Origin of the sequence: Bariatricus sp. HCP28S3_D3 (assembly GCF_052065755.1) — a bacterium.
GTDB lineage: Bacteria > Bacillota > Clostridia > Lachnospirales > Lachnospiraceae > Allocoprococcus.
Map to the genome: position 1 here is coordinate 1 of NZ_JBQHTK010000022.1, position 55429 is coordinate 55429.

Below are 55429 nucleotides of genomic sequence, written 5' to 3' on the forward strand. Positions count from 1 at the left end.
ACGGAAATAAAGAAAAAAGATACTCACATATAGCTGGGAACTTGATTGTGAAAATAAAGAAAAAAATACTCACATATAGCTGGGAACTTGTTTATGAAAATAAAGAAAAAAGATACCCAGATATAGCTGGGAACTTGGTTGTGGAAATAAAGAAAAAAAGATACTCAAATATAGATGGGAATTTTATTTTGTGAATAAAGATAAAGGTACCCATATATAGTTGGGAAGCTTATAATCGGCTAAGAATGATTATTATGATACTCATCAAAAAACGAAAGAAATAAAAAGGTCGAGTATTGAGAAAAAAGAGGTCTAGAAAATGCTTATTTTTTCTATTTAAAAATAAAAACATTCCATAAAAGGAATGCCTTATTTTTTGTCTACTCTTCCAAGTAAATAATCTGCAGAGACTTCGTATAAATCACAAAGTGCAACAATATATTCCAATGGAATAGGTCGCTTGTCAGATTCATATTGAGAGTATGTATTCTGTGCGACACCTAAATATTTGGCAACATATTCTTGTGTGTAGTCATTATCCTGCCGTAGGTCACGCATTCGTTCATGGTATTTCATTGTTAATCACCTCACAATACAAAAATAAAGTATGTAAGGTTTGTATATTGAAAAATATCTCAATACGAGATAAAAATTTATCAGGAGGTGTGCGCCAGTTCGGTGCCAAATATATAACTGGTGGGAATCCAGTCTGGTAAGACCTAGCAAGTCGCCAGTACCGAGCCCTTGGAACGCCAAAGGCTAACAATGGTGTTTAAGCGTAGTGCAGGGAACAGGAACGCCGTAATGCGTAAGCGTGAAGTGATTGAGCTTCGTTAGAAATATCGATTGTGTGGGGTGATCTGCTACCTCCTAGGGTCACCAACAAGGATTAGTCGTTAAAGCGAGACTATGAAAACACATCGGAGTCCTAGAGCATGGCATACCTGATATCGTTATATTTGACATACCTGGGAGACCTGGATGGTTCTGACTGTACATGAGACAGTAGGGAGTATCGACCAATGCAATGGTGAGTATGAACGAAATACAAACAAACACATCATGGCAGACAAGGTCAATTACATTTTAGATGCAGACATCAAGGGATTCTTTGATAACTTAGACCATGAGGTGGATGATAAAATTTCTTGAGCATGACATAGCAGATAAGAACTTCATCAGATATATCAAGAGATTTCTGATAGGGGGAGTTATGGAGGATGGTAAGCGACTGGATACAGAAACTGGAACAGTACAGGGCGGGCTGATTTCGCCAGTGCTGGCAAATGTGTATCTGCACTATACCTTAGATACATGGTTTGATTATGTGAAAAAGCATGAGTTTAAGGGAGAAATGCACATGGTACGCTATGCAGATGATTGTGCGCCACGAAGGCAAGAACTTGTGGCATGATGCCAAACAAGTATAGCCATGCTATGTGAATGATGATGGCAGGCCCATCGGAACCGCCATATAGGTGGAGGTTCCAAACCACTCTGAGGTGCTGTAGTCAAAAGCTATGGTACTGAGCGTCAGAGAAAAGGCTGTACAAAACAGTCAGGTGTGGACAGTTGCAATCCGAAATTTTAAGTTTCTGGGCTTTGCATTGGGAAGGAACGGAAGTGGCATCTATGTCCGAGTTCATCCAAAGTCATGGAAGAAGTTTAAGTTGAGGCTGAAAGAGCTATCTTCCCGTAGGTCTGTACAGTCAATCAAGCCAAGCCTTGAGAAAATCAAGGTCTACGCAAGAGGATGGCTTAACTACTATGGAATAGCGAGCATGAAGAATAACATAGACGACATCAATGGATGGCTCTATCACAGAATACGCATGTGTATATGGAAACAGTGGAAACTACCCAAAACAAAGAAGAGAAACCTTATTAAAATGGGTATACCTGAATACTATGCATGTATGGCGGCTAACAGCCGAAAAGGACATTGGTTCTGCGCCAACCTTACAACGGTAAAGCGAGCCATGTCAAAAGAAAGACTGATAAACGGTGGCTTTTGCGATTTAGCCACAGCCTATCAGTCTGTGCACGTCAACTATTGAAACCGCCGTGTACCGAACGGTACGCACGGTGGTGTGAGAGGACGGGAGTTAATCACTCCCTCCTACTCGATCGAACGAAAGATACAATATGAATATAATCTAAACATGAATTCTACAAGCAGATAAATTCAAAATAACATATAGTTTTCAGTACAGTTTCTTTTATAATTATCTAAAGTAGGGAATTTTTCTTTCTGATTTTTGGGAAAAACACTTGACGAAATACATTTGTAAGAAAATAATAAAATTAGAGACATATTATTGAGATGCTTATTGTAGGAGAACATGATGGAACCATTGGTGTCAAAATATATAAAAACCGATTTTGGTATGAAAGAAATAAGTGTTTTTCATGAAGATATTTGTAATCTACAGAAAAACATTGATGTGTTGGTGCTTTCGGCTTTTAAAGAGGCATATGCACCTGTGGAAGGGTCAGTAATAGGAGCAATTTGGAAGCAGTATAATATTAACGTTGAAGTGTTGGCAATGCATCCTACCATAGATTTGAGAAACATTTGTGGTGTTTGGATATCAAAACAGTTTAAATCAAGTGCATACTTTAACCGTATTGCGTGTGTGGAAATCAAACGCAACAGAGACGAATTGATTAATACTCAGGTAAAAACAAACATTTTCTCTGCTATTAGATCATTATTTTATGCTTTGATGATTGCCTCTGTTAATAATATTCCAATAGAAACAATTGCAATTCCTGCAGTTGGGGCAAATGCACAGAATTTGGAAATGGATATTATTATGCCCCCGCTATTATGTGAGTGTATTAGCTTTCTAAAACAATGTAGAAGTGTTAAAAATATAATTCTATATGAAACATCACCATCTAAAGCGTTTGAGATGGCTAAGATGGTGGAAGGTAGTTACAAACTTCTAGATTACGAAGAACAAAATGAGGAATCAAGTGTATTGAGTGATGTTGATGAGAACGAAATCTTCTCTACGATGAGTAAAGTGGCCACTAAACCGGATGGGCCTATTATATTCATTAGTTATTCATCAAAGGACTACGATATCATGATTAAGGTTAACCAAATGCTTGAAATGAGGGGAATTAGGACATGGTTTGCGCCTAGAGATATAATTCTTTCTTCTTATGCTACAAGTATTGTAAAAGGAATCAAGAATGCTGATTATTTCTTGGTGATACTGAGTGAAAGCAGCATGCAATCGCGCCATGTTATGAATGAATTAGATTTAGCTTTTTCTGAATTAGAAAGTGAAAATAGATTAATTCCAGTGAAGATTGATCAAGCAGAAATGAATGATGCTTTTAGATATTATCTATCTAGACTGGAATGGTACCAGCTGAGATTACATCCTAATGGAACAAATCTTACTGCGTTAGAAGATATTATTGCACGTTTTAGCGAGGATACACAACAATGAAGAATAATAAGGTGTCAGAATTACATATGATTTCTGAACGATTTGAAGAGATTGTTCGAGACTATTCTAACTTAATCGGGGATTGGCCTTCTACAAGTCAACAAGCATTTTTACAACATCTTCAAGTAACTGAAAAGATGATAAAAGAACAAATTCAACTTTTGGAAGAGTATGAGAGAATTAGTATGGACGACATAATAGATTTTACGGTAGATATTCCCAAAAAGTGATCCCCCTTATTCAGGACTAGAAGAGTGTATTAAAATTATTATGTCAAATTTTATGACTAATTGTGAGATATAGTTTTTCATAAGTGGAGTGTGTTCTAAAGGGAGGAATGAGAATGAGTGTTTTTAATCAAGACATGGCAATTGAACAGATCCGTGCTGGGCTTGGTGTGTTAGCAATACCAGAAGGGATTACAGAATTATCTAGAGATTTTGCGCTTGTTTTTGATTGGATGCCCGAGAAGATGTGTCAATGTTCATCTAGAGAGATTAGAATTCCAAGTACTGTTCAAACAATAAACGGAATCACATTGACAGAGTATGGTCCCGATCAAGCACCGGTAAAACGATTTAAAAAAATAACGGTTGCGAAAGAAAATCCATATTATACGGATATGGATGGAGTGCTGTTTACAAAGGAGTTGAAACGCCTTATTTGTTATCCGTGTGGATCTTCTAAAAAAAATGCCAAATGATAGTATGAGTGATGAGGAGTTAGGGCTCCTAGCACCATGGAACGAAAATGTAAAAGCTGAGATTGAATGCAGAGCAGAAAACTCAAACCAATGATCAATTATATGTGAATTGTCAAGGTACTCCGGTTACTGAAAAGTAGCCGGATATTTTTCTGTCAACGGCTAAAATTTAAGCGCTTACGAATAACCGGATCAATAGATTTTCTCCCAATATTGGAATAATACGGGGCAGCCTTTTCGTATATGAAATCAAAGTTTACACAATTATTAATCTGTCTTAGGAGATGGTTCTCTGGAATCATAGAATCTATATCAAGGATTACCATCTGGATTTGTCCGCTTTGTCTTCCCATCATGAAAAAAGTGACCTCCTATAATTGATATAATAAGTATACCATATAGAAGGCCATTTTTCTTAGTTTGTCAACAGATTCTTTTCTTCAGTCTTGATGATGTAATGAGGGGGGTATTATTTTGGTCTTCTATCAATAGCTTTTTTTGAATGATGAATGTAAACGAGGAGTTTCAAAAACATTTGTTTTTTCGGAAGAAAGGTTTCATTCCTGGTGAGGATTGAGGATATTTGAAAGTTCATTTGCCCTGTAGAATTAAGCCATAAAACAAAGGAGAGAAACGCATATGGATGAAAAGGCAATCGTCAGACAACGTTCAACAACAATGGAGATTCTGGTAAAAGAGATATTCCTTAAGGACTTTACATGGGATGACCATGCGGAATTCTTTGTATGGGACAAGGGTGAGCTTCAAGAGGAGTTCAGACAGTATATGTTGGATCGCTTTGAGGGCGGTGAAGTACGTTTGAAAAAGGTCGAAGACAGAATCACTGAGAATGAGAAGACTCGGCTCGGGATGCTGGAGATTGACCTTGGACTGGCAAATTAAGAAGTCTGAAACTTATAACCTCATAGGAAAGCTGGAACGAGTTTCATCCTTCTGAAAATACGGTTTCAGAAATTATATTATATGTTGCTTTTTGAAATTCGCGTGCCAATATAAAATAAACATGTAAACAAACAACAACAGTCAACAGCTAAAGCCGGATTTGATCCGGCTGCGGCAAGCGCGAGTGGTGGAAGGGAATACACATCCGGCTTAGAACCGGAGCCGTAAAGGCAAGAGGGTTCAAATCGCTCCTCGCGTACGGATATCCGATGAATATGGATATCTGTGGCAGCTATTCGGATTTACTTCTTTTTTGGCGGGCTATGTGAGTTCGAATCTCACCAGGACTGGAAAATGTTCTGCAGCTCAATGGTAGAGCGCCTGCCCCTGTGGATAAAAATAATCCGGAGATATCGCCACGAACAGGATTTCCAGCTAACGGGTCTTACTTCTTAACTTTTTGATTATGGTAAAAGGTCCGTGATTACGGAAATTCTTTTTCAGGAATAAAGGAGGATACAACTATGAAGACAATTATAGGAGAATATGCACAGGCGTTAATTTATACAGATTTGGTGGAGGATTCTGCACTCGAGCAGATCAAGACTATTTGTGATCAGCCGTTCACGGAGAACTGCAGAATCCGTATTATGCCGGATGTGCATTCTGGTTCCGGATGTGTAATTGGTTTTACTGCAGATCTTGGGCAACTGCTGATCCCTAATATCGTCGGAGTGGATATAGGCTGTGGTATGCTCACGGTAGAACTTGGAAATACAAAAATTGATTATGAAGAACTTGACCGAATCATCCGTGAGAAGATTCCGACTGGAATGAATGTTTATGATGAGTCGGTTGTGGAATTTCCGAAATTGCAGGAATTGTACTGTTACAATGAATTGAAAAATCTGGGCTGGATTAAGGCAAGCATTGGAAGCCTTGGTGGCGGTAATCATTTTATCGAGGTTGATGTGGATGATACAGGTCATCATTATCTGGTGATCCATACCGGTAGCAGAAATCTTGGAAAGCAGGTTGCGGAATATTATCAACAGCTTGCATATGATACGCTTTGTGGAAAATATCATCAGCAGGAACGTAGAGAACAGCTGATTGCAGAATATAAGGCTGCAGGAAGAGAACATGAACTTTCCGAGGCGCTTCGCAACTTTAACAGCCAGGTTGAGGGCAACAAGATTCCGAAAGAGCTCTGTTACCTGACCGGACAGAACAGAGATGCATATCTGCATGATATGAAGATTTGTCAGGAGTTTGCCATAGAGAATCGCAGGACGATTGCTGATCGGATTCTGTTTTCTCTTACTGGGAAAATGCTCGATGATTATGCCTGGTTTCAGACGGTGCATAATTACATTGATCATGTGCAAATTCCGGCTCATCTGAGCGTGGATTCCGCTACAAGCTGAACATTGACTCCGGTTCAATCTGATCTGCTTTCCGCCATTAACTGATCAGTAGCACCCCCATCATCAGTATCAATGACAAGGGCTAAAGCCGGCATAAATGCCCCATTGACACTGTTTCTGGTCGTGCTTTATGGATAATCAAGCAGAACAAAGAGTTGTTCTGCCGACACATACTTATCCAGACCATTTGATCAGTTTATTCCGGAACATTGATCCGTTGATTTGGAACGAGTGCACAGTTTAAGCGGAATATGCAATCATGAATCCAACATTATCAGAAAAGGCGCTGTTTCTGCGAAGAAGGGTGAAAAACTTTTGATTCCAATCAATATGCGTGATGGAAGCCTGATCTGTGTTGGTAAGGGCAATGAAGAATGGAACTATTCTGCACCACATGGCGCCGGAAGATTGTTCAGCAGATCAGCCGCCAGAAAAACATTTTCGCTGGAGGATTATTCTGCAGCAATGGATGGGATTTTTACAACCTCTGTTTCGGTAGATACCATCGACGAATGTCCGATGGCCTACAAGCCGATTGATGCCATTCTGGAAAATATTACATCAACCGTAGAAGTGGTAGGAATCATCCGGCCGATTTTCAATTTCAAAGCAGGAGAATAGTTTCAAAAACTGTTTCTTCCTGCTGAGAATACGAAAAATGCTGAAACTGTAACGACGCTGTATTCTTATATCAACAGTTAACCAAGACACAAAACACATGTGGCAGCTATTCGGGTTTACTTCTTTTTACATCAGGAGCAGGTGGTGTGGGTTCGAATCCCACTGGGACAGGCAGCTGCCCTGTAGCTTAAATGGCAGAGCACCTTTTAAGAATTCAAGAATTTCGCCACAACACTGATTCACAGCTAACGGGCCTTACTTCAAACTTTTGGGATAGTAGAAGATCCGCAATATCGTGAATCATCTGTAGAGTATAATTGCAGGAGGAAAAGAAATGAAGGCAATCTTTAAAGACTATTTATTCAATCATGGGATTCTTGTAAACGAAGCATCCGAGAAGAGCGATGCTGCTTTTGAATCAAGATTTGCGCTTGCAAAATTATTTAATATCCGTATCACTGAAGGTCAAGATTTGGTCACCACAGAGATGATCTGCTATGCCGGTGAGCAGTTGGGGCAGAATGTATCGGAGCCGTTTTACAGAGGTTTCCCGGAAAGTGTCAGAAAGCTTACTTCTGAGCAGAAACTTTTTGATCAGATGTTGCATTATGCACATACCTATGGCATGGGCGCTTTCTCTGAACAGGGACATTCCATGCTTGAGGATTTCATCAAGAGAGATGTATTTAACGAAAAATGTGAAATTCGTGATTTCTCTGTGATCACTGAAGAAGCTGCGGTTGTAAAACTTGCAGAGTATGTGGGGAATCTTCTTGCCGGAACAAGACCGGTAAACGATAATCAGTACGAATTTATCTGTGAGTATATCTGTGAATATGATTATCAGGTGAAGAACTGTGCATCCAAAAACATGGCGATCAAGCTCCTGCTTGAATTCAGGAATGTGCATTATGCGGATTTTATTGCTATGTCCGATGTGATTAAACTAGTAGATGAGATGAATTATCGCCTTTATGACAATGAGAACATCAGAGCCTTGAATCTTAAGAATCAGGATCGCAAGTTTATCACGGGTGTTATTAATCATCTTTTCCATGCAGGAACCTGTGACCTTAGATACTGCTTTGAAAAGAAGGCAGTATGGAACGGTTTATTACATCATATTCATTATCATCCAATCAATGAAATCGCGGCACAGTTCGTACAGTGTATGAGAGGGAAGGAAAACTTCTCGGTATATGCAGAGTTTGAAAGGGCAATGACTGCAAATGATATCCGCGAGGCGGTAATGGCCTTAAAGAAGGGTAAAGGAAGTGGTGCTGTGCTCCGAAACATGAATTACATCTTAAGCAGATGCGAATCAGTGGAAGATGTTCAGTTCGTAATGGAACACATAGAATCCTCCAATGGTATCGTCCTTATCCAGCTTCTTATGGAGTATGCAACCTACAGGGCCGATGCTACCCGCAGAACCTTTAAGTTCACTAGACATAATAAGCTAGTCGTTCATGAGGAAACTGATGCGGAAATGCTTGCAAGACAATCGAAAATCTCTGAGAAGACAGTTGCACTTCTCTGCGAAGCAATCAAGAACAATCTTCGCAAAGTTTATGTCGGTAAGCTGGGTAAAATTTATATTGATCCAGCAATGAAAAATATAGCACTGCCGATGCAAGAAGCATCTTCTTCCAGTGGTTATGGAATCCTTCCGAGAGGATCCAGACTTCATATCGAGGAAGGAAAGAAAGTCAGAGCATTCACCTACTGGGAAAAAGTCCACGATATCGATCTTTCTGTAATCGGCATCCGGGCTGATGGTTCCCAGATCGAGTTTTCATGGAGATCTATGTGGAACAGGCAGTCCGATGCTATCATCTATTCCGGTGATGAAACTTCTGGTTACAATGGTGGTTCTGAGTATTTTGATCTTGATATCAGTAGATTCAGAGTGAAATATCCGGATGTGGAATACCTTGTATTTTGTGACAACGTCTATTCTGGTACGACATTTGATAAATGTATCTGCAGGGCGGGTTACATGCTTCGTGATGTTAAAGATTCCGGACAGGTATATGAGCCGAAGACGGTAAAGACTTCATTTACGATTGACTGCAACAGCAGATTCGCTTACTTATTTGCCATTGACCTTGCTGCAAATGATTTCATCTGGCTCAATGTAGATAGAGAAAGTTCGGCGGCAGTAGCAGGAACAACACGCTTTGGGTTCCTTATGGCATACTTTGATGTGACATCTGTGATGAATATGTATGAATTCTTCTCCATGCTGGGAGATGAAATTGTCAACGATGTTGCAGATGCAGAAATCATTGTTACTGATCGGACGGTCGAGAGCGCAGAAGGTGTTGAGGTGATTAGAAGCTGCGATACCGAACGAATTCTGGCTCTTATGAATTGATAAAGACCTTAGTTGGCAAAGCTGAGAAAAATCAGAGTTGTCGACTGGGAAAAGGAAAGAGGGTGATAATCAAAAAATAGAATTATCAGGAGGTGCAGTCACGCAATGTCATTTACTTAAAGGATTCATGCCGAAAATCGGCATGGATCCTTTTTTAACCTGTAACTCAAAAAAATGAAAAAAGGCTTGACAAAACCTCCAAAATGTGCGGCCTTTTCTGAATACCTCAGAAAAGGCCAATTAATCAAGAAACTATATCTTTTGATATTTACTTGATTAAGGGAGGTAAACCATTATGAATTATTCTAAAGCTGTTAAAGCTACACTTCTTGCTTCAATTAATGATCTTGCTGCTAATCCTGAAAAATACGCAGTTCAGCCCGGCAAGGATTTCACTCGCAACCGAAAAATAGGATTCAGAGATTTTCTGCTCCTCTTTCTCACAATGGAAGCGGATTCCATTAAAGAAGAGCTGTACCGTTATTTCGGACGGGTAAAGGAGGCTCCATCAAAAGCCGCTTTCTATAAACAGCGCAAAAAACTCAAATCCGATGCCCTGCGTCACCTGCTCATTTTATTTGAGCAAAAATGTAAAAAGAAGCTTTTTAATGATAAATATCGTTTGGTTGCCTGCGACGGTTCAGCAGTTGATATTTTCAGAAATCCTGATGATAAAGATACTTTTTTTGAACCGAACGGGAAATCTACCAGGGGATTTAATCAGATCCACATCAATGCTTTCTTTTCCATCCTTGATAAGAAATTTACAGACCTCCTCGTTCAGCCGGCAAGAAAACGCAACGAATACAAAGCTTTCTGTCAGCTGGTTGACCGGGCACAGGATGATGGGATTCCCAACATTTATATATGCGACAGGGGATACGCTTCCTATAATGATTTTGCACATGTCATGGAAAAAGGTCATTTTTTCCTGATCCGGTGCACAGACCGGAAAACAGAAAAAATACTGGGGTTTCCACTTGATGATGTCAGGGAACTTGATCTTCACGTTGACCGCATACTGACGAGATCGAACGCAAAGAAAAAGCGGCTTCATCCTGAGTATCCTGACAGATACCGATATATCTGTCAGGAAGTTCCAATGGACTTTATCACCGATGAACAGCCGGAATATAATATCTCACTGCGTGTGGTCAGGATTGAAATTACAGATGGCTGTTTTGAAAATATCATTACTAATCTTCCGGATATGGAGTTTGACATTGAAGATTTCAAGGAGTTATATCATCTCAGATGGGCTATAATACCGATATCGGTATTATAGCCCATCTGCTATAGTATAGAAGTTTAATCCGTTCGGGTGGGAATTCCTCTGACGGCAGATTGGTTACAATACATTCATAAGAACTGTCAGACAGGGGAAATCTTACGATCCGGAACGTTAGATCATAAGTGTCCAGGGAACCATATGTAACATAATCGAAAGAAGCATTTACATCCACATAGCGCTTATAAAAGCCTTCTTTGATCGGTATCTTCTTTTTATGGCTGCGAACAAGGGTGACATTTACTTGAAAATCAAAGGAATCTGTATCCGGGAAATCAAAGTTTCCAACAAGTCCTTTCGAGTGAATGTCTTTTGTGCGGAAGAGGAAATACTGGCCTTTTTCCAGTACATGTGCCATGTTGTTATAGGAGCAGTACCCTCTGTCACCAATGAAGACATCTTTCGTACCAGGAATCAGATTGTGGCGGTCAACTATGTCACAGAAAGCCCGAAATTCATCCTTATGATGAACCGCCTGAATCAGGGCATCCGTATAAGTATGCTTCTGAAGGTCATAAAGAGCATTCAGGTGCATGCTGAAGAATCCTTTTGCAGAATGTCCTTCTGAGACGAAGTATTCAGGGGAGAAAAGGAAAGCTTGCTGAAATAAGTAAAGGTGGAGCCATCCGCAGCAAGAAAACGATAGTCAGATGGCTTTTCCGAGGAGAATACAGAAGAGTTGAATAGCTGGAAAACCGTTTCCAGTGCTTCTGGTTTTAGTTTTGTACGCTGCTGGTTAAAAGCAGAGGCAGATGGAGCATTTGAATCCAGACCAAAGAAATCGAGAAGTTCCAGTCTGGTGCTGGAAGAGCCACAGGAGGCCATGAAAGAAATGAGCCTGGCAGCTCCCATCTTCCTGTTGCGGGTCAGATCCCTGTCTGGGTTCACTGCATAGAGTGAAATATTGGATGCAACATGATTGACGGCATCTGAAAAAGCAACTTTAATTGATTCGTGCGACATAAATGTGTACCTCCTTGAATCGAAAAATATATATTCAATTCAAGGGCCGCTTTCGCTACTTTAAAGCAATCAGCAGCGAAAGCGGCCGCACATTTGGGGCTGTTTGTCAACCCCTATTTTTAAATTTTTGGTTATACCCCCTGGCAGGGGATGACCTCTTGAGTTAACTAAATGACATTGGATTTGACCGTTCCGGAAATAGAATTCTATTGCGGGCATATCGCAGGGATATTTCTGTAGAATTTGAACGCATTGTTATGAAAATGACCGAGCCTGATAGAAAGAATCGGTTTCAATTAACGGAGGACGTTCTGCTGGTATTGGAAAATTATCAAAAGGATGGTCTTGTAAAAAGAATCAAGCTGTACTTCCTTTCGAAACGCAGAATCCGCGTTTTTTTATTGGATTCGGGAGCGAATGAAATCTTTCAGGCTTTTCCAATCAAATTAAGGGAATCTGCAGATCATACAGTGTTCCTGTGAACTATTTTCATTTGCAAAACCAAGATGGTGCGATAACTTAAAGACATTGAAAAGAAGAGTATAGGAAATGTTTGATAACGATGAAGCAATGTTTTTATAGCCAAAAAGTCGTCTATATGTTAAAATAAATCTGTATATGATTGCGTAAGATGGTATCAGGAATATTGACGTGTGTGACTGGCTGCCTCAGAACAATCAATGATATATGAGAAGAGGTGTTGGTTTGGAAACAAATTCATTTCAGATTAAGATTGAATTTCAGAACGGATCGGATGCGCTCGAGGATCTCAGAAAAAAAATGATCCTGTCGCAGATGATTGAATACATGAACGGCGAGTATGATATCACCCTTCTGTCTAAAAGCTCTAACGGATGTGTGATTACAATTAAGGGAATTTCCGAATCGGAAATGAAGGAAAAGTTGATTCCGCGTCTAAAAGACCGTGCTGGTGATTACGACTTCAGATTCTTTCTCAGAACAGAGACTGCGGGGAGAAGTCAGCAAAATGAAAGCGTAGAACAGACGTCTACAAAAGTGGAGAGCAACGTTGAGTCTGAGACTTCAGAGGAAGAACTGGCAGAAAAACAGAGAGATGAGCGAGAAGAAAAACAGCAAGACGATGGCAATAGATTTGCCGATATTTTAAATGCAATTAGTGGTGGAAACACTGCTGAGGGTGGATTGGATTTTGATTTTGGAACCGGACGGAATAATTCGGAGTCGGATGCAATGTCAAAAATCCATTCATTGGTCGGTGTGGAGGCATTTCAGGCTTTATGTGATGAACTTCATCGGATGGCTCCGGTACTTCGTGGGTTTAAGGAGAACAATTTTATCCAGAGAAACGCGTTCCTGTTTTCTATTGATGATGGGTATGGCTTTCATACCGTGATTTCCTCCTTGGCGAATATGCTGAATCAAGATAAGCTGATGAATATCAGCGGGATGATGGAGATGCAGGTTCCGTCTGATCTGGATGAGCAGATGAAATTTGATGAATACCTTTCGGTCATTCTGAAGCAGATAAAAGGAAATGGAAATTCCCAGGGATATGTGATCAATGTGGATGTTTCGGAATGCTATGGAGTATTAAAAACACCAAACTATTCGAAGCTTCTGAAGGCTTTAAAGAGTCTGGATACAAACCTTTATGTTTTCAGGGTTCCGTTCCTGGAGAGCAAACTGTTAAAGCAGACGACAGATATTCTTTCTGACATCTTTTATATCAAGACTGTACCGTTTGCACCGATGAGTTTTGATGATCTGCTGGTTTGCGGAAAACGATATTTGAAAAAGTATGATCTGGAGTTGGATAATTCCTGCATTCCGATTGTTGAGCAGATGGTTGCGGATGAAAAGCGGGACGGCCGTTTTTATGGAATCGTGACCATGGAAAAAGTCATGGATCAGGTGATCTATGAGAAGGTAAAAAATGGTTCCGCTGATCCGGTTATAAGGATAGAAGATATTAAAACATTGGATAACGATGAAGAACAGCAGGAAATCACGGCAGATGAGGAATTACATCGTCTGATCGGGATGGGGGATGTTGCGCGTCAGATTGAAGAGGCTGTCCGTACAATTGAATATACATTGCAGAATGCAAAGACAGCAAAGCCTGCAATCCATATGAGATTCGTTGGGAATCCTGGTACTGGAAAGACTACAGTAGCCCGAATCCTCGGTAAAATGCTCAAGGAGCGCGGAATCCTGCGCAAAGGAACTTTCTATGAGTATTCTGGTGGAGATTTTATGGGACGTTATGTGGGATCAACAGTCCCTAAGGTAAATGGAATCTGCAGGGACGCATATGGCGGTGTCCTTTTTATTGATGAGGCATATACACTGGCGGTGGATGAGGAGCATGGCTCTGATTCGTACCGGAAAGAGGCAATCAATACACTGATTGCTGAAATGGAAAACCATAGAGATGATATGGTTGTGATCATGGCCGGCTATAAGGACGAAATGGACGATCTGCTGCGTTCCAATCCGGGCTTTGTATCCAGAATGCCATATGAAATTCGTTTTGATAATTATTCAAAGGAACAGTTGTCCCAGATATTCTTTATGGATGCCAGTCGGGATTTTGTTTACGGAGAAGAGTTTGAAAAACGAGTAAAAGAGTATTTCTCAACTTTGCCGAATAATATCTACTATAGCCCAACGTTTGCTAATGCCCGGTTTGTAAGAAATCTTTTTGAAAGAACCATGAGCAAGGCAATCACCAGAGCACAGTTGTCCAAACAGAAACTGATGACGTTGCTCCCGGTGGATTTTGAGGAAGCGGTTGAAGAAATAAATGCAGGAGCTGCCGGGGCTATGTCATTTGGCAAGGATAAATCCGGCGTGATGATGTTTAATGAGGAACGGGTAAAGCTTTCCTTTGCAGATGTTCGCGGAGAAGATGAGGCGAAAGAATTGTTGCAGGAGATGGTGGATTACCTGAAAAATCCGAAGAAATATCAGGAGCGCAATGCCAGAATACCGCACGGTGCACTGCTTTACGGACCTCCGGGAACAGGAAAAACAATGCTTGCAAAGGCTGTGGCCGGAGAGGCTGGAGTACCGTTCCTTTCGATTGGCGGCGGTGATCTGGGATATGATTATCATAGTTCCGGAAAGGAGAAGGTGCGATCGCTTTTTGCAAAAGCCAGAAAGATAGCGCCATCCATTGTATTTATCGATGAGATAGATGCGGTCGGAGGAAACAGAAATTACGGCGGGGCAAACAGTGAGACGCTAATTCAGCTCCTGACAGAACTGGATGGATTTGATGAGTCCAGTGAAGTGATCATTCTGGCAGCGACCAATCGACCGGAATATCTGGATCCTGCATTGAAAAGACCGGGAAGATTTGACCGGGAAGTACCGGTACAGCTTCCGAATCTGTTAGGGCGAATGGACATACTATCTCATTATCTCGAATCAGTACCGCATGAGACAGATATTGATTTGAACAAGGTGGCAAGACTCGCGGCTGGATCATCCGGTGCAGAACTCCGCAATATTGTTAATGAGGCAAACTTAAAGGCACTCAGAGAAAATCGGGAGAGTGTTTCGCAACATGACCTCGAGGAAAGTATTGATGTCATCTCTATGGGATATGTTACCAAGAATAAGATCATGAGTGATCATGAAAAGTGGGTGACATGCTACCATGAGATTGGACATGCTCTGGCTGGTGCATTGCAGAGTCATTCAGCACCGGTTGAAAAGATTACTGTGGTTCCGAGAACAAGCGGAGCTTTGGGATTTGCACAGCAGCTGGAGACACAGCCTTCTGTGATGGCCACAAGGACTGAAATGGAAAATCGCATTGTTACTATTTGCGCAGGCCGTGCAGCGGAAGAGGTGCATTTCCATGAAATCACAACAGGTGCATCAAACGATATCGAGAAAGCAACCATGATTGCCAGAGAAATGGTGGCTCGTTATGGTATGACAGATGAGTTCGATATGGTATGTCTGGAAAAAACGCAGGGAGGTTTTCTTGGAGGCGGAGTTTCTCAGGCATGCAGTGAAACCACAGCGTCTGCGGTCGATCAGAAGGTAATTGAAATCGTCCGGACGCAGCATAATAAGGCAGTGGAGCTGCTGAAAGAATATGAGAATAAACTGAATGAACTGGCTGAGTTCCTGTATAATGAGGAAACCATCAGTGGAGATCAGTTTATGGAAATCCTTAACAGGTAAATTATAGTGTTCTATATGTAGTTATCATATATAGAAGCGTGAACGCTCTTAAGCTAACAACACATGAAATGGAGGAGAATGAAAATGGGAAGAGCACAGGAATTGTTTAACAAAGCGTGTGAGTCTTATGATCATGCGCAGGAGCTGGTGAAAACTGTAGCAGAGTCATATCGTTCGGCTGAGAGACAGGCTACTGGATCTACTTCTTTTAATCCGGGAATTACCATGGCTGAGTTTGATCAGATCCTGCAGGGTGTTTTACTTACCCAGGCACTTGTAGACAACGATTTTGATCGTCTGGAGAGACAGTTTATCGATAAGATTACTGATCATGGAGATCTGCTTGATTATATAAGACATGATTCGAAAGGCAAGCTTTCTTTGACATGGGATGAAATCGCATGGATGGATAGTGAGACTCAGGGAGAACTGATCAAGGTTTTACCGGCAATCCTTGAAAGTAGATGTAAGGATTTTCTTGTACCGTTTGTTATTGTAGAAAAGGTGGTTGATGAAAATCTTATGAAGGTGTTAGTAAATGACATAGTCGAGATTGGTGCATGCCTGGCTTATGTAGATGGTCAGTTGGATGAGATTGAGCCGGAAGGATTGAAAGCAATGCTTGATACACTGCTTCTGAAGCCGTGGAGAGAAATGAAAAAAAACTGTAGTGCATAAAGCGTAAGGCAGTGCAGATCTGTTTGCTGGATGCCAGAAGGGTATCTGCTCCCGGAGAGTGAGCAGATATCCTTTTATAATATCAAAACAATTTGAGGGTGGTGGGTAAAATATTGAATGGTTTTAATAAAAAGAAGAGAAAGCATTCTGCCCGTTTCTATGAAAAATTACAGTTGCAGATAAAAATGCGAGACAGCTTTTTACTTACAATTATGGGTATTATTGTCCCTGTGATTGTATTAGGTACGGCATGTGTTATTACGGAAAGAAACGGGAGTTTACTGATTAGCTTTGGAATTTTATGGGCACTGTCTATCATTTTTTCCCTGGAGGCAATCGTATTATTTCTGTCATGTCTGAAAGGCAGTTTTCTGTTTGGAAAAAAACTTCGATATATATATCCCCTGGTACTGTTCTTCCTTGCCATCTGGGTGATTCGATTTGATGTATCTATACATACAGAATTGTTTTCAGTTGCAGCCTCCGATGGGGCTGGCTTAAATTTTTTTGAGCATGTCCTGAATTCTATGGTTCACGCGTTCCAGTCATTTTCCATGGATGAGGATTATAGCAGTTTCCTTACAGACGGGAAAGATTTTGTATTATCGCATATGCAGGCCGGTACATGGCAGAAGGTGTTGAATTGGGGGTATGGGGCATACTGTGCATTTATCAATGTTCTTGCAGCTCTGGCCGGTGGGGCTGTATTGTTGAAAATACTTACAAATGCCTTTCCGGGAATGCATTTGAGAATCATGATTGTTCTGCATCCGGATTATACGACGTATGTTTTCTCAGAATTAAATGAACGATCGGTATTGATAGCAGAAAGCATTTATGCTTCAAGGTCGGATTGCATTCTGGTTTTCACAGATGCGTACACGGACGAAACTGAGGAGGCAGATGTGGAAATTCGCATGAGGGCGATGAATATTCAGGGATTTTGCCTGCAGGATGACATCAGTATTTTAAAAAGGCTTGCCTGGGGACCTGTAAAGTATTATCTGATCGACAACGATGAGAAGGCTAATATTACTTCTTTTGCGGATTTCTTTTCGCGTGACATGAATAATGATTTTTTCAGTGTCTGGGAAAAGCTGAGCAGTCAGGTTGAGATATATGTTTTCGCCGAGTCACCCATGCTGGATCCAATGATTCAGAAATTTAATAAGATGGCAGGTGAAAAATCTCTTGATATTTTTGCGAAACCGATAGATGTGGCAGAAATCATGTCATATGATCTCCTTCGAGAGTATCCTTTATATAGATGCCTTCAGGAGAAGAAAGATCCCGTCTGCACACGGGTAAATATATTGTTGGTAGGAGATACCCCTCTGATTCATCGCTTCATACAGAATGCTTCTTGGTGCGGACAGTTTCTGAATCCATATGCAGACAAATTCCCGAATACGGACCGTCCGGTACGAGTCCATCCAGTATTTCATATACTGTGTCAGGATAAGGATTTGATGGAAACATTCATTTCGACCACCATGAATCGCTTGGCTAAAAAACGGAAAGAAACGAGCCAGACATATGCGGAATTTGATGTGCGGGAAAAACTTGATAATCTAAGGGACGAAAACTTTATGCGAGGCTTCCCTGAAGGGATCAATTATTGCTTGATTGACACGGGAGATGATCTGGAGAACCTTTTCCTGGGCGAAGAATTGAAGCGGCGTCTTGATATGCAGTTTTTTATGACAGGGCAGACAGCAGATATACTGTGCGTGGTAAGAGATGCTGAATTAAACAGCATTAACAGTCAGCTTACCGGTATAAATGCGGAACAGCCGGAATTAAATGTACGTCGATATTATGTGGGCAACTTTGCGGAGCAATATCAGATTGATAATATAGAGCATTCAGGTCTTGAAGTAGATGCATTTGAAATCCATCAGGGACACAGCGGGAAAGGCACGTGGAATGACCTGTATACCAATTTGTATAATTATCGGAGCTCAAAAGCAAGTGCACTGCATTATCAGTACAGACTTTTCTCAGCAGGTGTTTTGCCGGATTGGGAAGGAAAGGGAAAGTGGGCTGAAAAGCAGTATACACAGGAATTTCTGTATCGCATTCTTGGGATTTCTCTGACTGAGGATACAAAGGAAGCAGCAGCGGAAGATCCCGGATTATCGGAAACACAGATAAAACGCCTGAATCTTTTGTTTTGGCTGGAAAAAAATCGCTGGAATGCATATATGTATGGTATCGGATACAGGGAGCCATCATGTCGGGAAATGGCTGTTTTTCACAGACAGCATAATTCATATGAACTTCACAAGGATAATCAGTTTTCAAACGAAACACTGCATCTCCATGGATGCCTGATGGATTTGAAGGAAGCAATCGGTATTCCAATGGAAAAAATCAGAGATGATGAACAGATAAAGCAGGAGTATGATGCAATCCGCGAGAAAATGGAGAGAGATTTCCAGCAGACTGAACCTTCTTCCTGGCCGGAAGATAAAATGTGGCCGGATTATCTGGAGGAATGTCATGAGAGATACTGGAAGGATTTCTGCATAAAACATGAGATTCAGATGGATATCCTTGATATTTATTCGGCTTTCCGTAATGGTGAAGATTATAAATTGTATGACTTTAAGCAGGTGCCGATTCTGGGAATAGACCGGTTAAAGAGATATCTTGCGGAGAATGAGAAAGCGAAATGGTCAGAGTGTATTGCTGATCGCCTTGGAATGCTTGCTGTAGAGGGAAACTATCTCTGGAATATAATGAAGCTGGTGAGGGATGAGTATGCACCGGAGAAGAAGCCCACTAAGGAGTCGGCGGAGTCTGAGCAGGGAATGAAATAATATGACAGAAGCCATCTATTCAGAAAAGAAAACGGCAAACCAGAGCACTGGCATGTACGAAGGCAGTGCCCCGTATATCTTTATCAGCTATTCTCATCGAGATATCGTCAGCATGACTTCCGTATGCAATGTTTTAAGACAGAGCGGCGGCCGTTTTTGGTATGATAGCGGTCTGCATTCAGGAGACGACGGGAACATGGTGATTGCATCGCATCTGGAAAAAGTTGCTGTGTGTTTGTTGCTTCTGTCTCGGGAAGCCGCTGCATCGTAGTATGTAAAGAATGAAGTGAATTTTGCTCAGAATCATCAAATTTTGATACATGTGGTTTTGCTGGAGATTTTTGAATGCCCATCGATATTGAGATGATGCTTGGCAGGATTCAGATGATAGGGAAGGCGGAAGGATATGAACAGAAACTGCTGGAATTTCTTCCAGGAGAATTGTTTGACCCTACTTTCGATCAGGCGGATGTCAGCCATAAGGAAATCAATCATCCGTTGTTTCAGGTAGGTGACGAGATTGCTAATCGGCAGAGCACAGTCTCATATCTGGGCGGTCATAAGAGTCTGGGGTATGAACTGCTGGTGCAGGCTGATTATAACAGCAATGCCAGCAGGAAATGATGCTGAGTCAGGCAAGGTTTGCAGTGAATCTGTCGCATTCGGTGTTCCCGAAAATATATGATGTCATGATTAAGAACGGGAATATGTATACTTTTCAGGAATATCGCGGAGAAATATTTCTTGATCGTTATCTGGATGATCATAAACTATAGGAGTCAGAGGTTGTGGAATGGACTTCCGATATTATTGACGCAGTGAATTATTTGTTTTCGCAGAACCTTGGATTCAGGGATTTTGCAAGAGGAAGTCTTGTGGTTACCCGTGATAAAAAGCTTGCACTGACCCGTCTACAGAATAATTACTATGGGGTGATTAAGCTTCAGCGGGAAAACAGACAGTATTACTTTGAAAAAGAAGTCGAAGAGATTGAAGTGCTGCTTTATCAGCTTTGTACTGGGAGAGTTCCGGTGCTTCCATGTGATAAGATAAGCAGCGATACACTGAGTAAGGCCTTTGTTGATAAGGTCAATCTGATTCTGCAGAAGAGCATGAAAGAAGATTATCGGATAAAATACAGCTCATTCGGAGAAATAACAGCGGATTTGAATCTACGTAGAATCAGTATGGCAGATGCCAGATTCCTTAAAAAGAGGCAGGCCAAATTAAAGGAATGTGAGATCATAAATATAGAACAATCTGAGAGGCGTATTTACAAGTAATGACAGTGTGGTCAACAAAGGAAATCTGGAAGAGCAATTTGGCTTTGAGTCAACAGTGGTATTGACGGATGAGGCACTGGCAAAGACACTGCTTATAAGAATCTGAATATGTTCTACCGGTCAGGTCTTGAAGTTTGCAAAAGATACGATCGTGATCGGAAGGGGATAGGCCTGTGATATGGTTTTGAACCAGCCAGCCTTAAGTCGTTTTTATGTCAAGGTGCACAGGTTATCAGATGACGAATATGTGCTGGAAGATATGAATGCTTCAAATGGTACCTTTACCATCTCAACCAACGAGAGACTTGAGCTTGGCCATAAGATAAATGTCCGGAAGGTGGGATTATACAGCCGGCACATATAAAATTACAGATTTGTTAGGACTGGAAAAAGGGTGTGATCATAAAGCGTGTCTCTCCATATCCATAACAGAGTTATGATTATAAGAGCTACAGATAGTGTTGCAGTAAGCAGAATTATCCGTGGCTCTTTTTTTTGATACTCAAAATTCTGCAGCAGAGTGTTTCAAATTTTCGGGGAATTTTGGATTTTTTGTTTCTACGCCAGAAATCTTCTGACGATGCGGAAACTCATTTTCCATGGGATACTTAATTCAGATCAAACAACAAGGCATTTGATGAGTGAGTAATTCATTCGGAAAGGAGAAGTTCATGGCTGAGAAGAGTGTTTTTATTAGTAAGACAGAGTATCCGTTTTTCGAAGAGGTTCATGTAAATATTGACTGGTTCGGCGGATTCGCGATGAGTCAGAAGCGAAAGTGTCAGATCGGACTCCATCAGAATTTCCAGATGGCTTATCCGGACGAGAAGGTTCTGGAGATTTCTTCCTCAAGTCTGATGTCCCTCGGGATGAAGCTTAGTGCAATGAACCTGAGCAAAAGAACGAAGAAAGGACTTACGACAGTGGAGAGTGCTTTCCAATCCTCTCGTATATACAGTGAAGGCGCGAAGACCGTTGGCCCGTTTCCTGATTATCTGTTTCTTCCGGGGCGGGAGTGCAAGAAACTGGTTAAAGAGGCATCGGAAGGAATGCATTCATACAAGTATGAGTTTGATGGCATGACATTTTATGCACCGGTGCATCATATTTCTCAGTTCTATGACTTCCTTTACCTGAATGCACTTATGGAACCGGAGAACAAGGCGGTAAGAGAGCAACTCCTTCAGGGAGAATTTACGGCGTTTACAGATCTGGCAACGAAATCGTTGAACTGTCAGGCGAGATCCGCAGCTATCTTTGTGGGGCTTGTAAGCGCAGGACTGATTGATGAGGTGAGAGATTATGTTTCTTATCTGAAACTTTTTCGGACGCAGGCGAATGGCAAGGCAGACGGTTCTCAGGCCTACGAACATGTTCAGCTTCTGTACAAGGACAAGGTAAAGCTTTTCTCTCCGATTGTTCCCTGCAGATTCCATAAGGCGGATGTGGAGGCTTATTATGCGGAACACTGCAGCATGCTGACCAATCACAAGGAGGAAGACAATTATCTTGATCTCAGATGCGGATAAAGTTTCAAAAAGTATTTCTAAGGCTGACTTCAACCGGGAGTGATGAAACTCCCGGTTGGTGAGATAGTTAGATCAGAACAGAAAACAACGCAGATTCAGGGAGGAAAAAGTTATGTGGGATTACGAATACAACAATGAAGCAGTTTTGAATTTACGCGATTCCGTTCCCGGTATCGTGAAGGGACAGAGCAGATCAGGTCTGTACATTGACCTGAATATCGAAAATGACCTTGATGACTGCAAGGAACTCGTTCCGGCATTCGGTTACTGGACCGGAAGACTTCCGATTGGCACAAAGGTGCTTTGCAGCATCAAGAGACAGGCCAGAGAAGACAAGGACATTCTGGTCAGTGTCGATTCTGTAGTTTACGAAGACGAAATGGCGGCATAAGGAGGTGATGGTGTAATGCCACCATCAATTTAAAAGTGCTGGGTCAACCAGTAGTAATATAGAGGGAGTGAAGCAACATGAAGACACGTGATGTAAGAGGAATGACAGAAAGAATCCGTTTGGAATACGGTCTTACACAAGAGGCTGCGCAGGATAAGACCATGCAGACGTTGGAAGGATGTCCCGTGGAATTAGCTCAGAATGTGGAGGAATGGGCAAAAGGGCAGAAACTGACTGACATTTACATTGGCAAATATTCTCTGCCGATGATTCTGGCAATCTGGAACAACAGGGATTTCCTGAAAGCTCTGGAGGTTATGACCGAACTGGCTAAAGGGAACACGGAAATCGCAGAGCTGAGGATCTGGAATATGCGGAGGTAGACTGAGATGGGAGCATACGGAGTACATCCCACCCGGTATGGGAATCTGAGTAATGATCAGCTGTATGCCATGTTCCGCGAATCAACCTACAGCAAGCTTGGAGAGAGCGAGAAGTTGGATCTTCTTCAGGAGACTGTGAACCGTGATGCTCTTGAAAAAGGTGAGATTGGTTCGCCGGAAGTGCGTTTCGCAGATTTACCGGCAAATGAGAGCGGCAATGCAGCCAATGGCGTAATCAATGTAAACTGACTTGCTGAAAGCAGATGATATCGATCTGGATGATCTGGGAATGAAGCTTCAGGAGATGAAGCTGTTCGTAGTTATCGTATCAACAAATTATCTGGCAAATGACAGCCTGGCCAAGAACTGGGAATATGAATTTGCCATGGAGCAGCATATACCTATCCTCCCGATTGCCGCGGAATCCGGTCTGGAGGAATATTTTGCTGTCGAGATGAACCGCGTCCATGATGGATATGGAGATATACAGCTGCTTAGGTCAGAGGTGACGGATCGAACAGAGATATCCTATTACCAGAAACTGGCTCGGGATTTGAGTGCGATTCTTCTGGAGAATGGGGAGGTTGAGCGGATAAAACAGGCTTTCAGCGGAAAGATATTTTTAAGTTATCGAAAAAAAGACCGGAGATATGCCAATGAGTTGATGCATACGATACATGATATTCCGTCACTCAGGAATGTTTCCATTTGGTTTGATGAATTTATGTCCTCGGGAGAAAAATGGAGTGACCAGATTGGTGATGCGTTGGCACAGAGCGATGTGTTTCTCCTGATGGTTTCGCCATCCATTACAGAGCCGGATAATTATGTGATTCGGGAGGAGTATCCTGCTGCCAGAAAACAGGATAAGACGATCGTCTCAGTTGGTAAGAATGAGAACAAGGCAGAGACACCGGATATTGAAGCGTTAAGACAGATATTCCCGGGGCTCAGAGTGTTTGTGGATGGTGACAATGCAGATGAGCTGGAAAGTGTGCTTCAGGAAATAACGTCCGAGGTAGAATCAACACCGGAGAAGGATTACCTGATTGGTCTGGCATTTTTCAATGGCATCGAAATGGAACGCAACACGGAAAGGGCAGTATCGCTGATCGTTGCTTCGGCACGTCAGAATTTGCCTGAAGCTGTTAAAAAACTGGCTGAAATGTACTGGGAAGGTGATGGCATTCAGGTTAACTATGAAAACTCAATCCTCTGGAGGAAACGACTGGTCGAACTTTATGAACAGAAATTTGATGAGATAAAAGAACCGGAGGAAATGCTGGAGTATATCAGGGCACTTGAGAGTCTCGCAACATGTCTTTATGAGCTGAGTTCTTTCAGGGATTCGCTGCTGTATGCAAAACAGCTGACGAAGCTGATGGAACAGATCACCTCCTTTTCAGATTCTTCGGATTTCCAGCATTATCACGCTCAGGCATATGACCTTTGCGGCAAGAACTGCAGAAGATTGGATCTGTATGATGATGCGATCGCTTATGCGGACAAGTACCACAAACTTGCTGAAAAGCGATATGCACAGAAGCCTTCAACCGATAATTTGCACAATATTTCTGTTGCCTGTGAACGTATTGGGGATGCTTATTATGCCGGTGGTGATTTCGAGCAGACTGAAAACTGGTATCTCAAAGCATTGGAGATAGATCGAAAAATCGATGAGCAGATGAAGTCTATTGCGTCAGCATTTACATTGTCGGCCAGTATGCTGGTGCTTGGTGATGTCCATATCCGACATGGCGAGTATACGAAGGCTGAACAGATATACGCAGAAGCGGTCATACTAAGAAAGAGGATCCTTGCAGCTGAAGATACAGATGAACATCAAAAACAGTATGGAGAGGCTGTACTTGCAAGAGGAACGGCACTTCTGCTTAATGGAAAATCCGATGAGGCGGGCAAATGCTTTTCGGAGGCAAAAGTGATCTTCGGGAATCTTGCGGAAAAGTACGGAACGATAGAAGCTCAGCATGCATATTCCGTAGCACTGAACCGTTGCGGAAAAATTTGTGAAGAAACTCGTGATTTTGCTCAGGCCCGTGAGAACTATACAGAAAGTTTGGAAATCCGGCGTAAAATCCTGACAAAAATCAGGAGTACAGAAGCGGTTTATGAATATGCACTGGTTCTCTTCTTTAAGGCAGGGGCAAGCCAGCGCCTCTTTGACAGCAACGGTACCAAGTCTGATTATGAAGAAATTGTAGAAAAGCTGCTGCCGGTTTTGGCAAAAGATCGTAAGGGAGATTGTCACCGCACCTTTACAGAGGCTGCCTTTGAGCGGTTTAAGATAGATACCTACTCAGGAAAACGCTATCTGCAGTATGCAATAGATGGCTGGAAATGGCTGCTGGACCGAAGCCCGTCAAACCGTGGTTACAAGAAACAATATGATCTTTGTCGGAAGATGTACCAGAGGTGCTATCCGGATTAAATATTTACAGGGGGAAGCGAAGAAATGGCAGATACGTGTATGGTTCCTATTCCAAAGATGGATGTCCTGATGGAGGACTATACCAATATTGAAACACTGATTGAAAATATTGCTTCAGATAGAGAGCAGCTGCTTGAAATGAGAAACAGCTGGGAAGTGTTCTTCCTGGACTATGATGATGATCCGCGTGAGATACCGGATATACCGGAAGTAGTCAACTGGATTGAGCAGTCAGTGGAGGCGGGGATTCCCTGGTTTTATTTTATGAGGGCAGCACAGGACTCTATGGGGCTTGTAACCTTTATGCTTTGCTGCGGTTCAGTTCATGATCCGATTCATCCGGGGTGTTTTAATCTTGAAAAGGACAGGACACTTGCGTTTGTTAAGAAGAATCTGGAGAATTTGCAGGAATTCACAGAAAAGTATGATATACCGGATGAAGTAGGATATGCAGCTACAGATGATATTATGGAGATAGTCCAGAGCATACTCCAGGAATCTATGAATGAGGAAAATCCATTTGAGACGATGGACAGAAACAAGCAGATGATGGAGGCAATGGAACGCCTTACAACTCTGGAAAATATATATGAAATAAATCCAAAAATAAAAAAATACTTCAGTGAAGGAAAGCTGTACTACTCCTATATCACAGGAGGATTTCTGGGCAGTATTGATACGATTAATTATGATAAGCGCTATGCGAAGGTGGTTAAGGCTTTCGAAGAGCAGACTTCCTATCTGGTTTATCATGTGATTGAGCGTGGAAATACGATTTCACTGCTGTTTGTCAGTGATGATTACAATCACTGGATGGAAGAGAGACCGACATCGTCCGGTGTTATGGCGCAGGTTGTGAACATGGATACCTATGAAAATGAGCTGGGATTCATCCGGGTGGATATCAATCAGGGTGCCTTGTATAGAAGCAATGATATGGTATATTCTTCCATGCCTGGAAGCGATGCTCATGCAAACGGATTGTCGGCTCTTGACACAGAGATTGCTGAACGTCTGGAGATTCTGAAGAATGCCGGTCTCATGTCAGACCTCGATATCACCACAATATACATCCGGGAGGGAGAAATTTGCTGCAGCCTGCTGCGGTCAGTCCTCGGCACGGCGGTTGGTGTCGTCAATCGTATATCATCCAGCCCTAAAAACATGCAGCTGCTGGAGATGCTACAGAAACAGGTGCCGATGAAGCTTTATTTCCTGATGGATTCCACCGAAAATAAGATGGCGTTTCTGTATGTGTCTGAAGATGAGAGCGACTGGGAATATGAGAAGCTGGCGCTGGAGAAGGGAAAACCAGTTGCATTAGTGGTAGACCTGGACGAGATGACAGCAGGAGTAAAGCAGATCAGGTATAAGGTGGTGAACGGCGGACCAATCTTTGTGGACTGACCATGTCCACAATAAGGAGGCGAGGAGATCATGATAGACAGTAATATGTTGGCGGCTCAGATGCTACTTTATGATAGGCCGCTGTATAAATATATAGGCAGGGACGAAGTAGATATGAATGTCCTAGTGCTGGGATGGAATGAGTTTTCAGAGAAGTTCGTTGATCAGTGTCTTCAGGCGGGACAGATGGATTCACATTTTCTGAATATCACTGTTCTGCTTTCTGATGCAGAAGCAGGTAGAGAGAAGTATCTGAGTGAGAGACCGGTACTGAGTCGGTTTGTTAATGTCAATGGATCGTTGGCCGATAAAGATATTGAAATATATGCAGCACTGAATTTTGCGGAATTTGATATTAATGGTTTGACCAATGCCGGAGAGGATGATGCAGCAGACAGAATTATGGATGTTCTGGCAGAGGCTCCGGATGAAAAGTATCACTATTTCATCATATCGGTGGATCAGGGACAGCATAACAGGCGGATTGGCAAAACCTTGAAAGAGGTTACGGATGAATTTATGCCCTCGGATATCTGCACGATTCATTATCTGGAAAAAGATTCTGGTAACAATTCCGCTATAGACGGAATACTGGCAGTTGGCACGAAGAATCCGGCAGCAGGCATAGGTATCGATCCTGAACTGGAGCGAATGGCTTATAATGCACATTTGGTCTGGGATGATGCGATTAACGGAGATGCATTAGCTGAACTGGAGCGCTTCCGGGCAGACGAGTACAACTATCTGGCATCTGTTGAACTGGCTCTTTCTGTGAAATATAAAATGGCGGATCTGGGCATTTACTCAGAAAATCATGACGTTGCTGCAGAAGAATTCTGGGATGCCTTACAAAAAGATGAGAATCAGGACCTGGTTAGCCGGGGCATTGCATTAGAGCACAGACGCTGGGTTCTGAATATGGTGTGCCAGGGATGGACTGCACCAGATACGGAAGACAGACTGAAATATTATGATGCATGCATTGAAAACAGAAGCGTAAAGAATAAAACGGATCGTATTCATCCATGCATCGTAAGAAGTACTACGGCAAAACCATTGTCGACAGGTGTGTATGCCAATGATAAGAATGCCTGGGATATCAAAAATGCTGAACGTGATGGCATCTTAGATGAACTGGACCGGATGTCGGTTGAACTCCATCGGAAAATGCAACAGCGGGCAAATACCTATAGAAAAAGCAATCCGATGGAAAATGGTGTGATTGCTGATCTGGGAAACTGGCTGCATGCGAATGAAAACGAAAAGGTTTGCAGAGAATGGGAACGATTTGTTTTCTGTATTAAGAATGTTCTTGATGGCAGTTGGGCTTACTCGAAACAGTATGATAAATACAGAGACAGATTTATCGCATCAATAGCCCCTGGAGATGAGAAGCGGGATTATATTGAAAGACAGTTGAAATGTATATCAGAAGATCTCTGGCCGGTAATTGAGGCCAACATGTACAGGGATTATAAGAAGTATGATGAAGTGCTCGTAAAGAGGATTCCATTTATTCTGACCTACAATACTCATTTATCGTTGGCAATGGCGTTTAGAACATCATCTTCGCTGAATACTATGAATGATAATGTGTTCAGAAATGTTGCATCTGCTACAGTGATCAAGCCGGAGAAAATCACTTATCTGCTTTTCCTGGAAGATGACGCAAGGCGGGATATCATCAGGCAGATGATCCAGATGGTCAGAAAGTACATGACTGAGAAGGGAATCAACTGTCAGCTGGATTTTTTGATTACAGGTCAAAACATCGTTCATGGAAATGCATATCAGAAATGGAAAAAGTGTTTTGACAGACTGCAGGAAACCGGATGCATCTCCGGCTATCAGTTTAAGCTCGTAGATTCTGATCAGGAAGCAGTTGATTACTGGGCGGAGGAATTGGAAAAGACCAATATTAATCTTTTTGACGGAACAACAAATCCTTTCCAGTCGATGTATGCCAACAGTGCACTCCTTCAGGGAATACAGGAGCGCTATCCGTATTTCGAGTTTGACGGCAGGAATAAAGCGTTTAAGAGAAATCGCGACTGCCGTTTCCTGTCCTATATAGAGGATCATACGTACCTTGCCATAGAGGAAATGTTTGGTCTACTTGGCGCTGAGGATAGCGAATATAATTACCCAGTGCTAGGAAATGAATATCTGAATTTGTGGAACATCTATATTGGCCGTAACAGAGGAAATAAAAATAGATGGAAAGATAATGTTCGGTATTCTGTAAAGTGCTGGAATGTCATGTGTGATACTCTCGAGAACTTTTCTGAGCTGTATCCGAAAAAAGAGGTGATTAGCCTTGATGAGTTGCAGCAGAGTTATCGTGGTTATCAGCGGTGGAACGATATATTGAATATCATCTGGGAGCTGGCAGGGGAAAACGGAGGCAAACAGTACCTGATTCCGGAAAAGGAAAACGGAAAAATGATTGCATTCCGCTATTCAACTGCAGATATCAAGAACGTTCTGACAAAAGCAGGAGATATTCTGGAAATATATACTTATTTCAGGGTTTGTGAAAAGGGCTATTTCGATGATGTGGCCTGTGGGTACCGTTTCCGATGGGAAGAAGAGAAGGTAAATAACGAACTGGATCTGGTCCTTACGAAAGGATTCCAGTCTCTGATTGTTGAATGTAAGGCCAGAAGCAAACTGGATCAGAACTTTTATTTTAAGCTGAACTCACTGGTAGATATGTTTGGCGTCGGAGCACATAAAGTACTGCTGACAACGGCCAATACGGAAGACAACGATGATAACCGAATGCAGCGGGAGAGAGGCAACATGATGGGAATTACTACGATATCCGAAATCGAGGAGATTCAGGATATTGCGGAGACACTCATGGCCCTGCTGCAATAACCATTCCATAATATGGGAGGAGTGAGATGAAATGAGGAAATATGTATTTATAAGCTACAGCACAAAAAATCAGGAAGATGCAAATGCTGTCAGGTATTAGTTGGAAAAGAATGGTGTCAATACTTGGATGGCGCCTTATGATATACCGCCAGGAGACACATATGCCCAAATCATAAACAGGCAATAAAAAACTGTTCGTGTTGTGTTTTGGTTCTTTCAAATACTTCTCAGCAATCTATTTGGGTTCTGAGAGAAATTGAGCGGGTTATTAATTATCAAAAAATACTGATTCCGATCAGCATTGAGAATGTTATTTTAAATGATGAGTTTGAATTCGATATTAGTACGAATCAGATAGTCAATGTGGGAAAATTGAATGCCAACTCTCCTGAATTGCAGAATATCACAAAATACGCTGTTCTTTGGAAGCTATTATTATGGACCTAATGGTGAAAATAAACCTATAGAATGGATCATATTAAAAGAAGAGAATGGACGAAAGCTTCTGCTCAGTAAATATATTATTGATGCAGTAGATTGTCATGAGGCAGGAACAGTTGGATCCTGGAAGGAATGCAGTTTACGTACATGGCTTAATACGGAATTTTCAAATCAGGTTTTCTCCAAGGAGAAAAGTAGCCGTCTGGTAGAAAGCGAACGAACTGAAACCACGAATTCTTTCTATAAGACGAAAGATCCTGATGGATGTAAGGATAAAGTATTTTTACTGAGCGCGGAAGAATTCAAGGAGTATCTTGAACTAGGTTATGTAATGGGTCCCGTAACTCCGTATGCGTTAGAAAAAGGTGTATTCGCACATGAATATGGTCTTTGGTGGATTCGTACACCTGGCGATAAATATGGAATGCAGGCTTATATAAATATAACTGGTAAGATCGCATATGAAGGCTGTTATCAGCAGAGGAGGGAGGTTGGTCTTCGTCCTGCCATGTGGATTTCAGATGAGTTTTGGGACGAATGTGAGTTAGATAAAACAGCGGGAGTTCGTGGAAAAAAAGAATATGAATGGAATATTGTAGGATAAGAGTCTTTCAATAACACCAGTTGTCTATAACTGAATGCTATATGGCATCGATAGCTGGATGTTGTTTGTGTACCTAATATAAACTAAATTTATATAATCTCCTGTATACGCATCCGGTCTGCGAATATATGCGAGAACTGGAAGATGGCTGTAAGGAGGTAAGGAGCGTGAAGGGAAAGCGTGAAAAATGATGAAGAGAACATATTCTTTTGGAGTTTATTGGGGTTCTAAATAAGAAGACTTGAATTTTTATGGGATTCTCCGTATAAGGAAGCACAGGATCTGTTTGACGAATCAAAGCAAGAGATAATGCATATGTTAGATGCGGCTGTCCTTGTCAATGTATCAGATTATCATTCGTTTACAGAGAGCATTGTACATTACTATATGAGAAACGATGCTGAAAAATTTTCACTGCTGATGATCGGAAGATGTATTCAGAGATGAGGTTATTAAAAGTATGTAAAACCGCGGAAACAAGATAAGAAATACTTCGGCTTGCAAGGGACTGTATCGCTCCGATGTCCACCTCTGTGGTAGAAGATAAGGACCTGATGTTTTCAATTATCGTCAGAAATGCTGATAAGCCTATAACGGAGATAATGTCGGCGGTTTATGAGGCAATATTTTCGGATGATGGCGAGGAAGAGAGTGGTGAGACGGTAAGTAGAAGTAGAAAATCTACAGATTCGGATAGAGATCTGTTTATAAGTTACAGCAGTAAAGATTATGAAACTGCAGCGAAGGTCAGAGAGATTCTGGAAGACAGAGGAATAGCATGTTGGATGGCGCCGGCATCTATTCCTGGCGGAGCGGATTATTTGTAGGTGATTGTTGATGCCATTGAAAAGAGCTTCGGAGTGTTGCTGGTATTAACAGAAAATTCGCAGAAGTCAAAATGGGTTCCGAAGGAGCTGGATATCCCCATCACTGCAGATAAGATTATTTTTCCTGTACATATAGATTCTTCGGCAATTATCAAGAAGATACATTTCAGGATAACGGATTCACAGGTGATCGAAGCGAATGGAGATGTCAGTGCGGTGTTCGAGCCACTGATTAAGGCTGTGCGCGCCTTGTGGGAAAAATGAATATAGAACTCTAATGATTTAAAAGTAGGGCAGCAGGGAAGATTTAAGCTGTGTGTGATTACTCCCCCTGCGCCCTTTTGTTTTAATAACAGTTGATTATTTCTCGCTCAAAATATCTTCCTCTTCAATGACCTCCTCTGGATATAGTGCCGTAGTTATTATTTCAGCGGTTGATTCTATATTCGAATTATCAATAACTTTGAAATCTAATGGTGTTGTAATACCAGCTTCTCCGATGTTTGCATATCTTTTCTTTTGACTGACAGGCATACTGCTATATTCAGCTTCATTATAAAGTGCATTGGAGAAGTCCTTTAATTCGTTTAAACCACATATACAGCCGTGTAATTTTGCTATATACAGCTGGTGCTTAGGATTACCGGCTTTCATATAGTTTAGAACTTGATCAGAAGTAGCAGCTTCCCAACCACGAGATAAGGCCCACCTTAACCATCTCGAATGCTCAAACATCAGGAGATTTTGCTGATTGGATAAGCGGTTTGAGGTAAAAATACCTGCGATTTCTTCAATATCTTCCGGTGCTAGATTCGGCATAATTCTTGAATCTGATGATATGATATGCCCTGTATCGCAGGCTTCTGTTTGAAATAAACGATATGGCATTGAAAGAGCTACTGCCATAGATGAATCCCGGTTATAGCTTCTGGAAAAATAATCTTTCAATTTTTCAAGCTTTTGAGTTCGGGAATCTGAAGCCTTAATACGACAATATTGTAAGTGCGTAGATTGTGCTACCTTTTCTAAATATCCTCCATCTAATTTTTCAAAAGAATAACGATCATTTATAATTCCAAACGGTTTGACATTGTAGTTGTTGAACCACTGGTCGCCACTGTCTACATTTTGAACAACTATATGCTCAGATAAGTGAGCAATATTTAAATCTGGACAATAGAAGGTGATTGTTGGCAGAGAACTGTTTTGCGGTTTTTGATCAGAATCGATAAGATTACGAATGGATAACTCTCGTAATTTGATCGCAAAATTCAAATTCTCTACACTGTTGCCAATATCTACTACGTAATAATTGTATGCGGTTACCGTATTTTGGCACTCACGAATGGCGTTGAGTGTTGCACTGGAATTAATGGAATCTACTTCATAGGGTTTATTAATAATAACCTTTGAAACAGAATCAGAATCAGGTGTTTTTCCATATATACCAGGGCATTCAAAACGTAGCCTCTGATCGATTTTTTTTGCATCAGGGCCGATAATGTTAATTGAAAGCGTGAATTTACTATAATTAAAGCATCCGAGCCAAAAGGCTTCCTTTACCAGCCAACAAGCCAATTCTGGATTCTGATTACTAATAATAGTAAAAGATAAAGTAATGGCTGTATTACGCAATGTCCGGGCGGAAATATGTTGAATCGGTCGGAACAAAGGATATTGGTATAACAAATACTGAGCAGCCCATTTATTGTCATCAATGATATACACGCGTATAGTGTAATCTCCCAGTCTCTTCAATGCGGTGTCAATTAATGCGGAGTATTCATCTTCTTTCGCCCGTATATAAATTGCTGTTTTGTACCAACGAAGTAGCGTCTTTGTACTGTTTGCCAACTCAGTTTTCTTTTGTAAAGACGATATATGATTTAGTATATATATCAAATCCTGAAAATTCTTTTCTGAATTGTCGTCAAGTAACAGAAAACGGCAGTCGTTGTTTAAATCTTTTATGGAATTAACTTCCTGTTCCCATTGCGATTGTGTAGCTGCAAAGGTTATTAATTTCTTGCGTTCTTCTTCATCTTGCATTTCTTTTGGCAGAGATTCTTTGAAAGCTGCGGTATATTTATTTACTGCGTTAAGAATGATTCTGGCTTTTCCGTGTGCCTGCGAGAGATTACGTATAAGAGGTATCGTTTCTAAGTCCTGTTTATATTCATCTTTGTAACGCTGGACTGCAGATGAACTGCCAAGATGGATGGCTTCTAATAATAATTCTCTGGCATTAACATACTGTTTGTCATTGTTTTTGAAATCGCCCATTTGCTTCTTGGCGATGCTTTCGATATGAATATTATGATCTAATACACACAGGGCACAGTGGTAATAAGCATCTGCGATGATATCGTCATCTGCCAATTTGCAATTGGTTATTTCTCTAAAAGTCTTCGCCGCACTTTCATAGTCATTGCCATCAAATAACTGATGAGCTGTTACCGATTTGGCCGCGACGTTTTTCTTTTCTGAATCGACATAATCTGTTATCTCCGCATTGCTCTCAGAGGAAGTAGCGTTGTTTGAAGACTCAAATGGGAAAATAAAGTTTGCTAAATCCAAAGCCTGTTTTTGGTTTTCGTCCCAAATTGGCCATGTTGTTGCTATACAGATAAGGCAGGTGATCCGATCAAGAAACTCTGCCTTTAAAAGAGTCTCTTTATATTTTTTTAATATTAGATGGCGGTCAAAATGCTGCTCGATTAAATCCTGAACATCTTCTTCATATTTTCTTTTATAATCTGACGGGAAAAGATCAAACAAATCCCCCAGTTTTTTCTTAAGGTTTTGAGTAAAAGGAAAAGAGTAGTAACTGAAGTTCCCGGATTTTGCACAATTAAAGATATGCTCAATCACAGCTTTATAGTCTTTTTTTCCCTGTGCAATATTAAAGTATTTGTTAAATTGGGACTTCCTTTTGTCTGTAATATCGATACCGTCAGACCGTAAGCGATATTCTTTATCAAGAAGCATGCGGACAAGGACCTTCTGCATTTCCTCGCCTTCGTCAGAATCAAATCCCTCGGCGGATTCACCACCCAAATACATATGTATGGAATAATTGTCCATATACTTTTTTAAATCGTCGCTAAACTTTCTAGGAAATAAAACTCCCCATGTAATCATCAATTTACCGTTGGTACTTTTCTTAAGATCAATGATTTGCACGTTTTTCGCCTCCCTGTGTTTTTTTGAAAATTGCAGATTATATTACAATAGAAATGGTCTGTAATACAAAAGGAAAAACTAACACCATTCTATCTCATACTATCATATTTCCCTTGTAATTTAAAGGTATATCAAGCAGCTTGAACAACCATTTACAGATTTAAGGTTATGTTATTGACGTTTTTTGATTTTTAATGATATGGCTGAAGTTTCAAAAAACGAGGGCTTAAATGATATGTAAGTTGCTTAAATAAGCGATAAGTGAAATTCAAGCAACTCCTTTTGAATGGTTAAATAGAATCATCAAGAAACAACAGCACAGAAGGAGGGAAACAGCATGAAAAAACTCAATGCAAAACTCGCAATCCAGAACACTGACCGCATCACCATCAATAACACCGGTGATCGTATCAAGTTCTACTATAACAACAGCAACAGAAGAGAGGACGCGACCTGCTTTTATGAGATTCCGTTTTCTCTCTCAGTCAAGAAGTACTTTGGCTGCCATGGCCGCACCATCAGTGAGCTCTATGGCTTCAAGGCCTGGTATAACAAGAAGCTTACAAGCGTTGTAAAGACGCTGTTCCGTGAACTGGAGCATTCATTAACCAATGCAAAGACTGTAGCTGCAAGACAGGAGGTGATCTGCTATGAGAGATAACATTACCAACAGCACCATATCTACCGGAAGAGGAAAGGAGGCTACATCTGTGGATAGAGAGAAGATGCGCAAGCAGCGCTATAAAAAGGTGAATACTGGCAAGGGAAAGAAGGTCGGTTTCTTTGAATCCATCGGCCTGAAGATCAAAGGTTTCTGTGATGGTCGCAAGGGATTTCCTCGCCAGACCGATAAGTACGACTGGTATTCCCCGTTTATGAACCAGGAAGTAAACAGTTTTGAAGAATTCTGTAGTCATACCTGGGGCAGTCTCCAGATCGAGAATGAAGGAGAGTATGCCCGTATGGAGGAACTGATGGACGGTATCCTCCAGAAGAAGGAACTCCTGGAGGCAGCAAGAGACGATTTTGCTGTTGCGACTAAAAGAGAGAATGACTCAGAATCTACGCGAAAGAAAGGCGAAGATAAGCTGACAGACACTCAGACACGCACAAGACGTAAAGCTGAAAAGGAGAAGAAGCTGGCGCCGTTAAAAAGCAAGGTGGCAGGTTTGGAGCAGGAACTGAAGGACGCAGAGGAGGCATTTTCGGATCTGCACAGTAAGCTGGTCGAGGATGATAACACGACCCGTCTGATCTGTCATCGTGTCAGAGACCATATCCTGATGCGCCTCGATGTGTATTGGAACTCCGCGATAAGACGTCATCCGGATGGTGCATCCATGCCGGTTGTGCCGGTACTTGAGCTTAAGGATGAGGCGGAAGAAGCCTACTTTCGCCCGCATAAGGAAATGATGAAGCGTGCAGCTGCGATCCATGATGCGATTCGGGATGAAGCAGCAGAGAAGGAGGTGGCGTAAATGTTTGGAAGAAAGAAAAAAGAGCAGGCGCAGTTCAATATGATGGATGATTCAAGAGTGACTGTATACGACTTCATGCGCCGTATGCAGTGCCTGTTTGAATCCTATCGTTCCACAGATTACAGACTCTATCCCGGACTCTGCGAGGAGGAGATGAAACCGAAGCTGGACAGGCATCTGGAGGTCCTTTTTGCCGGGGATGTGGACGATGCCAATGGTGATATGCTCGACAATATCATCTTTGGTCCGTACAGAGAGTCGGTGCCATACCTGAACGTCCAGCGCCTTAATCACAAGGATATGAACCGTCGTCTGGTGGCTCGCAGGGTTTCCGACCGCGCGGATTTCGAAAGGATTCGTGATGAGCGAAAGGAAGAACTGGAGCGTTTGGAACAGGAATATGAAGATATTTGCAACAAGATGGTTGCTGTAGAGGAGGGTTAAGCATTATGAGTAAAAAGAATAAAGAAATCTACTCGGTGGACAGAAAATCAGGAGAAATTACGAATGAATGCCTTCATTATAACAATCGTAAACGCTTTAAGGCGGATACGCCGTTTGATAACAGCATTATACCATACCTGATCATGGTCTTCTGTGCGACAGTAGACGGTGTCGTATTCTACAGCTTGTTCAGCAGAATCTCCTATGACAGCCCGATGATGCTCGGGGTGCAGATTGCAGGTTTCCTGTTTGGCTTTGATATTGTCCCGGTTTTCATCGGTATCCAGTATAAGCGTCTGCGACAGGGAATCACAAAGGACAGGTTCGTACTGGTCATGGCACTGGCTGTCTGTGGTCTGGCATTTGCTATGAACATCGCTCTTCGTATTATGACCATTGATCTGATCTCACCGTCAACGGTTAGCACGGCAACCAGCTACATGGGTACGGTAACACAGGAAACTACAGAATCCGGTATCGATACTACGGCAATCGCACTTACCATCTTCGGTATGGGTATCCCTGTAGTGACTTCTCTCGGAAGCTGCCTGATCAGCTTTATCACATACAATCCGCTGAAAATCAAAAAGCAGCGTACAGCTGAAATGATGGAAGATACCAGAGATGAGGTCAGACGTTTTGATGCCATTTTAGACGACTATGATGCTGAACCGGACTTCGCGGAGAATATCGAAGCGGAAGACGAGGCCAAGTATCAGGAGATGCAGATGATGCACAAGGCTAAGGTGATCAGCTACTGTGATTATGTCAGAGAACGTCTGAAGGAGCAGCTGGGTAACCCGACTTCCAACAACGTGCTTTCTGAATCCGTCTGTGAGACCATCCTTGCCAGACTGGATAAAGAGCTGGGACTACTGAATACGCAGGCTGTTTCGAATGCACAGGCTGTTGCAGAACCTGTGATCGATGCACCAGCAGAAAAAGAAACAATTTACACCACAATGATCCGCACTAATAAAGCTACTGCTTAAGGAGGAGGAGATTTCTATGAAAATGAGATTTGCATCATTATTTACAACCATCTGTTTAGCTGCTTACGTAGTCGGGCTTGCCGGCTGTGGAAGCCGGACATCTGCAGAAAAGACATCTGCAGAAGAGGCATCTGGCATGAATGCCGTATGTTATGCCATTGCTCCAACGGCCAATTCCCAGGGGCTCAACATGAGTTCCCCGCTTGTACGGGATACCATCTATGATACGATCCTCGATTATGGGTATATTTCGGTGGTGGTCGTTGATGGCAATCCGGAGTTTGTTGCGGCAGACAGCTATGATATCGATGCAAAGTATAAGAAAGCATCCAAAGAGAAGCTGAAGACCGATGCCCGCGCAAAGGCAACGAACCTGATTGCATATATGGAAAGTCAGGTTGCCAATGACGCTCAGGTTGATTACCTGGAAGGCTTGAGAATGGCGGTACGTTCCTTATCCTCGCTGGAGGGTTATGATTCCAAGACCATCGTGGTCATCGGAACAGGCCTTTCCACACAGGGAACGCTCAACTTCCAGAATAATCTCCTCTCTGTTGAGCCGGAGGCTGTGCTGGACCAGCTGGAAGAAAAGAATGAGATTCCGGATTTTACCGGCATTACCGTAGTCTGGCAGCAGATGGGCGATGTGGCTTCTCCGCAGGAGGATCTTTCACAGACACAGAGAAAGCGTCTGCAGGAAATCTGGGGCGGTATTGTTGAACGTGGCGGTGGCACCTTTGTTTACAATGACATCATGGCGAATCCGGTGGATACAGAGGTCTCTTACCCTTCGGTAGACACAGTAGAACTCCCGATGGAAACCCCTATTGGCTTTGACGAAGCGATGTTCGATACGGAAGATGAGAGCATTCTGGAGGAGCCGGTCATGCTCACTGAAGAGCAGGTATCCTTTGTATCGGATAAATCCACATATTTGAATGAAGAGGAGGCAGTGGCGACAATCCAGCCGATTGCGGATTACCTTATCGAACATGAGCAGATTACGGTCCTGCTCGCCGGTACCACGGCAGGGGATGAGGACAGCGATTACACTATGACACTTTCGCAGGAAAGGGCGGATGCAGTCAGGGATACGCTGATCCAGCTTGGAGTTGAGGAGTCCCGCATTGTTACGGTGGGGCTCGGATCCAGCGACCCATGGCATGTATATGGTGCAGGTTACGAAGGCAGCATTGCTTCGGGAAACCGCAAGGTGGTGCTGCTGGATGCATCGAGTGACACAGCAAAGGATATTTTAAGTGAATAGGTACAGGTTTCGGCCCTCTGCCGATAGGTCAGTAAGACTGTCAGCAGGGGGCGGGCTGGTTTTATGGAAGAAGTTTCAAAAAACAGCATAATTTCAAAAATTCAGTTTCCATATCGGATTCGGACTTGCATATAAGAAAGCGTTTGAGGGGAATATGATATCCATTGTAAAGAGGATGAACCTTGAAAATTAAATGATCGCTCGAGCAACGAACAGGGGCGGGAAGGCATTGCGATGACAGGTAGTTGAGCGAGCCGAGTTCCTGATCACGGGCAGTCCTCGGACAGGAGGCTTCTCAGGCAAGCTGTGAACGGCTTATTGTTTTAAGCCCCAACCGCAAGGGTAGTCGATGAATCGGCGAGAGAGAACGAAGGCAGAGATTTTTCGAGGAGGTATGGCATGAAAAATACATCATATAAGCCTGCTGTAATGGCAGAAATCAGCTGGACACTGGATGACATGGGCGTACTTACAATCAGCGGAGCTGGAAAAATGCCGGATTACGCTTGCGGCAAAAAACCTGAAGCTCCCTGGGAAGAGAGAAAGGACGCCATTGAAAGCCTTGTGGTTGAGGATGGTATCACGGAGATTGGTATCAACGCTTTCAGAGACTGCAGAAATCTGAAGTCTGTAAAGCTTCCTCATACGGTTCGCAGAATCCATGGATATGCATTCCATGATTGTATCGGTCTGGAAATTATTGAGTCAGAGCGTAGTGAGTGGAGATATATCTACGACAAACGACCGACTGCAGAAGCAGATACGGTGATCTTCGGCGTAGAGAGCTTTCTGAACTGTCCGTGGGCAGCAACAAAATGGAATAACTACTATCTGCAGGATGGTGTTCTGTATGTCTGCTTCACAGGAAACGGCAGAATGGAAATCCCGGAAGGAACTCATACACTGTATCAGTTTTCCATGGCAGATATTGCGGTGGATGAGATCATTTGTCCGTCAACGCTGGAGCGAGCAGAAGCATTTGCTTTTTCAGGCACTATTGTCAGAAAAGGAATCCGGCTTCCGGAACAGATGGAATACATTGATCGCTATGCACTGGCAGATAGCAACTTTGGCTCTATACGGCTTCCGAAAGGATATGCTCCAGCAGGTATGAAGAATAAAAAGACATATCTGTACGGTGATGAAAAGATGCTGGATCTGAAGCGAGCACCTGAGTTCGTCGGTAAGTATTATCTGGGAACAGAGAAAATCAAGGGTAGCGATGGTTTCAGGCGTCTGAAGATCATGGAGCGCAAGCCGGTCTTTCATAAGAACGGACAGGTTACATCAGTATGGGATAATGATTATCTGGATGTAGGAAAGTCTGTGCTCAGCAAGATACAGAGGGGTAGTGCCCTCGTATGTATCGAGCATGAGGACGGAAAAGTTGTCTGTGTAAAGGTAATAGCAATGCGACGTATCGAAACATGTGCCGGAGCAGATGTTCACGAGAATATTCCCTGTGTCTATCTGATGTATCCGGAGCAGAACGGTAGCAGTATTTTACCGTGGAGAGATTCCTACACTTTCTTCCAGTCTTCTGAAGTTCGGGACGGCTTTCTGGATGGCAATGGCAAGGCATTGGCCGAAAGTGGGAAATTACGGTTCCGTCATCAGGATACTCATGAAGAGTGGTTCTGGTGTACTCCGGATGAGAATGAATGGTGGGGACTGGCATTCGGTGCTCTCAGGCTTTGGCTTGCAGAGCATCCGGAGATTCGGGTCGATACCAAGGAAGAAAACATGGAAGAGGATGCTTACAGATGGTTCGTAAGCGTGTAAAGCAGAGGTGTATGATGAGCGATTTTAAGAAGAATGGCAGTTTACAGGATATTATTTATCAGACAACAGACAGAGGAAAGGTAGGTATGGATATGAATCCTGAGAACAGACAGAAGGAAACGGTTGTATTTGGAAACTATGCGGAGCAGGGAATTGAATGGCTGGTTCTTGCGGAGGCGGATGGAAAAAAGCTTCTGATCAGCAGAGATGCACTGGACGCAAGAGTATACCATGACCTGCAGGAAGCAGTGACCTGGGAGGAGTGTAGCCTCAGAAGCTGGCTGAACAAAGAATTTTACAGAGAAGCTTTCAATGACGAAGCGCGTGCGAAGATTTGTTTGAGCGAGGTCAGGGCAGACGAAAATCCCGAGTGGAAGGTGGAGGCGGGTAATGATATAGAGGATCATATCTTTCTGCTGGGTATAAAAGAGGCAGAGCAGTATTTTGACTGCGACAGGGATCGAATCTGCAGACCAACACAGCATGCGCTTAATCAGGGTGCCTGGTATGCGTGGGATTTGGAGGAATTTGAAGGGAATTGTAACTGGTAGCTCAGAACGCGGGCTATGCGCCGAAGAGTGAGGGCTATCTTGCGGCGTATGTTCATTTTACAGATGCTCTCAGAACCAGTGGAATCGGTACCTATAACCATAAAGAGGACGGTGCCCGACCGGCGATATGAGGGAAGACAGAGTGATTATAATCGTCGGGCGCAGAGAGTATGAAATGCTCCGAAAAAAATAAAGGATTGGTTACAGGCTCTTGAGTGTGTGGCATGAATGCCATCAATGAAGAACTTGTGCTGTCTGTAGAAGTTTCAAAAAGATACACCGATTTCAGGCTTTTTGTTTCTGCAGAGGATACAGACATTCATAGAGGAAACAGCGGTCGGAAGATAAGATACACAATGTAAAGAGAAGATAAAACGTCAAAAAGAAGGAAGGGGATAAAGACTGCAACTGAATGATCAACTGAGCAGTGAACAGCGGCGGGAGCATCGCGATGACCGAGGGGAGCGTGCAAAAGTCCTGATCACGGGACAGATCTCGAGCAGGAGGCCCTCCCAGGCAAGCTGTGAATGGCTTTCATAAGCCCATCCCGCAAGGGTAGTCGGAGAATCGGCGAGAGAGATTATAGTTTGGATCTTTCGAAAGGAGCTGCTATGAAACAGTTTAAATACTATAAATTAAAGCCAGGAACAGAATTACGTGCAAGAAGCAGATTATCATCCGGAACATCTTATCCCTGGGTGATATGGAAGTCCCTGTAAGGGTTGAGGCTGAGTATCCAACGTTTATTCTTGTGACGGTTCTTCCACATTACAGTCTGAATGGCTTCAGTATGACTAAGCCGTATCGGGTGACTTTTCATAAGTATAATATTATGCACGGCGACATTTTATTAAATGGAGGTGCAATCAGATGAGTTATGGCATTATGGAATATCTTTCATTTGGAACAAGATTATCAGCAAGAAAACTGACAGAGAGGCTGATGGGTGAGGTGAGATATCTCATCCGTACCCATCAGTGGTATTTTTATCAAACGATGGAAGAAGTGCAACAGGCTCCATATCTGGGGCGAGATTATGCAGAAGTCAAGACGTTTTTTATGCGATACAAAGGGCAGGAGATGCTGGTTGTGATTCTGTGTTTCCATAATCAATGGTATGTTACTGACTACGGATTTAATTCATTTATCTGTTGTGTTTTTGCTGATGATTATGTCTATACATCACAAGTCCTTTCATTCCAGAAACTATGGAACTTAAATCTGCAGTGGGACGAAGAAATTTTTGAAAACTTAAGCAGATATGATGCTATGCATCCGCAGACAGGACTTGCTGCATATCTGGGGAGGTATAAGCAAATGAAAAATTCTTCCGTCTGCTTTGATCCGATTCAGATGAATTTTCTTATTCCTTTGTTTGCACAGCACCATAAGGGTTTGGAACTTTTAGTTCAGGCTGAACTGTATCATTTGGCGGGAGCCATGTTTCGGTGTGATTCGGGAGAAAATCCTGTTCTGGCAAAGGATCAGGGTACTTACAGTAATCTGAAGGAATGGCTGGGAGTATCACATAATGTCCTTAAAAAACTGGATCAGATGCTTAAAGATGATAATGGTCGTGATGATCAGTTACGAACTCGATTCGCGGGAAAAGGTTGGTGGCGTATAACAGGACGAAGCAGGAACACCTACAGGCCTCTAACCAATCAGGAGTTTTTTGCAAGACTGGCAGACATTGCTGATTACAATTCGGAGTATTTGAATTTGCTTGCCTTTACCCCATCGGTGCTGCAGTTTTATATGGAAAACCATCTGATCCATCACAAGCCAAAGCATGGTGATTACCAGATTAGCAGGCATATTTCCGGCGTGGCAAGAATGACGGATCAGCAGGTACTGATGTTGATTCGGTATATTACAGAGTTGCCTGGCCCTGAAGCGCGTGATTATATGCGTTATCTCGATTATTGCGGTAAATGTAAAGGGCTGACTGTGAGAGACTATCCATTCGGCCTAAGGCCCAGGGACACCTGTCATGCAGCTGCAAAGACATTGGATATGTATGAGTACCTGTATGGGACAGAACTGTCAAAGCGATTTCGTTACAGAATCAGAGCGGCGGCTTATCAGTTGCTGAAGAGTGATAAGGATGGATGTGTTGTTGTGGATGATTATTGTGTCAGTATTCCTGAAGAAGCAGAGGACTTAGTCAGAGAATCCGACAGACTGGGACATTGTGTGCAGGATTACTGCGAAGCTGTCGCAAACGGTAGTACTTACATACTGTTCTTAAGGAGAGCGGATAAGCCTTACGTCACAATGGAAGTCACAAAAAGATACAGATTGGTCCAGGTGAAAGCCAGAGAAAATGAGCCAGCGACGCTGGAAGCTCAGCAATATGTTCGGAGATGGGCAGAACAAAAAGGCCTGATAATCGATACAGATGACCTGTATGAGACAGCCTAAAATTTCAAAAAATGGTTTCAAACAGGTTTCTTTCAAAACAGAACCCGTCAGATGATGAAACAGAAAAGCTATGAGAAACTGTACTTGTAAAGGAAAACAGCTATCTCATCAGAGAGGAGGAATGCTTCATATGTTGAAAGCAAAAGCACTTTGTGCAGTGAATGGCAATGCGGCTCCGGAGATCAGACCACTGATGTCAGTGGTGGAGGCTCCGGCCCCTGCAGCTGACATACATGGCAACGGCCTTCATGACCTGATCGGCGGTATGCAGAATATCGTGATTGAGTCGGTCGGCAGTGATGAAAAGATACCGGAAGCGGTTGGACAGCTGGCAATCAGAATGATGAAGAACAATGTTCTCATCAAAGATTTGCTGCATGAGCTTCGCCAGCTTTACATCCGTGGACAGAAAGATTTCCGTTTGTCACTGGCAGGCAGAAGTGATGCGGAGAAGAAGCAGATCATTTCCCTGTTTCAGGACATGGCCGGATTTGCTGGCAATATACGTTATTGTACGGAGTTTCAGTCGTTAAATGGATCGCTTGTTATGATGCCGAATGCTCAGCAATTTTTGACTGGTCAGTATCTTGAACTTGCAGTATACCAGACCATCAAGGATGTACTTCAGGAATTGTCGGTGAAGTATCATGCAGGTTATGAGATTTATCGGAATGTCCGTGTGGCAGACATAGAAGGCAAGCTGAAGAATGAATTTGACATTGCCTTCCGGTTCAATGGAATCTGGTACATCGTGGAATGTAAGAGTGGCAAATGTTTCTCTGACTGGGGTAGCATTGCTGACATTGGATTGACATATAATGTCGTACCTAATCGTCTGCTTCTGGTGGATTCCTTCATCTCAGATAGTTGGGCACAGCAGATTGAGTATGGATGTCAATACTATGTATGTAACCTGTCGGCAAATACCCTTCAGGAGAAGGTAACGAAGATGGTCATCAACGACCTGGCAGCGTGAAAGGAGCGTGGCATATATGAAGAAGGTGGAAAAGTTCAACGATACTGTAAATTACAGCAACAGAGCTTTCGATTTTGGTTTCAGAGCGGACCATATACCGGATAGCCCGGTATATGCGGCCCGCGAGGGTGAAGAAGTCTTCATGACGGTGCTCCCTTTCAATGGGGTGCCTGTTGAAGAAATCGAAGAGTCCTTTGACGCGGTCGACTTTGCCGTGGCTGAGGAGCTGGGACGCAGCAAGTATTTAAGTTCTCTGCAGATATACCAGTTTGTAGGACTCCGTGGTTTCACAGTTCAGCGGCAGGGCATTCGTAATCGACTGAACAAGATGATGAAGCTGAGGGTCATCCGCGAGTATGAGCTGAAGACACCGGAGGCGGAAAGCGGCCTGAAAGTATACGACCTAGACTATAAAGGTTTCCAGATTGCTCGCCACAGAGGCGTGCTCTTTCATAAGGGCAACAGATACCTTAGCAACACAAAGAAGCAGGAACTTGACGCGTTCGATACAGCAGAGGATATTAAGAGAATTCTTGTTGGCAACATGATCTCTCTCGCTGGTCTGATGAACGGAGTCGCATGCGAACGCTTCGGCATCATGGAAACCATGCGTCCTTCGCAGGAGCTTCCAATCACAGACGGCTGCATCATCAGGACTGCTGTAAATATTCAGCTGGATGAGGAGTCGATCCTTCTGTATGAGGTGGTCAGATCCACTCCACATGCAATGCGTAAGCTGGCAGACAAGGTGAGCCGCTACTATACCCTAATCAATGACAACCGTTATCGCGAAAACAACTATTACGGGCACGAGGCTGTGCCGCAGCTTATCATCTGTGGCGAGAGTTATGAGCACTGTGTAAAGATCGATCAGTATCTTCGCAGCAGAGATCTGATCAGCGAGACAGACAGCCTGCTGTATACCGAAGATCTGTTTTATGTCCAGCAGACTTTGCAGACTCTGTATGAACTGGATGAGGCAGGAAACCGTACCTGGTATATCCTGCCGGAGCGACAGATGGTTACCGATATGGAAAGGAGCGCATAGGGAGGCCTTCGGGTCTCCTGGAAAGGGGGAATAAGACATATGGGTGTTATCAACATAGAGGCAGCAGTGGGGATATTACCGCAGAGGGCACAGAAAGGAGGTTCTTCTATGGGTAACAGACGAGAGACAATCAGGGGTGCAGATGCAGTCTGCATGACGCAGGATGCATGGGAGTTGGCTTTGGACAGTGTGAATACGAGTACTTTGAGATAGATGAAGGGAGAAAAAAATATGCGTAGATATGAATATTCAGATGAAATCGTTAATGTTGTTAAGAAGTTCCTGGCAGATGATGACTGGCATTATTTTTTTAACGAGGATGCCGGAATCTTCAGATTCGACCTCGGGATTAGAAGCAAAATCCAGAGCATCAGCTATTTGATCGATGTCCATGAGGATGAGTTCGTCACCTATGGCATGTGTCCCATCGGTGCTGACCGTGAAGATCCTGAGATGATGGCGCAGATGGCTGAGTTTATCCTCCGTGCCAATTATGGGCTGAAGAACGGATGTTTCGAGCTTGACTTCAGGGACGGAAAAATCCGCTTCAGAAGCTATGTCGACTGCGAAGAACAGCTGCCTTCCACGGCTGTGGTCAAGAACAGTGTATACTGTACGGCTGCAATGATTAAGCGCTATGCGCCGGGTATCGGGGATATAATTTTCGGCGGAGCTGCAGCAAAAGATGCCATCACTAAGTGTGAGAAGTCAAAAGAGGAGGAACTCCACTCAGCTGAGGATGAACTTCGTTCTGATCTGGAAGAAGCACTTGAGGGAGATATCAGTGAAGAAGCTGTCGGAGCATTTCTGTCCCGTCTGGCCTCGGAACTCGGTATTACCGACGAGGACGATGACAGTCACGCAGATGAAGACAGACCAGAGGGCATTCGCCTGAATCCTTTCGAAGGTGAGAGCGGAGACGGTTTGAATCAGCCTCATATCGGGATGGACCTGTTTGCAGCGGAAGGAGGTGAGGCCTGATGAGTACTCCTGTATTACTGAAGAGCAGCAGCGGTATTCAGACGGTATCGATTGAATCCAAATTAATGAGCGACCATCGCAGGCTGTTTATCACCGGCGAGATCAATGCGGATAGTGCCATGGATTTCTTTAAGCAGGTAATGCTTTTGAACCTGGAGGATGACAAAGCACCTATCTCTGTGTTCATCAATTCCCCGGGCGGGGAGATTGATAACGGATTACTGATCTATGATACCATTGTCGGTTCAAAGGCTCCAATCCGTACATTCTGCAGCGGATGCGCCTACAGTATGGGAGCGGTCCTGTTTACCTGCGGTAAGGAGAGATACATGCTGCCGCACAGCAAGCTGATGATCCACCAGCCTCTTCTTGGGGGCAAGATCGGGGGAAATGCATCCTCTATAAAATCCATTTCTGAAAGCCTGTTGGAAACGAAGGCTATGATGAACAAGCTCCTGGCATTCCATACCGGGAAGACAGAAGCAGAAATGGATGAACTGACATCCTATGACCATTACTTCTCAGCCCAGGAGGCGCTTGAGATGGGGTTTGCGGATGGAATCAAGAGTTTTAAGGAAATGATGGAGGGCTGTGCATGATTAACACCGATGGACAGATTAATGTAAATGACATCTCTTTTGATGAGAAGATGTTATTAAAGGCCGATGGGAGCAACGATACCGACAGACTGATCCTCGGAGATGGGGAAAACTGTATCTTCAGTTCGAACTCACAGAAGACCGGACTGAATAATAACATTCTTGTGATCGGCACTTCCGGCTGTGGCAAGACGGTCAGCATCATAGAACCGCGTATTCTGGAGACATTTAATAGGAGTCTCATCGCCACGGTGACGAAGCGCAGGATTGTGAAAAAGTACTCTGTGGTGATGAAAAAGCGAGGATATAATGTATGGGATCTGAATTTTGTACATCCCAATGAGGGGAATTGTGGATATGACCCTCTGATGCATATCGGTTCCTATAACGACATCACGTTCCTTGCTCGAAGCATTGTGTTGGCCAATCCTCAAAAGGCACAGTCAAATGCCGATCCGTATTGGGACGATGGTGCCACAAGCCTCTTCTCAGCTGAGATTTCCTATGTATTGATGACCAAGGATAATCCCACCTTCGCAGATGTGCTGGATTTCCATAACAAGCTCACATTTGAGGAGAGGAGCGGCGTTATCTCAACAAACTATGACCGGAAGTTTGACTATCTCGCTGAAAAAGATCCTTCATGCTTTGCTGTGTCCTGTTGGAAATCATTTAAGCAGTTGCCGGTGAAGACGGCCAGCTGCATTTTTTCCGCACTGAATACTACAATTGATTCCATTTTTACTTCGGAACTGAAAGAAATGTTTCGCATGAAGAAGATGGTGGATCTTGAAAAGCTGGCATCTGAAAAGACGGTGTTATTTATAACAACAAGTCCCGTGAATTCTTCACTGAACAGCTTCATTTCCTCCTTCTATGGAACATTGTTTAAGGATCTGTTTGAATATGCTGAGGAGCAGCCTGACGGAAAGTTGCCTGTGCCGGTCGATGTTCTTGCGGACGATTTCGCCACCGGATGCCCCGTACACATGTTTGAACAGTACGTGTCCATTTTTCGCGAGAAGGGATTGTCTGTCACGGCTCTGATCCAGTCAGAGTCACAGTTAAGCTCACTTTATGGCAGTGATAAGGCGACCACTATCATTAACAACTGTGACACGATAGTCTTCCTCGGCTCTATGGATCTGGAAACAGGCAGGAGCATCTCCGTGAGGGCAAACCGGCCGCTGGAGGACGTCCTGTACATGCCGATCGGGTCTGAAATCATCTTCAGACGTGGCATGAAGCCGATTTTTACAAAGCGATATAACATCTTCCAGAACGAGATGTATAAGAAAGCGACGGCGGCTTATGAGAAGCATGTTGAAAAAGAAATGTCTCAGGCTACACGTTAGAAAGGAGCCGGGAGGATCGATCTCCATCTCCATACTATAAATAGTGACGGAGATAATACCCCTGATGAGGTCATCAGGCTGGCTGCGCAGGAAGGTCTGCAGGTTATCGCTTTGACAGATCATAACAAGCTCTCTCTCCGAATCGTTAACAGTAGGAATGTCTCGGAGTGAAATCTCTGAGCATTGAGACATGACTCTGCACCCTGGATGTGAATTTCCTGTATTCTATCCGGTTCCGACATGGAATGGAGAGACAACCGAGATTCACGTAATCAGATTCTTCACCGATGGAGTTGATCTGGATGAATTTGCGGACATTTTCGCTGATCTCGAGGAAGGAAAGCAGCAATATGTCCAGGCAATTCTGGGACAGCTGAATGAACGTGGCATCGATATTACTTTAGAAGAGGTGGAAGCTGCTGGCAGGCGAACCGGACATTCCGGGCGGCATAAGATTGCAGATATCCTACTCCAAAAAGAATATACAGAAAATGTGGACGAAGCGTTTGAACGCCATATCGGAAATTTCTCGCCCTTCTATATCCTTGCGACCAGCTATATCCATTTTGCACCGCTGGATGAGGTTGTCAGGCAGATACGGGCTTCCGGAGGGCTGAACATCCTAGAGCATCCCTGTGGGTATGCCATGGATGAATCAGAGATGGAAACGCTGATCTCTGGCTTCAAAGCTGCAGCAGGCAGTGTCGCCGGTATGGAGGTCTATTATGAGCTCTATGTCAGAAATCCGAAGAGGATGGCATTCCTGAAAAAAATGGCAGAGAAATATGAGTTGTTTGCTTGTGTGGCATCTGACCGGCATCGTGGCGGGCAACTGTTTGCTTCCACAGATGGTTTGGACTTGTATGAGAAGATGCTCCGGGCTCTATGCGGTGAAAATAAAACGGAATAAGTAGGTGGCTCAGGATAGCGATCTGAATGGGGATGCATGCGCATTGCTATTCAGACTCTGTTTATTTCCTGAAAGTTTCAAAAGTAGTTTCGAACCACACACAGGACTTCGGATGATGAAATAGCAGAAAGATAGGAAAGTATAGTTAACAAATGACAGAGATGGGAGGGTGATTGGCAATGGTACAAAGCAAAGCTCAGAACACATATGTACATCTTAGGAATTATCTGATGTGGTTCACAAGATTAAGAGGCAGATCGGATGAGAAGGAACTGGCATATATCCTGAACCAGACACTGATTGCGGTGCAGGAGGCCATGTACTACGGACTGGGAATGAGCGAAGGAACCTCGGACTGGGAAGATATCGCTTTTATCAGGGATTATGTCAGAGATTACTTGTATTCAGGATATGGCTAGGCAGGCTGGAAACAGATAATTCAAAAGAAGTAGAATTGGAAGAAACAATTCAGAGGGAGGAGAGCATCATGAGACGGGTTCGCAACATTTCTGTAAAAGAAATACTCAGTATGGAGCGCTCGTTTCCGGCGTTTCTCCTTTTGATCGATACCATAACGGAACTGGCCGAAAATGAAGCTTCCGATCCGGAGGCAAAGGATAATGAGCTGCTGTTGTTCCAGCGGCTACTGGAGGATTATCCTGAACTGCCTTTTTATAAATTCGCGGAATTGTTTCAACTGGTAGGCAGGAACCTGAAGGATGAGGCTTACCAAAGACTTGTTACATTTGCGTTTCATAAGCAGGACAATCTGGATATTCATGGAAGGAAAGAAAATGTGTAGAGGGGGAATGCGCATATGGCCTATAAAGCAGAAAGACAATTGGAGCTACTGATGGGTGATTACAGAGAAATGAAGCACCTAGAATTGCACACGAAAGATCCGGTGATCAAGGAGGTTGTTTGTGACGGCAATAACAACTATTCCTGTGTGATAGAAAACCTGGAGGATGCTATGAAGGACATGCTCCTTCAGCAGTACCTTGTAGCGGAATTGGCGAAAGGGGATGATTGACCATGATTAGGAGGATACTTAAGAGCAAATGGAGCCTGGTGATCATGCTGGCTACATGGTTGGTACTGATCTGGAGCCGTACATTTATCGGAATGGCGAATGGATGCGGAACAACGGCATTCGAAATCCTTGGAAAATGTGCGCTGACAGTGTTCCTGACCTTTGTGTGGGGATGCAACCTGTATGCCTGGGATGATGAAACCGGATTTTTCTATATGGAAGATGAGACAGATAGATTCATTCCCGTATCAGTGAAAAAACACTCTGAGGGGACAGCTGGTGGGGAGGTGGATTCCGAGGAGACAGAAGATGCGGAAGATACAGGCGTTTCAGAAGAACAAGCAGATTGTGAAGATGAAGAACCTGATGAAGTTGAAAACCTCTTTATGAAATTGCTTGAAACGGAAAACTGTCACCGCGAACTTGTACATAGCTCCGGTCTGCGGAATTCACTTTGTGTGGTTCTGACTCTCACGGTGATCTGTCTGCTGTCCTTCGCATTATCAGGCTGGACGGATTGGCTGGATCTATTTGGCGACAGCACTTATATACAGATTAGCTGGTTCGTCATCAACAAAAAATATATCTATGATGTACTGGTTGTAATTGTATTCCCAATCTGGACGACCTTCATTATCAGGAAAGTGAAGGAAAGTGAGTTTACTGCAGGAGCAGTATTCTCCGGAATTATGCAGATACTGGCGTTGACACAGATCGGATTCCTGCTCTACATGGGAAGAACCAATATATGGCTAATAGAAATGGCAGTCTTGAATGTGATCACATTGATTCTGGCCGTCCGGGGATATGCTTGGAAGCACATTCGGAAAAAGGGAAATGCCACAGCACTTCTTATCATGTATGCCCTGTTTTGGATTGCGCTGATATCTATTTTCTATCACAGCGGCCAGTCCGTTGCCGGATTTATGGGATTTATGGATACGACTCAGGCAACCAGCTATTTTACAAACGTTCATAAAATAGCTGAAAATGCATCTTTTGTTGGACAGAGTAGCACCCTGTTAAATGATCCCTATGTAATTTCCTTTATGAAAGATAGTCACTATCTGATTCCCAGTGTACTGTTTTATGGTGGATGGCTACCGGCAATTCTGCTGATGTTTGTGGAAGTTATTTTCATTGTTGCTCTGGCGGGGGTACTTGTTCAGGCAAGGGAACATGATGGAAGAGATATTATGTTGGATATGATCTGGGGTGGATTTCTCATCCGTGTGGTTATAGGATTTCTGTACTCATTTGGCGCGCCGATACCTATATTACTTCCATTTACAAGCACTGCAGGCATTATCGCGGATTCCATATGTATGGGGATGCTGCTTATGGGATATCTAAACAGAAAACTGAATTTGTGGTGCAAGCTGTATGAGTACTGCGACTTGTATGATGACTATTTTGAAGATTGGGAGGACGATGAGTATGAAGATGATAATGAGTAGGTTTCGAAATATACTGAAGGAAAACATATTACTCCTGATTCTTCTGATCGGCTTCGAGGTTGTTGCGTTTCTTCTGCTGTGGAAGTGTTCAATGAAAGAAGTTTTGAGAAAAACTAAGACGGCGTACGATGCTGAATGGGATTACTTGTTTAATGCTGAGACAAAGATGTTCGGAGAACAGGTGGTGATCAGAAATGAGGAAGCCTATCTGGTAGACGAGTATACCGGTGAAGTCCTGGCGGGACCATATGCAGGAATTGCAGGAGACGATTTTGAGTTTTCGTATGGAATCGCAAGATATATAACGACGGACGGACTAATCGGATTTATTGATGACGAAGGTCATGAAATTACGCCGGCAATTTATACAGCAGCATCGGAATTCACAGAAGGCACTGTACTGGTAACAGATCAGGAGGGTAATCAATACGAGATTGACACAGATGGATGGAAGATTCCATAGGGAAAGCGGGGAATGTAATGAAGGGTGATAAGCGTTTGGGATTTCTGAAGAGTATACGACTGCCATCAGAGGAGAAGAATGGTGGAAGCACACAGGAAACACAGAGCAATCAGGAACATAAGATGACAAGTCAGGAAGAGCTTGATCTGCAAAAGGAGCTCGAGAGGCGTTTCGACGAACTCTTTGGCACTACATCGGAGGATTGAGGTATGAACAGGCAGAGAAAAATACTGATCATTAGCAGACCGTCGCGAACAGGTTCTGGAAGCCACGAAGAACTGGGAAAACTGTCAGGTGATATCTGTCTTTGTCAGCTCACCGCTGAAACAATCTACAGGAGACTGCTTGACCGGCAGACAGAGTCCAGCGAAGAGATCATAGACAGACTTCGCACAGGGCCGAATGAGATCAAGAGAAGAAAATACTATGACGAGGTGATTACGAATGACAAGCTGGAACTGGGAGTGGACCACCTTTACAGAGCGTATCAATATATCTGTGCGGGTAAGTCTGAAGCGGATGAGACCATGACGATCACAGATGACATGATGAATATCTATGATCTGGATGACTGTTCCACTGAATTGAGAATGATTGCAGATAGGCTGGACGATAAAGACTCCGTAAAAGCGCTTTTCAGAGGAGTAGAACAGTTCTTTCAGATTCGAGGCTGGATAAAGAAGCCTATCGATTATGCCGAGAGCTGTCTGCATGGCGTTTTATCACTGTACTGTGGAGGACACATCCGCCCTGCAGGAAGCGGAATTTATCACTTCCGAGCTGCTGGTATGGCCGGTGGAAGGTGATACGAATGAACGATGGAGGATGCGCGGCTATACGCGGCTGGGTACATTTCGTTTCTATGAGCCGAAAAAACAGGATACAGTTTGAACTTATAAGTAGTGACAGGTGAAAGCAGAGAATCTGGAAATTAATGCGGAGATCGGTGAAGCAATAAAGATGCTATACCGGGAGTTGCTGGATCTCCGGATATATCTTCTGGAACGTTGTATCGAGGAAGGGAGCAGTAAAGAACTCGAGGTTACAGATGACATGTCTCACGAGTATGTGGAGTATCTGGAAAAAGTGTTGGAATGGATGAAAGATGATGTCAGCATGCCTTTACGCCCTGAGGTAATCGATACTCTCATGCAGGAACCGGCAGTGATGGCTGTCTTTCGGGGACGGATTCTTAAACTGGAGAAAATTCTCGATGAATTGAGATAGGGAATGCGTGTTGCGTCTAAGGCCCGTGCGGTTAGATATGTTCCCCGGATGGAGAACAAAATCTGTCCGAGTCATTCTGTCGTTTCAGAGGTTTCATTTTTAAGTTTCAATCAACTCCAAACAGCGAAATGGCTGAACCATGTTCAGATGGTGTACAAGAATAATGTACCCGTATTATGGTCATTTTTAAGGAGGATAATACCATGATGAACAGAGAATGGGAAGACTTCTTTGGTGTCGAAGAAGTATATGACATGGCAGACGCTGCGGCTGATACCTATGTAGGCGCAAAGAGGGATGCGTTTGCGGCCCTTGCATCCTGTATCAATACCAACGGCTGTGTGGATATGGTCTGGATGATGGATGCGTCCGGACTTGCGCTTGATGAGTTGACAGAAGCTCTGGAAGGTGCCATCTATCAGGATCCGGAGATTTATGACATCTATCATGCGGATGATCAGGGCTGGATGCTGAGAGCGCAATATCTTTCCGGCAATATCAAAACAAAGCTGGAGACAGCGAAAGAACTGAACAACAAATATAATGGACGCTTTGAGGTAAATGTCGCTGCACTGAAAGCGGCGATGCCGGAGAAAGTGGACTTCGAGGTGATCGGTTTCGGCCTTGGAAGTCCTTGTATTCCGGAAAAGTATTACTCACTGTTTGCCAAAGAGGTGCTTGGGCTGTTCTGCCTCCCGGAGATTCATTACTCTACGGCGCTTGGCCGTTGGAAGATTCTGATTTCTCCCAAGGCGAGAAATGCAGTCCAGAACATCTATACCTATGGTACGAAGCGACTTACGGCACTTCAGATCATGGAGACAACTTTAAACGGCGGAACCGTGAAGGTTTATGATGAGATCTCCCGGTCGGAACGCAAATCCGGTGTTGCCAAGGTGCTGAATAAGGTCGAGACACTGGCTGCTCAGGAGAAGCAGAAACTTTTGCAGAGCGCATTCCAGGAGTGGGTCAGAAAGGATCCTTCGCGTGTGAAGCGCATGAAGGAGATTTTCTATGACACCTATGCCTGCAACGTGGCAGGCAGATACAGTGGCGGTTTCTTGGACTTGCCTGAGCTTGATACAGAACATTTTACACCGTACCCGCATCAGAAGGATGCAGTGGCAAGGATAATCCTGGAAAAGGATGTGCTGTTGAACCACAAGGTGGGCACAGGCAAGACAAGCATCATTATCATGGGCGTTCATGAGAGAAAGCGTATCGGTCTTTCTGATAAGAACCTGGTTGTTGTGCCGAACAATGTACTGGAAGCCTTTGAGCGCACACACCGTCAACTTTACTCGCAGGACAGCATCCTGCTGCCTCCATAACAATGTAAATAATTGTCTGATAACTGCTTTACGGTCGTTTCAGCAGGCAAATCAGACACAAAATTGCAGGCAAGTGCTGTGATTTCTTCCTTTGTCTTTACGATGTTGTATGGCTTCAATGAATTATCCGTAGCTTCCAGGATTCCTTGCTCTTTCATCAGCTCGATATAGGGCATGATATTTTTCTTTGTCTTCTTGATTCCAAGCGCTGTTATGTGTTCTGCAAGATATTTCGCAGATGTAAAATTCCGTTTTTCCTCAGCAATCAGCTTCATGACAACAGCAATGATCGTATTCTCACGACGGTTC

At 43.2% G+C, this 55429-nt stretch carries 57 protein-coding genes, 1 tRNA gene and 2 pseudogenes; 55 read left to right on the forward strand and 5 right to left on the reverse strand.

Features of this window, described 5'->3' with window-relative positions:
• The coding region (locus ACTNB3_RS12525; RefSeq protein WP_441026067.1) for a hypothetical protein at positions 1-194 on the forward strand (194 nt) is incomplete at its 5' end.
• Between the two features lie 175 nt (positions 195-369).
• Here the strand turns inward: ACTNB3_RS12525 and ACTNB3_RS12530 are convergent.
• On the reverse strand, positions 370-576 hold the full coding sequence (locus ACTNB3_RS12530; RefSeq protein WP_441026069.1) for a helix-turn-helix domain-containing protein: 207 nt from the start codon (positions 574-576) through the stop codon (positions 370-372).
• A 519-nt stretch (positions 577-1095) separates the two neighbouring features.
• On the opposite strand from ACTNB3_RS12530, the pseudogene ACTNB3_RS12535 reads away from it, so the two are divergent.
• The 10 genes and pseudogenes from ACTNB3_RS12535 to ACTNB3_RS12580 form a co-directional block, all read left to right on the forward strand.
• Positions 1096-2057 (forward strand): annotated as a pseudogene (locus tag ACTNB3_RS12535) (group II intron maturase-specific domain-containing protein); the annotation flags it as partial.
• Positions 2058-2342: 285 nt separating this feature from the next.
• Positions 2343-3464 carry a toll/interleukin-1 receptor domain-containing protein gene (locus tag ACTNB3_RS12540; protein WP_441026071.1) on the forward strand — a complete coding sequence of 374 codons (1122 nt, stop codon included), beginning with the start codon at positions 2343-2345 and terminating at the stop codon, positions 3462-3464.
• Complete coding sequence (locus ACTNB3_RS12545; protein WP_441026073.1) at positions 3461-3694, forward strand: hypothetical protein; 234 nt, start codon at positions 3461-3463, stop codon at positions 3692-3694. The genes ACTNB3_RS12540 and ACTNB3_RS12545 overlap by 4 nt, the downstream gene beginning before the upstream one ends.
• A 113-nt stretch (positions 3695-3807) precedes the next feature.
• Positions 3808-4167: a hypothetical protein gene (locus tag ACTNB3_RS12550; protein ID WP_441026075.1), complete on the forward strand. Its 360-nt coding sequence runs from the start codon at positions 3808-3810 to the stop codon at positions 4165-4167.
• A 639-nt stretch (positions 4168-4806) separates the two neighbouring features.
• A complete protein-coding gene (locus ACTNB3_RS12555; RefSeq protein ID WP_441026077.1) occupies positions 4807-5070 on the forward strand; it encodes a hypothetical protein in 264 nt (87 codons plus the stop codon).
• A gap of 178 nt (positions 5071-5248) precedes the next feature.
• Positions 5249-5329 (forward strand) — tRNA-Leu (locus ACTNB3_RS12560).
• A 265-nt stretch (positions 5330-5594) separates the two neighbouring features.
• Positions 5595-6497, forward strand: coding sequence for an RtcB family protein (locus ACTNB3_RS12565; RefSeq protein ID WP_441026079.1), 903 nt, complete (start codon positions 5595-5597; stop codon positions 6495-6497).
• 231 nt (positions 6498-6728) lie between these two features.
• Positions 6729-7118, forward strand: coding sequence for an RtcB family protein (locus ACTNB3_RS12570; RefSeq protein WP_441026175.1), 390 nt, complete (start codon positions 6729-6731; stop codon positions 7116-7118).
• A 334-nt stretch (positions 7119-7452) separates the two neighbouring features.
• Positions 7453-9495 carry a hypothetical protein gene (locus tag ACTNB3_RS12575; RefSeq protein WP_441026081.1) on the forward strand — a complete coding sequence of 681 codons (2043 nt, stop codon included), beginning with the start codon at positions 7453-7455 and terminating at the stop codon, positions 9493-9495.
• 295 nt (positions 9496-9790) lie between these two features.
• Positions 9791-10780 carry an IS4 family transposase gene (locus ACTNB3_RS12580; protein WP_441026083.1) on the forward strand — a complete coding sequence of 330 codons (990 nt, stop codon included), beginning with the start codon at positions 9791-9793 and terminating at the stop codon, positions 10778-10780.
• Here the strand turns inward: ACTNB3_RS12580 and ACTNB3_RS12585 are convergent.
• Together ACTNB3_RS12585 and ACTNB3_RS12590 are read right to left on the reverse strand one after the other, a co-directional pair.
• Positions 10755-11318 carry a transposase gene (locus ACTNB3_RS12585; RefSeq protein ID WP_441026085.1) on the reverse strand — a complete coding sequence of 188 codons (564 nt, stop codon included), beginning with the start codon at positions 11316-11318 and terminating at the stop codon, positions 10755-10757. The genes ACTNB3_RS12580 and ACTNB3_RS12585 overlap by 26 nt on opposite strands.
• Entirely contained in the window at positions 11309-11746 is a 438-nt protein-coding gene (locus ACTNB3_RS12590) for a hypothetical protein (RefSeq protein WP_441026087.1), read from the reverse strand. The genes ACTNB3_RS12585 and ACTNB3_RS12590 overlap by 10 nt, the downstream gene beginning before the upstream one ends.
• A 705-nt stretch (positions 11747-12451) precedes the next feature.
• Here ACTNB3_RS12590 and ACTNB3_RS12595 point away from each other — a divergent pair.
• The 20 genes from ACTNB3_RS12595 (at position 12452) to ACTNB3_RS12690 (ending at position 31883) form a co-directional block, all read left to right on the forward strand.
• On the forward strand, positions 12452-15925 hold the full coding sequence (locus ACTNB3_RS12595; RefSeq protein WP_441026089.1) for an AAA family ATPase: 3474 nt from the start codon (positions 12452-12454) through the stop codon (positions 15923-15925).
• A gap of 84 nt (positions 15926-16009) precedes the next feature.
• The gene (locus ACTNB3_RS12600; RefSeq protein ID WP_441026091.1) at positions 16010-16603 is read left to right on the forward strand and encodes a hypothetical protein; all 594 of its coding nucleotides are present in this window, start codon (positions 16010-16012) and stop codon (positions 16601-16603) included.
• Between the two features lie 113 nt (positions 16604-16716).
• Entirely contained in the window at positions 16717-19425 is a 2709-nt protein-coding gene (locus ACTNB3_RS12605; protein WP_441026093.1) for a hypothetical protein, read from the forward strand.
• A 1-nt stretch (position 19426) separates the two neighbouring features.
• Positions 19427-19696 (forward strand): TIR domain-containing protein, encoded by a 270-nt coding sequence (locus ACTNB3_RS12610; RefSeq protein ID WP_441026095.1) that lies wholly within the window; start codon positions 19427-19429, stop codon positions 19694-19696.
• 74 nt (positions 19697-19770) lie between these two features.
• Positions 19771-20049, forward strand: coding sequence for a hypothetical protein (locus ACTNB3_RS12615; protein WP_441026097.1), 279 nt, complete (start codon positions 19771-19773; stop codon positions 20047-20049).
• Positions 20046-20201, forward strand: coding sequence for a hypothetical protein (locus ACTNB3_RS12620; protein ID WP_441026099.1), 156 nt, complete (start codon positions 20046-20048; stop codon positions 20199-20201). Before ACTNB3_RS12615 ends, ACTNB3_RS12620 begins: the two co-directional genes overlap by 4 nt.
• 12 nt (positions 20202-20213) lie before the next feature.
• The gene (locus tag ACTNB3_RS12625) at positions 20214-20708 is read left to right on the forward strand and encodes a hypothetical protein (protein WP_441026101.1); all 495 of its coding nucleotides are present in this window, start codon (positions 20214-20216) and stop codon (positions 20706-20708) included.
• 178 nt (positions 20709-20886) lie between these two features.
• Positions 20887-21072 carry a hypothetical protein gene (locus ACTNB3_RS12630; RefSeq protein WP_441026103.1) on the forward strand — a complete coding sequence of 62 codons (186 nt, stop codon included), beginning with the start codon at positions 20887-20889 and terminating at the stop codon, positions 21070-21072.
• A gap of 307 nt (positions 21073-21379) precedes the next feature.
• The gene (locus tag ACTNB3_RS12635; protein WP_441026105.1) at positions 21380-22237 is read left to right on the forward strand and encodes a DarT1-associated NADAR antitoxin family protein; all 858 of its coding nucleotides are present in this window, start codon (positions 21380-21382) and stop codon (positions 22235-22237) included.
• 112 nt (positions 22238-22349) lie between these two features.
• The gene (locus ACTNB3_RS12640; protein ID WP_441026107.1) at positions 22350-22628 is read left to right on the forward strand and encodes a hypothetical protein; all 279 of its coding nucleotides are present in this window, start codon (positions 22350-22352) and stop codon (positions 22626-22628) included.
• A gap of 77 nt (positions 22629-22705) precedes the next feature.
• Entirely contained in the window at positions 22706-23011 is a 306-nt protein-coding gene (locus ACTNB3_RS12645) for a hypothetical protein (RefSeq protein ID WP_441026109.1), read from the forward strand.
• 6 nt (positions 23012-23017) lie between these two features.
• Positions 23018-23260, forward strand: a complete 243-nt coding sequence (locus ACTNB3_RS12650) for a hypothetical protein (RefSeq protein ID WP_441026111.1) — start codon at positions 23018-23020, stop codon at positions 23258-23260.
• Position 23261: 1 nt separating this feature from the next.
• A complete protein-coding gene (locus ACTNB3_RS12655) occupies positions 23262-25460 on the forward strand; it encodes a TIR domain-containing protein (protein WP_441026113.1) in 2199 nt (732 codons plus the stop codon).
• 24 nt (positions 25461-25484) lie between these two features.
• Entirely contained in the window at positions 25485-26867 is a 1383-nt protein-coding gene (locus ACTNB3_RS12660; protein ID WP_441026115.1) for a hypothetical protein, read from the forward strand.
• A 30-nt stretch (positions 26868-26897) separates the two neighbouring features.
• Positions 26898-29747 carry a Card1-like endonuclease domain-containing protein gene (locus ACTNB3_RS12665; RefSeq protein ID WP_441026117.1) on the forward strand — a complete coding sequence of 950 codons (2850 nt, stop codon included), beginning with the start codon at positions 26898-26900 and terminating at the stop codon, positions 29745-29747.
• Between the two features lie 183 nt (positions 29748-29930).
• The gene (locus tag ACTNB3_RS12670) at positions 29931-30194 is read left to right on the forward strand and encodes a hypothetical protein (RefSeq protein ID WP_441026177.1); all 264 of its coding nucleotides are present in this window, start codon (positions 29931-29933) and stop codon (positions 30192-30194) included.
• On the forward strand, positions 30124-30792 hold the full coding sequence (locus ACTNB3_RS12675; protein WP_441026119.1) for a DUF6273 domain-containing protein: 669 nt from the start codon (positions 30124-30126) through the stop codon (positions 30790-30792). Before ACTNB3_RS12670 ends, ACTNB3_RS12675 begins: the two co-directional genes overlap by 71 nt.
• Positions 30793-31107: 315 nt before the next feature.
• On the forward strand, positions 31108-31239 hold the full coding sequence (locus ACTNB3_RS12680) for a hypothetical protein (protein WP_441026121.1): 132 nt from the start codon (positions 31108-31110) through the stop codon (positions 31237-31239).
• An 86-nt stretch (positions 31240-31325) separates the two neighbouring features.
• The gene (locus ACTNB3_RS12685; protein ID WP_441026123.1) at positions 31326-31619 is read left to right on the forward strand and encodes a hypothetical protein; all 294 of its coding nucleotides are present in this window, start codon (positions 31326-31328) and stop codon (positions 31617-31619) included.
• On the forward strand, positions 31620-31883 hold the full coding sequence (locus ACTNB3_RS12690) for a hypothetical protein (protein WP_441026125.1): 264 nt from the start codon (positions 31620-31622) through the stop codon (positions 31881-31883).
• A gap of 96 nt (positions 31884-31979) precedes the next feature.
• On the opposite strand, the gene ACTNB3_RS12695 is transcribed toward ACTNB3_RS12690, so the two are convergent.
• Positions 31980-34802: a hypothetical protein gene (locus ACTNB3_RS12695; protein WP_441026128.1), complete on the reverse strand. Its 2823-nt coding sequence runs from the start codon at positions 34800-34802 to the stop codon at positions 31980-31982.
• Positions 34803-35139: 337 nt separating this feature from the next.
• On the opposite strand from ACTNB3_RS12695, the gene ACTNB3_RS12700 reads away from it, so the two are divergent.
• From ACTNB3_RS12700 to ACTNB3_RS12815, 24 genes are all read left to right on the forward strand, one after another.
• Positions 35140-35463, forward strand: coding sequence for a hypothetical protein (locus ACTNB3_RS12700; protein ID WP_441026130.1), 324 nt, complete (start codon positions 35140-35142; stop codon positions 35461-35463).
• Entirely contained in the window at positions 35453-36280 is an 828-nt protein-coding gene (locus tag ACTNB3_RS12705) for a hypothetical protein (protein ID WP_441026132.1), read from the forward strand. The genes ACTNB3_RS12700 and ACTNB3_RS12705 overlap by 11 nt, the downstream gene beginning before the upstream one ends.
• Positions 36281-36724, forward strand: a complete 444-nt coding sequence (locus tag ACTNB3_RS12710) for a hypothetical protein (protein ID WP_441026134.1) — start codon at positions 36281-36283, stop codon at positions 36722-36724.
• A gap of 5 nt (positions 36725-36729) precedes the next feature.
• Positions 36730-37716 (forward strand): hypothetical protein, encoded by a 987-nt coding sequence (locus ACTNB3_RS12715; protein WP_441026136.1) that lies wholly within the window; start codon positions 36730-36732, stop codon positions 37714-37716.
• 16 nt (positions 37717-37732) lie between these two features.
• Positions 37733-38983, forward strand: a complete 1251-nt coding sequence (locus ACTNB3_RS12720) for an OmpA family protein (RefSeq protein WP_441026138.1) — start codon at positions 37733-37735, stop codon at positions 38981-38983.
• Between the two features lie 399 nt (positions 38984-39382).
• Positions 39383-40765 (forward strand): leucine-rich repeat protein, encoded by a 1383-nt coding sequence (locus ACTNB3_RS12725; protein ID WP_441026140.1) that lies wholly within the window; start codon positions 39383-39385, stop codon positions 40763-40765.
• Positions 40747-41316 (forward strand): DUF6273 domain-containing protein, encoded by a 570-nt coding sequence (locus ACTNB3_RS12730; protein ID WP_441026142.1) that lies wholly within the window; start codon positions 40747-40749, stop codon positions 41314-41316. The genes ACTNB3_RS12725 and ACTNB3_RS12730 overlap by 19 nt, the downstream gene beginning before the upstream one ends.
• 870 nt (positions 41317-42186) lie before the next feature.
• Positions 42187-43740 (forward strand): PcfJ domain-containing protein, encoded by a 1554-nt coding sequence (locus tag ACTNB3_RS12735; RefSeq protein ID WP_441026144.1) that lies wholly within the window; start codon positions 42187-42189, stop codon positions 43738-43740.
• A 130-nt stretch (positions 43741-43870) separates the two neighbouring features.
• Positions 43871-44716: a Card1-like endonuclease domain-containing protein gene (locus ACTNB3_RS12740; RefSeq protein WP_441026146.1), complete on the forward strand. Its 846-nt coding sequence runs from the start codon at positions 43871-43873 to the stop codon at positions 44714-44716.
• Between the two features lie 16 nt (positions 44717-44732).
• Positions 44733-45764: a hypothetical protein gene (locus tag ACTNB3_RS12745; RefSeq protein ID WP_441026148.1), complete on the forward strand. Its 1032-nt coding sequence runs from the start codon at positions 44733-44735 to the stop codon at positions 45762-45764.
• Between the two features lie 231 nt (positions 45765-45995).
• Positions 45996-46745 (forward strand): YbjN domain-containing protein, encoded by a 750-nt coding sequence (locus ACTNB3_RS12750; RefSeq protein WP_441026150.1) that lies wholly within the window; start codon positions 45996-45998, stop codon positions 46743-46745.
• The gene (locus ACTNB3_RS12755) at positions 46745-47344 is read left to right on the forward strand and encodes a ClpP family protease (RefSeq protein ID WP_441026152.1); all 600 of its coding nucleotides are present in this window, start codon (positions 46745-46747) and stop codon (positions 47342-47344) included. The genes ACTNB3_RS12750 and ACTNB3_RS12755 overlap by 1 nt, the downstream gene beginning before the upstream one ends.
• Entirely contained in the window at positions 47341-48699 is a 1359-nt protein-coding gene (locus ACTNB3_RS12760) for a type IV secretory system conjugative DNA transfer family protein (protein WP_441026154.1), read from the forward strand. Before ACTNB3_RS12755 ends, ACTNB3_RS12760 begins: the two co-directional genes overlap by 4 nt.
• Before the next feature lie 15 nt (positions 48700-48714).
• Complete coding sequence (locus ACTNB3_RS12765; protein ID WP_441026179.1) at positions 48715-48870, forward strand: PHP domain-containing protein; 156 nt, start codon at positions 48715-48717, stop codon at positions 48868-48870.
• A gap of 19 nt (positions 48871-48889) precedes the next feature.
• Positions 48890-49609 carry a hypothetical protein gene (locus ACTNB3_RS12770; RefSeq protein ID WP_441026156.1) on the forward strand — a complete coding sequence of 240 codons (720 nt, stop codon included), beginning with the start codon at positions 48890-48892 and terminating at the stop codon, positions 49607-49609.
• A 179-nt stretch (positions 49610-49788) separates the two neighbouring features.
• Positions 49789-50028 (forward strand): hypothetical protein, encoded by a 240-nt coding sequence (locus tag ACTNB3_RS12775; protein WP_441026158.1) that lies wholly within the window; start codon positions 49789-49791, stop codon positions 50026-50028.
• A gap of 68 nt (positions 50029-50096) precedes the next feature.
• A complete protein-coding gene (locus tag ACTNB3_RS12780) occupies positions 50097-50411 on the forward strand; it encodes a hypothetical protein (protein WP_441026160.1) in 315 nt (104 codons plus the stop codon).
• 15 nt (positions 50412-50426) lie between these two features.
• Positions 50427-50642: a hypothetical protein gene (locus ACTNB3_RS12785; RefSeq protein ID WP_441026162.1), complete on the forward strand. Its 216-nt coding sequence runs from the start codon at positions 50427-50429 to the stop codon at positions 50640-50642.
• 2 nt (positions 50643-50644) lie between these two features.
• Positions 50645-52099 (forward strand): hypothetical protein, encoded by a 1455-nt coding sequence (locus tag ACTNB3_RS12790; RefSeq protein ID WP_441026164.1) that lies wholly within the window; start codon positions 50645-50647, stop codon positions 52097-52099.
• A complete protein-coding gene (locus ACTNB3_RS12795) occupies positions 52080-52562 on the forward strand; it encodes a WG repeat-containing protein (protein WP_441026166.1) in 483 nt (160 codons plus the stop codon). Before ACTNB3_RS12790 ends, ACTNB3_RS12795 begins: the two co-directional genes overlap by 20 nt.
• A 17-nt stretch (positions 52563-52579) precedes the next feature.
• Complete coding sequence (locus tag ACTNB3_RS12800) at positions 52580-52768, forward strand: hypothetical protein (RefSeq protein WP_441026168.1); 189 nt, start codon at positions 52580-52582, stop codon at positions 52766-52768.
• 3 nt (positions 52769-52771) lie between these two features.
• Entirely contained in the window at positions 52772-53368 is a 597-nt protein-coding gene (locus tag ACTNB3_RS12805; RefSeq protein ID WP_441026170.1) for a hypothetical protein, read from the forward strand.
• Positions 53369-53471: 103 nt separating this feature from the next.
• Positions 53472-53789: a hypothetical protein gene (locus ACTNB3_RS12810; RefSeq protein ID WP_441026171.1), complete on the forward strand. Its 318-nt coding sequence runs from the start codon at positions 53472-53474 to the stop codon at positions 53787-53789.
• A 203-nt stretch (positions 53790-53992) separates the two neighbouring features.
• The gene (locus tag ACTNB3_RS12815) at positions 53993-55120 is read left to right on the forward strand and encodes a hypothetical protein (protein WP_441026173.1); all 1128 of its coding nucleotides are present in this window, start codon (positions 53993-53995) and stop codon (positions 55118-55120) included.
• Here the strand turns inward: ACTNB3_RS12815 and ACTNB3_RS12820 are convergent.
• Positions 55087-55429, reverse strand: a pseudogene (locus tag ACTNB3_RS12820) (recombinase family protein); the annotation flags it as partial. The gene ACTNB3_RS12815 and the pseudogene ACTNB3_RS12820 overlap by 34 nt on opposite strands.

Coding starts and splice junctions, on each gene's coding strand:
- ACTNB3_RS12755 (WP_441026152.1), top strand. CDS start 46,745: ATGAGTACTCCTGTATTACTGAAGAGCAGCAGCGGTATTCAGACGGTA.
- ACTNB3_RS12600 (WP_441026091.1), top strand. CDS start 16,010: ATGGGAAGAGCACAGGAATTGTTTAACAAAGCGTGTGAGTCTTATGAT.
- ACTNB3_RS12800 (WP_441026168.1), top strand. CDS start 52,580: ATGAAGGGTGATAAGCGTTTGGGATTTCTGAAGAGTATACGACTGCCA.
- ACTNB3_RS12785 (WP_441026162.1), top strand. CDS start 50,427: ATGGCCTATAAAGCAGAAAGACAATTGGAGCTACTGATGGGTGATTAC.
- ACTNB3_RS12630 (WP_441026103.1), top strand. CDS start 20,887: ATGGTTTTGAACCAGCCAGCCTTAAGTCGTTTTTATGTCAAGGTGCAC.
- ACTNB3_RS12725 (WP_441026140.1), top strand. CDS start 39,383: ATGAAAAATACATCATATAAGCCTGCTGTAATGGCAGAAATCAGCTGG.
- ACTNB3_RS12650 (WP_441026111.1), top strand. CDS start 23,018: ATGGGAGCATACGGAGTACATCCCACCCGGTATGGGAATCTGAGTAAT.
- ACTNB3_RS12780 (WP_441026160.1), top strand. CDS start 50,097: ATGAGACGGGTTCGCAACATTTCTGTAAAAGAAATACTCAGTATGGAG.
- ACTNB3_RS12735 (WP_441026144.1), top strand. CDS start 42,187: ATGAGTTATGGCATTATGGAATATCTTTCATTTGGAACAAGATTATCA.
- ACTNB3_RS12660 (WP_441026115.1), top strand. CDS start 25,485: ATGGCAGATACGTGTATGGTTCCTATTCCAAAGATGGATGTCCTGATG.
- ACTNB3_RS12575 (WP_441026081.1), top strand. CDS start 7,453: ATGAAGGCAATCTTTAAAGACTATTTATTCAATCATGGGATTCTTGTA.
- ACTNB3_RS12710 (WP_441026134.1), top strand. CDS start 36,281: ATGTTTGGAAGAAAGAAAAAAGAGCAGGCGCAGTTCAATATGATGGAT.
- ACTNB3_RS12675 (WP_441026119.1), top strand. CDS start 30,124: ATGCCAACTCTCCTGAATTGCAGAATATCACAAAATACGCTGTTCTTT.
- ACTNB3_RS12775 (WP_441026158.1), top strand. CDS start 49,789: ATGGTACAAAGCAAAGCTCAGAACACATATGTACATCTTAGGAATTAT.
- ACTNB3_RS12565 (WP_441026079.1), top strand. CDS start 5,595: ATGAAGACAATTATAGGAGAATATGCACAGGCGTTAATTTATACAGAT.
- ACTNB3_RS12760 (WP_441026154.1), top strand. CDS start 47,341: ATGATTAACACCGATGGACAGATTAATGTAAATGACATCTCTTTTGAT.
- ACTNB3_RS12550 (WP_441026075.1), top strand. CDS start 3,808: ATGAGTGTTTTTAATCAAGACATGGCAATTGAACAGATCCGTGCTGGG.
- ACTNB3_RS12705 (WP_441026132.1), top strand. CDS start 35,453: ATGAGAGATAACATTACCAACAGCACCATATCTACCGGAAGAGGAAAG.
- ACTNB3_RS12665 (WP_441026117.1), top strand. CDS start 26,898: ATGATAGACAGTAATATGTTGGCGGCTCAGATGCTACTTTATGATAGG.
- ACTNB3_RS12790 (WP_441026164.1), top strand. CDS start 50,645: ATGATTAGGAGGATACTTAAGAGCAAATGGAGCCTGGTGATCATGCTG.
- ACTNB3_RS12645 (WP_441026109.1), top strand. CDS start 22,706: ATGAAGACACGTGATGTAAGAGGAATGACAGAAAGAATCCGTTTGGAA.
- ACTNB3_RS12740 (WP_441026146.1), top strand. CDS start 43,871: ATGTTGAAAGCAAAAGCACTTTGTGCAGTGAATGGCAATGCGGCTCCG.
- ACTNB3_RS12530 (WP_441026069.1), bottom strand. CDS start 576: ATGAAATACCATGAACGAATGCGTGACCTACGGCAGGATAATGACTAC.
- ACTNB3_RS12770 (WP_441026156.1), top strand. CDS start 48,890: ATGACTCTGCACCCTGGATGTGAATTTCCTGTATTCTATCCGGTTCCG.
- ACTNB3_RS12555 (WP_441026077.1), top strand. CDS start 4,807: ATGGATGAAAAGGCAATCGTCAGACAACGTTCAACAACAATGGAGATT.
- ACTNB3_RS12540 (WP_441026071.1), top strand. CDS start 2,343: ATGATGGAACCATTGGTGTCAAAATATATAAAAACCGATTTTGGTATG.
- ACTNB3_RS12585 (WP_441026085.1), bottom strand. CDS start 11,318: ATGCACCTGAATGCTCTTTATGACCTTCAGAAGCATACTTATACGGAT.
- ACTNB3_RS12750 (WP_441026150.1), top strand. CDS start 45,996: ATGCGTAGATATGAATATTCAGATGAAATCGTTAATGTTGTTAAGAAG.
- ACTNB3_RS12700 (WP_441026130.1), top strand. CDS start 35,140: ATGAAAAAACTCAATGCAAAACTCGCAATCCAGAACACTGACCGCATC.
- ACTNB3_RS12805 (WP_441026170.1), top strand. CDS start 52,772: ATGAACAGGCAGAGAAAAATACTGATCATTAGCAGACCGTCGCGAACA.
- ACTNB3_RS12580 (WP_441026083.1), top strand. CDS start 9,791: ATGAATTATTCTAAAGCTGTTAAAGCTACACTTCTTGCTTCAATTAAT.
- ACTNB3_RS12640 (WP_441026107.1), top strand. CDS start 22,350: ATGTGGGATTACGAATACAACAATGAAGCAGTTTTGAATTTACGCGAT.
- ACTNB3_RS12715 (WP_441026136.1), top strand. CDS start 36,730: ATGAGTAAAAAGAATAAAGAAATCTACTCGGTGGACAGAAAATCAGGA.
- ACTNB3_RS12795 (WP_441026166.1), top strand. CDS start 52,080: ATGAAGATGATAATGAGTAGGTTTCGAAATATACTGAAGGAAAACATA.
- ACTNB3_RS12635 (WP_441026105.1), top strand. CDS start 21,380: ATGGCTGAGAAGAGTGTTTTTATTAGTAAGACAGAGTATCCGTTTTTC.
- ACTNB3_RS12815 (WP_441026173.1), top strand. CDS start 53,993: ATGATGAACAGAGAATGGGAAGACTTCTTTGGTGTCGAAGAAGTATAT.
- ACTNB3_RS12610 (WP_441026095.1), top strand. CDS start 19,427: ATGACAGAAGCCATCTATTCAGAAAAGAAAACGGCAAACCAGAGCACT.
- ACTNB3_RS12730 (WP_441026142.1), top strand. CDS start 40,747: ATGGTTCGTAAGCGTGTAAAGCAGAGGTGTATGATGAGCGATTTTAAG.
- ACTNB3_RS12615 (WP_441026097.1), top strand. CDS start 19,771: ATGCCCATCGATATTGAGATGATGCTTGGCAGGATTCAGATGATAGGG.
- ACTNB3_RS12545 (WP_441026073.1), top strand. CDS start 3,461: ATGAAGAATAATAAGGTGTCAGAATTACATATGATTTCTGAACGATTT.
- ACTNB3_RS12620 (WP_441026099.1), top strand. CDS start 20,046: ATGATGCTGAGTCAGGCAAGGTTTGCAGTGAATCTGTCGCATTCGGTG.
- ACTNB3_RS12745 (WP_441026148.1), top strand. CDS start 44,733: ATGAAGAAGGTGGAAAAGTTCAACGATACTGTAAATTACAGCAACAGA.
- ACTNB3_RS12680 (WP_441026121.1), top strand. CDS start 31,108: ATGTTAGATGCGGCTGTCCTTGTCAATGTATCAGATTATCATTCGTTT.
- ACTNB3_RS12590 (WP_441026087.1), bottom strand. CDS start 11,746: ATGTCGCACGAATCAATTAAAGTTGCTTTTTCAGATGCCGTCAATCAT.
- ACTNB3_RS12720 (WP_441026138.1), top strand. CDS start 37,733: ATGAAAATGAGATTTGCATCATTATTTACAACCATCTGTTTAGCTGCT.